Annotated in this window: 53 protein-coding genes, 1 rRNA gene, 1 pseudogene and 1 riboswitch; of the genes and pseudogenes, 31 read left to right on the plus strand and 24 right to left on the minus strand. The window is 69.9% G+C overall.

Translation table 11 applies throughout. The features are described from left to right. The 11 genes from rrf to ACFQVC_RS40740 all read left to right on the plus strand — a co-directional run. A 5S ribosomal RNA gene (rrf, locus tag ACFQVC_RS40690) occupies positions 1 to 81 on the plus strand; the annotation flags it as partial. Positions 82 to 213: 132 nt separating this feature from the next. After that, the gene (locus ACFQVC_RS40695; RefSeq protein WP_381841202.1) at positions 214 to 834 is read left to right on the plus strand and encodes a CDP-alcohol phosphatidyltransferase family protein; all 621 of its coding nucleotides are present in this window, start codon (positions 214 to 216) and stop codon (positions 832 to 834) included. Positions 835 to 939: 105 nt separating this feature from the next. Beyond that, complete coding sequence (locus ACFQVC_RS40700) at positions 940 to 3,435, plus strand: sugar phosphate nucleotidyltransferase (protein WP_381841205.1); 2,496 nt, start codon at positions 940 to 942, stop codon at positions 3,433 to 3,435. Between the two features lie 77 nt (positions 3,436 to 3,512). Next, complete coding sequence (locus tag ACFQVC_RS40705; protein WP_381841208.1) at positions 3,513 to 4,412, plus strand: DUF881 domain-containing protein; 900 nt, start codon at positions 3,513 to 3,515, stop codon at positions 4,410 to 4,412. After that, positions 4,409 to 4,741: a small basic family protein gene (locus tag ACFQVC_RS40710; protein WP_019708255.1), complete on the plus strand. Its 333-nt coding sequence runs from the start codon at positions 4,409 to 4,411 to the stop codon at positions 4,739 to 4,741. Before ACFQVC_RS40705 ends, ACFQVC_RS40710 begins: the two co-directional genes overlap by 4 nt. A gap of 5 nt (positions 4,742 to 4,746) precedes the next feature. Continuing rightward, positions 4,747 to 5,553: a DUF881 domain-containing protein gene (locus ACFQVC_RS40715; protein WP_381841211.1), complete on the plus strand. Its 807-nt coding sequence runs from the start codon at positions 4,747 to 4,749 to the stop codon at positions 5,551 to 5,553. Positions 5,554 to 5,635: 82 nt separating this feature from the next. Then, positions 5,636 to 6,589 (plus strand): FHA domain-containing protein, encoded by a 954-nt coding sequence (locus ACFQVC_RS40720; RefSeq protein ID WP_381841350.1) that lies wholly within the window; start codon positions 5,636 to 5,638, stop codon positions 6,587 to 6,589. A gap of 42 nt (positions 6,590 to 6,631) precedes the next feature. Further along, complete coding sequence (ftsR, locus tag ACFQVC_RS40725; RefSeq protein ID WP_381841214.1) at positions 6,632 to 7,378, plus strand: transcriptional regulator FtsR; 747 nt, start codon at positions 6,632 to 6,634, stop codon at positions 7,376 to 7,378. A 53-nt stretch (positions 7,379 to 7,431) separates the two neighbouring features. After that, positions 7,432 to 7,905 (plus strand): bifunctional nuclease family protein, encoded by a 474-nt coding sequence (locus tag ACFQVC_RS40730; protein WP_005475662.1) that lies wholly within the window; start codon positions 7,432 to 7,434, stop codon positions 7,903 to 7,905. 186 nt (positions 7,906 to 8,091) lie between these two features. Further along, entirely contained in the window at positions 8,092 to 8,721 is a 630-nt protein-coding gene (locus ACFQVC_RS40735; RefSeq protein WP_381841218.1) for a MerR family transcriptional regulator, read from the plus strand. 78 nt (positions 8,722 to 8,799) lie between these two features. Continuing rightward, a complete protein-coding gene (locus tag ACFQVC_RS40740) occupies positions 8,800 to 10,266 on the plus strand; it encodes a DNA polymerase IV (RefSeq protein WP_381841220.1) in 1,467 nt (488 codons plus the stop codon). Here ACFQVC_RS40740 and ACFQVC_RS40745 read toward each other — a convergent pair. After that, positions 10,245 to 10,634: a PRC-barrel domain-containing protein gene (locus ACFQVC_RS40745; RefSeq protein WP_381841223.1), complete on the minus strand. Its 390-nt coding sequence runs from the start codon at positions 10,632 to 10,634 to the stop codon at positions 10,245 to 10,247. The two genes, ACFQVC_RS40740 and ACFQVC_RS40745, sit on opposite strands and share 22 nt — an antisense overlap. Positions 10,635 to 10,793: 159 nt before the next feature. Further along, positions 10,794 to 10,899, plus strand: a riboswitch (glycine riboswitch). A 180-nt stretch (positions 10,900 to 11,079) separates the two neighbouring features. Between ACFQVC_RS40745 and gcvP the strand changes: the two genes are divergently transcribed. Beyond that, positions 11,080 to 13,965 carry an aminomethyl-transferring glycine dehydrogenase gene (gene gcvP / locus ACFQVC_RS40750; RefSeq protein ID WP_381841226.1) on the plus strand — a complete coding sequence of 962 codons (2,886 nt, stop codon included), beginning with the start codon at positions 11,080 to 11,082 and terminating at the stop codon, positions 13,963 to 13,965. Positions 13,966 to 14,078: 113 nt separating this feature from the next. Here gcvP and ACFQVC_RS40755 read toward each other — a convergent pair whose 3' ends face one another. After that, positions 14,079 to 14,285 carry a DUF5999 family protein gene (locus tag ACFQVC_RS40755; RefSeq protein ID WP_381841229.1) on the minus strand — a complete coding sequence of 69 codons (207 nt, stop codon included), beginning with the start codon at positions 14,283 to 14,285 and terminating at the stop codon, positions 14,079 to 14,081. A gap of 322 nt (positions 14,286 to 14,607) precedes the next feature. Further along, positions 14,608 to 15,195, minus strand: a complete 588-nt coding sequence (locus ACFQVC_RS40760; protein WP_381841232.1) for a hypothetical protein — start codon at positions 15,193 to 15,195, stop codon at positions 14,608 to 14,610. 495 nt (positions 15,196 to 15,690) lie between these two features. On the opposite strand from ACFQVC_RS40760, the gene ACFQVC_RS40765 reads away from it, so the two are divergent. After that, positions 15,691 to 17,214 carry a glutamate-cysteine ligase family protein gene (locus ACFQVC_RS40765; RefSeq protein ID WP_381841235.1) on the plus strand — a complete coding sequence of 508 codons (1,524 nt, stop codon included), beginning with the start codon at positions 15,691 to 15,693 and terminating at the stop codon, positions 17,212 to 17,214. Between the two features lie 192 nt (positions 17,215 to 17,406). Here the strand turns inward: ACFQVC_RS40765 and ACFQVC_RS40770 are convergent, their stop codons facing one another. Beyond that, complete coding sequence (locus ACFQVC_RS40770) at positions 17,407 to 19,170, minus strand: substrate-binding and VWA domain-containing protein (RefSeq protein ID WP_381841238.1); 1,764 nt, start codon at positions 19,168 to 19,170, stop codon at positions 17,407 to 17,409. A 164-nt stretch (positions 19,171 to 19,334) separates the two neighbouring features. On the opposite strand from ACFQVC_RS40770, the gene ACFQVC_RS40775 reads away from it, so the two are divergent. Further along, the gene (locus ACFQVC_RS40775; protein WP_381841241.1) at positions 19,335 to 20,135 is read left to right on the plus strand and encodes a CPBP family intramembrane glutamic endopeptidase; all 801 of its coding nucleotides are present in this window, start codon (positions 19,335 to 19,337) and stop codon (positions 20,133 to 20,135) included. A 20-nt stretch (positions 20,136 to 20,155) separates the two neighbouring features. On the opposite strand, the gene ACFQVC_RS40780 is transcribed toward ACFQVC_RS40775, so the two are convergent. Beyond that, on the minus strand, positions 20,156 to 20,965 hold the full coding sequence (locus ACFQVC_RS40780) for a PhzF family phenazine biosynthesis protein (RefSeq protein WP_381841244.1): 810 nt from the start codon (positions 20,963 to 20,965) through the stop codon (positions 20,156 to 20,158). 255 nt (positions 20,966 to 21,220) lie between these two features. On the opposite strand from ACFQVC_RS40780, the gene ACFQVC_RS40785 reads away from it, so the two are divergent. After that, the gene (locus tag ACFQVC_RS40785) at positions 21,221 to 21,865 is read left to right on the plus strand and encodes a PadR family transcriptional regulator (protein WP_381841247.1); all 645 of its coding nucleotides are present in this window, start codon (positions 21,221 to 21,223) and stop codon (positions 21,863 to 21,865) included. Positions 21,866 to 21,986: 121 nt separating this feature from the next. Here ACFQVC_RS40785 and ACFQVC_RS40790 read toward each other — a convergent pair whose 3' ends face one another. Beyond that, positions 21,987 to 22,415: a type II toxin-antitoxin system Rv0910 family toxin gene (locus ACFQVC_RS40790; protein WP_381841250.1), complete on the minus strand. Its 429-nt coding sequence runs from the start codon at positions 22,413 to 22,415 to the stop codon at positions 21,987 to 21,989. A 195-nt stretch (positions 22,416 to 22,610) separates the two neighbouring features. Next, the gene (locus ACFQVC_RS40795) at positions 22,611 to 22,793 is read right to left on the minus strand and encodes a hypothetical protein (protein ID WP_381841353.1); all 183 of its coding nucleotides are present in this window, start codon (positions 22,791 to 22,793) and stop codon (positions 22,611 to 22,613) included. A gap of 279 nt (positions 22,794 to 23,072) precedes the next feature. On the opposite strand from ACFQVC_RS40795, the gene ACFQVC_RS40800 reads away from it, so the two are divergent. The 3 genes from ACFQVC_RS40800 (at position 23,073) to ACFQVC_RS40810 (ending at position 26,142) form a co-directional block, all read left to right on the plus strand. After that, entirely contained in the window at positions 23,073 to 23,624 is a 552-nt protein-coding gene (locus ACFQVC_RS40800; protein WP_381841253.1) for a Clp protease N-terminal domain-containing protein, read from the plus strand. A 243-nt stretch (positions 23,625 to 23,867) separates the two neighbouring features. After that, positions 23,868 to 24,887 (plus strand): EamA family transporter, encoded by a 1,020-nt coding sequence (locus tag ACFQVC_RS40805; RefSeq protein ID WP_381841256.1) that lies wholly within the window; start codon positions 23,868 to 23,870, stop codon positions 24,885 to 24,887. A 349-nt stretch (positions 24,888 to 25,236) separates the two neighbouring features. Continuing rightward, on the plus strand, positions 25,237 to 26,142 hold the full coding sequence (locus tag ACFQVC_RS40810) for a DMT family transporter (RefSeq protein WP_381841356.1): 906 nt from the start codon (positions 25,237 to 25,239) through the stop codon (positions 26,140 to 26,142). Positions 26,143 to 26,283: 141 nt separating this feature from the next. On the opposite strand, the gene ACFQVC_RS40815 is transcribed toward ACFQVC_RS40810, so the two are convergent. Continuing rightward, positions 26,284 to 26,970, minus strand: coding sequence for a pyridoxamine 5'-phosphate oxidase family protein (locus ACFQVC_RS40815; protein WP_381841259.1), 687 nt, complete (start codon positions 26,968 to 26,970; stop codon positions 26,284 to 26,286). 35 nt (positions 26,971 to 27,005) lie between these two features. Here ACFQVC_RS40815 and ACFQVC_RS40820 point away from each other — a divergent pair, with 35 nt between their 5' ends. Beyond that, a complete protein-coding gene (locus ACFQVC_RS40820; RefSeq protein ID WP_381841262.1) occupies positions 27,006 to 28,337 on the plus strand; it encodes an aminotransferase class I/II-fold pyridoxal phosphate-dependent enzyme in 1,332 nt (443 codons plus the stop codon). A gap of 121 nt (positions 28,338 to 28,458) precedes the next feature. Here ACFQVC_RS40820 and ACFQVC_RS40825 read toward each other — a convergent pair whose 3' ends face one another. Then, positions 28,459 to 29,442 carry a DMT family transporter gene (locus ACFQVC_RS40825; protein WP_381841265.1) on the minus strand — a complete coding sequence of 328 codons (984 nt, stop codon included), beginning with the start codon at positions 29,440 to 29,442 and terminating at the stop codon, positions 28,459 to 28,461. Positions 29,443 to 29,516: 74 nt separating this feature from the next. Here ACFQVC_RS40825 and ACFQVC_RS40830 point away from each other — a divergent pair, with 74 nt between their 5' ends. Continuing rightward, the gene (locus ACFQVC_RS40830) at positions 29,517 to 30,419 is read left to right on the plus strand and encodes a LysR family transcriptional regulator (RefSeq protein WP_381841268.1); all 903 of its coding nucleotides are present in this window, start codon (positions 29,517 to 29,519) and stop codon (positions 30,417 to 30,419) included. Between the two features lie 120 nt (positions 30,420 to 30,539). Here the strand turns inward: ACFQVC_RS40830 and ACFQVC_RS40835 are convergent, their stop codons facing one another. Further along, entirely contained in the window at positions 30,540 to 31,010 is a 471-nt protein-coding gene (locus ACFQVC_RS40835; protein ID WP_381841270.1) for a pyridoxamine 5'-phosphate oxidase family protein, read from the minus strand. A gap of 205 nt (positions 31,011 to 31,215) precedes the next feature. Between ACFQVC_RS40835 and ACFQVC_RS40840 the strand changes: the two genes are divergently transcribed. Further along, positions 31,216 to 31,857 (plus strand): cysteine hydrolase family protein, encoded by a 642-nt coding sequence (locus ACFQVC_RS40840; RefSeq protein WP_381841273.1) that lies wholly within the window; start codon positions 31,216 to 31,218, stop codon positions 31,855 to 31,857. 172 nt (positions 31,858 to 32,029) lie between these two features. Here the strand turns inward: ACFQVC_RS40840 and ACFQVC_RS40845 are convergent, their stop codons facing one another. After that, on the minus strand, positions 32,030 to 32,494 hold the full coding sequence (locus tag ACFQVC_RS40845) for a Rieske (2Fe-2S) protein (protein WP_381841276.1): 465 nt from the start codon (positions 32,492 to 32,494) through the stop codon (positions 32,030 to 32,032). Positions 32,495 to 32,591: 97 nt separating this feature from the next. After that, on the minus strand, positions 32,592 to 34,766 hold the full coding sequence (locus ACFQVC_RS40850) for a prolyl oligopeptidase family serine peptidase (RefSeq protein ID WP_381841279.1): 2,175 nt from the start codon (positions 34,764 to 34,766) through the stop codon (positions 32,592 to 32,594). Positions 34,767 to 34,830: 64 nt separating this feature from the next. On the opposite strand from ACFQVC_RS40850, the gene ACFQVC_RS40855 reads away from it, so the two are divergent. The 7 genes from ACFQVC_RS40855 (at position 34,831) to ACFQVC_RS40885 (ending at position 41,152) form a co-directional block, all read left to right on the plus strand. Further along, complete coding sequence (locus ACFQVC_RS40855; RefSeq protein ID WP_381841282.1) at positions 34,831 to 35,682, plus strand: HipA family kinase; 852 nt, start codon at positions 34,831 to 34,833, stop codon at positions 35,680 to 35,682. A 38-nt stretch (positions 35,683 to 35,720) separates the two neighbouring features. Continuing rightward, complete coding sequence (locus ACFQVC_RS40860; protein ID WP_381841358.1) at positions 35,721 to 36,107, plus strand: DUF3037 domain-containing protein; 387 nt, start codon at positions 35,721 to 35,723, stop codon at positions 36,105 to 36,107. Between the two features lie 248 nt (positions 36,108 to 36,355). Then, positions 36,356 to 37,117 (plus strand): 3-oxoacyl-ACP reductase FabG, encoded by a 762-nt coding sequence (fabG, locus tag ACFQVC_RS40865; protein WP_381841284.1) that lies wholly within the window; start codon positions 36,356 to 36,358, stop codon positions 37,115 to 37,117. Positions 37,118 to 37,157: 40 nt separating this feature from the next. After that, positions 37,158 to 37,913, plus strand: coding sequence for an SDR family oxidoreductase (locus ACFQVC_RS40870; protein WP_381841287.1), 756 nt, complete (start codon positions 37,158 to 37,160; stop codon positions 37,911 to 37,913). A gap of 153 nt (positions 37,914 to 38,066) precedes the next feature. Further along, a complete protein-coding gene (locus ACFQVC_RS40875; RefSeq protein WP_381841290.1) occupies positions 38,067 to 39,650 on the plus strand; it encodes an ABC transporter substrate-binding protein in 1,584 nt (527 codons plus the stop codon). Between the two features lie 163 nt (positions 39,651 to 39,813). Next, on the plus strand, positions 39,814 to 40,509 hold the full coding sequence (locus ACFQVC_RS40880) for a uracil-DNA glycosylase (protein WP_381841293.1): 696 nt from the start codon (positions 39,814 to 39,816) through the stop codon (positions 40,507 to 40,509). Positions 40,510 to 40,594: 85 nt separating this feature from the next. Further along, positions 40,595 to 41,152 (plus strand): hypothetical protein, encoded by a 558-nt coding sequence (locus ACFQVC_RS40885; RefSeq protein ID WP_381841296.1) that lies wholly within the window; start codon positions 40,595 to 40,597, stop codon positions 41,150 to 41,152. Between the two features lie 58 nt (positions 41,153 to 41,210). Here the strand turns inward: ACFQVC_RS40885 and ACFQVC_RS40890 are convergent, their stop codons facing one another. Together ACFQVC_RS40890 and ACFQVC_RS40895 are read right to left on the minus strand one after the other, a co-directional pair. Next, a complete protein-coding gene (locus ACFQVC_RS40890) occupies positions 41,211 to 41,762 on the minus strand; it encodes a hypothetical protein (protein ID WP_381841299.1) in 552 nt (183 codons plus the stop codon). 209 nt (positions 41,763 to 41,971) lie between these two features. Beyond that, positions 41,972 to 42,610 (minus strand): TetR/AcrR family transcriptional regulator, encoded by a 639-nt coding sequence (locus tag ACFQVC_RS40895; protein WP_381841301.1) that lies wholly within the window; start codon positions 42,608 to 42,610, stop codon positions 41,972 to 41,974. A 128-nt stretch (positions 42,611 to 42,738) separates the two neighbouring features. Here ACFQVC_RS40895 and ACFQVC_RS40900 point away from each other — a divergent pair, with 128 nt between their 5' ends. Beyond that, on the plus strand, positions 42,739 to 43,944 hold the full coding sequence (locus ACFQVC_RS40900) for an FAD-dependent monooxygenase (protein ID WP_381841304.1): 1,206 nt from the start codon (positions 42,739 to 42,741) through the stop codon (positions 43,942 to 43,944). A 48-nt stretch (positions 43,945 to 43,992) separates the two neighbouring features. After that, a complete protein-coding gene (locus tag ACFQVC_RS40905; RefSeq protein WP_381841307.1) occupies positions 43,993 to 44,907 on the plus strand; it encodes a Gfo/Idh/MocA family protein in 915 nt (304 codons plus the stop codon). Here ACFQVC_RS40905 and lnt read toward each other — a convergent pair. The 4 genes from lnt to ACFQVC_RS40925 form a co-directional block, all read right to left on the minus strand. Beyond that, positions 44,822 to 46,471, minus strand: a complete 1,650-nt coding sequence (gene lnt, locus ACFQVC_RS40910; protein ID WP_381841310.1) for an apolipoprotein N-acyltransferase — start codon at positions 46,469 to 46,471, stop codon at positions 44,822 to 44,824. The two genes, ACFQVC_RS40905 and lnt, sit on opposite strands and share 86 nt — an antisense overlap. 166 nt (positions 46,472 to 46,637) lie before the next feature. After that, a complete protein-coding gene (locus ACFQVC_RS40915) occupies positions 46,638 to 47,192 on the minus strand; it encodes a nuclear transport factor 2 family protein (RefSeq protein ID WP_381841313.1) in 555 nt (184 codons plus the stop codon). A gap of 159 nt (positions 47,193 to 47,351) precedes the next feature. Beyond that, positions 47,352 to 47,930, minus strand: a complete 579-nt coding sequence (locus ACFQVC_RS40920) for a GNAT family N-acetyltransferase (protein WP_381841316.1) — start codon at positions 47,928 to 47,930, stop codon at positions 47,352 to 47,354. Between the two features lie 465 nt (positions 47,931 to 48,395). Then, a complete protein-coding gene (locus ACFQVC_RS40925) occupies positions 48,396 to 48,575 on the minus strand; it encodes a hypothetical protein (protein WP_381841319.1) in 180 nt (59 codons plus the stop codon). A gap of 314 nt (positions 48,576 to 48,889) precedes the next feature. Between ACFQVC_RS40925 and ACFQVC_RS40930 the strand changes: the two genes are divergently transcribed. Then, entirely contained in the window at positions 48,890 to 49,564 is a 675-nt protein-coding gene (locus ACFQVC_RS40930; protein ID WP_381841322.1) for a lysophospholipid acyltransferase family protein, read from the plus strand. A gap of 233 nt (positions 49,565 to 49,797) precedes the next feature. On the opposite strand, the gene ACFQVC_RS40935 is transcribed toward ACFQVC_RS40930, so the two are convergent. From ACFQVC_RS40935 to ACFQVC_RS40960, 6 genes and pseudogenes are all read right to left on the minus strand, one after another. Continuing rightward, positions 49,798 to 50,670 (minus strand): undecaprenyl-diphosphate phosphatase, encoded by an 873-nt coding sequence (locus ACFQVC_RS40935; RefSeq protein ID WP_381841325.1) that lies wholly within the window; start codon positions 50,668 to 50,670, stop codon positions 49,798 to 49,800. Positions 50,671 to 51,307: 637 nt separating this feature from the next. After that, positions 51,308 to 51,772 (minus strand): annotated as a pseudogene (locus tag ACFQVC_RS40940) (transposase family protein); the annotation flags it as partial. After that, positions 51,771 to 52,319 carry a hypothetical protein gene (locus ACFQVC_RS40945; protein WP_381841328.1) on the minus strand — a complete coding sequence of 183 codons (549 nt, stop codon included), beginning with the start codon at positions 52,317 to 52,319 and terminating at the stop codon, positions 51,771 to 51,773. The pseudogene ACFQVC_RS40940 and the gene ACFQVC_RS40945, both read right to left, overlap by 2 nt. A 50-nt stretch (positions 52,320 to 52,369) precedes the next feature. Continuing rightward, positions 52,370 to 53,635 (minus strand): DUF7224 domain-containing protein, encoded by a 1,266-nt coding sequence (locus ACFQVC_RS40950; protein ID WP_381841330.1) that lies wholly within the window; start codon positions 53,633 to 53,635, stop codon positions 52,370 to 52,372. A gap of 2 nt (positions 53,636 to 53,637) precedes the next feature. Then, positions 53,638 to 54,384, minus strand: a complete 747-nt coding sequence (locus tag ACFQVC_RS40955) for an ATP-binding cassette domain-containing protein (RefSeq protein ID WP_381841333.1) — start codon at positions 54,382 to 54,384, stop codon at positions 53,638 to 53,640. A gap of 120 nt (positions 54,385 to 54,504) precedes the next feature. Further along, positions 54,505 to 54,903, minus strand: coding sequence for a hypothetical protein (locus ACFQVC_RS40960; RefSeq protein ID WP_381841336.1), 399 nt, complete (start codon positions 54,901 to 54,903; stop codon positions 54,505 to 54,507). Positions 54,904 to 55,591: the final 688 nt, after the last annotated feature.

A 55,591-nucleotide genomic window follows, 5' to 3' on the forward strand; every position in this document is an offset into this window, starting at 1 on the left:
ATTCCGAACCCGGAAGCTAAGCCTTACAGCGCCGATGGTACTGCAGGGGGGACCCTGTGGGAGAGTAGGACGCCGCCGAACTATTTTTGAGGGAAAGCCCCGCACCATTGGTGCGGGGCTTTCCTGCATTATGGGGCCCCTGTGCACGTGCGAGCGCGTACGGAGGGTAAAGTCATGGGGCATCGTTGGCACGTTCCCACAGGAGGCCCCCGGGTGGAGGTTCAGGAGACCCGTGTTCAGACCGACCGGGTCCTCACCATCCCGAACATCCTCAGCATGGCCCGTCTCGTTGGCGTGCCCCTTTTCCTGTGGTTGATCCTCAGGCCGGTGTTCGGCGGGCCCAACAGCGACGGCTGGGCCCTGCTCGTGCTGATGCTCAGCGGTGTCAGCGACTATCTCGACGGTAAGCTCGCGCGCCGGTGGAATCAGATCAGCAGCCTCGGCCGGCTTCTGGATCCCGCGGCCGACCGCTTGTACATCCTCTCCACGTTGGTCGGGCTGACGTGGCGGGAGATCCTGCCGATCTGGCTGACGGCTCTGCTGTTGGCGCGAGAACTGCTTCTCTTGGTGATGGTGGGCATCCTTCGCCGGCATGGCTATCCGCCGCCGCAAGTGAACTTCCTCGGGAAGGCAGCGACCTTCAACCTGATGTATGCCTTCCCTCTGCTGCTTCTCAGCGATGGAAGTGGCTGGATCGCGTCACTCGCTGCTATTTTCGGATGGGCGTTCGCAGGATGGGGTACGACGCTGTACTGGTGGGCAGGGATCCTCTACGTGGTTCAGGTCCGCCGACTTGTCAGGGCGGACGCCATGGCCGATTCAGCCCGCCGATAGGGCGGCCCGTGACCGGCTCATGACCCGCACCTGACCTTTAGCGGGCCCTGTCTGGACAGGCTAAGTCGGCAAGACAGTCGTCTCTTCAAGGAGGACGCTTCCGACATGAAGGCCGTCGTGATGGCCGGAGGCGAAGGCACACGCCTTCGCCCCATGACCTCGAGCATGCCCAAGCCGCTCCTACCCGTGGCCAATCGGCCGATCATGGAGCATGTGCTGAGGCTGCTCAAGCGGCATGGGCTTACCGAAACCGTTGTCACCGTGCAGTTCCTGGCCTCACTGGTCAGGAACTATTTCGGGGACGGCGAAGAGCTCGGAATGGAGCTCACCTATGCCAATGAGGAGAAGCCACTCGGTACTGCCGGGAGCGTGAAGAACGCCGAGGAGGCACTCAAGGACGATGCGTTTCTCGTCATCTCCGGTGACGCTCTGACCGACTTTGACCTCACCGAGCTCGTCAATTTCCACAAGGAGAAGGGCGCGCTCGTCACGGTCTGTCTGACCAGGGTTCCCAATCCGCTGGAATTCGGCATCACCATCGTCGACGAGGACGGCAAAGTCGAGCGGTTCCTGGAGAAGCCGACCTGGGGCCAGGTCTTCTCGGACACCGTGAACACCGGTATCTACGTGATGGAGCCGGAAGTCTTCGACTACGTCGAAGCGGATGTTCCGGTGGACTGGTCCGGTGATGTGTTCCCTCAGCTCATGAAGGAGGGCAAGCCCGTCTACGGCTATGTCGCGGAGGGGTACTGGGAGGACGTCGGGACGCATGAGAGCTATGTGAAGGCCCAGGCCGACGTGCTCGAAGGCAAGGTCGAGGTCGAGCTTGACGGCTTCGAGATCTCTCCCGGTGTCTGGGTGGCCGAAGGCGCCGAAGTCCATCCGGACGCAGTGCTGCGGGGCCCTCTCTATATCGGCGACTACGCCAAGGTCGAGGCGGATGCCGAGATCAGGGAGCACACCGTCGTGGGCTCCAATGTCGTCGTCAAGAGCGGCGCCTTCCTGCATAAGGCCGTCGTGCACGACAACGTGTACATCGGGCAGCACTGCAATCTGCGCGGCTGCGTCGTCGGCAAGAACACCGACATCATGCGGGCCGCACGGATCGAGGACGGCGCCGTCATCGGCGACGAGTGTCTCGTCGGTGAGGAATCGATTGTCCAGGGGAACGTGCGGGTCTATCCGTTCAAGACGGTCGAGGCCGGCGCCTTCGTCAACACCTCGGTCATCTGGGAGTCCCGTGGTCAGGCCCATCTCTTCGGCGCCCGGGGAGTGTCCGGGATCCTCAATGTGGAGATCACACCCGAGCTGGCTGTGCGGCTCGCGGGTGCCTACGCCACGACCTTGAAGAAAGGCTCCACGGTCACCACCGCGCGTGACCACTCCCGAGGTGCGCGGGCGCTGAAGCGTGCGGTGATCTCGGCGCTGCAGGCCAGCGCCATCGACGTACGCGACCTGGAGAACGTGCCGCTTCCGGTGGCGCGGCAGCAGACCGCGCGAGGGAGCGCCGGCGGGATCATGATCCGTACGACGCCGGGGGTGCCGGACTCCGTCGACATCATGTTCTTCGACGGGCGGGGCGCCGACCTCTCGCAGGGCAGCCAGCGGAAGCTGGACCGGGTCTATGCACGGCAGGAGTACCGACGGGCGTTCCCCGGCGAGATCGGCGATCTGCATTTCCCGGCGAGTGTGTACGACTCGTACACGGGATCCCTGTTGCGGAATGTGGACACCACCGGGGTCGCCGACTCCGAGCTGAAGGTCGTGGTCGACGCCTCGAACGGCAGCGCCGGACTCGTACTGCCGAGTCTTCTGGGGCGTCTCGGTGTCGATGCGCTGACGATCAACCCGGGCCTCGACGAGGCGCGGCCTACGGAGACGGGCGATGCGCGGCGTTCGGGTCTGATGCGGCTCGGGGAGATCGTGGCTTCGGCCAGGGCGGCGTTCGGTGTGCGGTTCGACCCTGTGGGTGAGCGGTTGTCGCTTGTCGACGAGAAGGGGCGGATCGTCGAGGACGATCGCGCCCTCCTGGTGATGCTCGACCTCGTGGCGGCCGAGCGACGCAGCGGTCGGGTGGCACTTCCGGTGACGACCACGCGTATCGCCGAGCAGGTGGCGGCGTATCACGGGACGCAGGTGGAATGGACGACGACGTCGCCCGACGATCTGACCCGGGTGGGCCGTGACGACGCGACGATCTTCGGGGGTGATGGCCGGGGTGGCTTCATCATTCCCGAGTTCAGCAGTGTCTTCGACGGTACGGCCGCGTTCGTACGCCTCATCGGGCTCGTCGCGCGTACGCAGCTCACGCTCAGCCAGATCGATGCCCGGATTCCACGCGCCCACGTGCTGAAGAGGGACCTGGCCACGCCGTGGGCCGTCAAGGGACTCGTGATGCGACGCGTGGTGGAGGCTGCCGGTGACCGTTCGGTGGACACCACCGACGGTGTGCGGGTCGTCGAGGCGGATGGGCGGTGGGTGATGGTGCTTCCCGATCCGGCCGAAGCCGTCACTCATTTGTGGGCGGAAGGACCCGACGACGCCTCCGCGCAGGCACTGCTCGACGAGTGGTCGGCTGTGGTGGACAGCGCCGGGCGCTGAGCTCGCCGCGTGCCGGGCGGTGGCCCGCCCGGCACGCCGGTGGGGCCATTCGGAGGTAGGGGTCGCGACGTGCGACGATGTGCGGCATGCCGCAGCAGCCCCCCGTTCGGAGCACCCCTGAGCCGCCCGCGCGCCCGGATGCTTCGATGTCGCTGCTCACCAACGTCATGGACCACAGCCTTGACGACGGCTACGCGGAGGCGGCGGCCCGGAAGCAGGCGCAGGGCGGCGGAGGACTGCCCCGTACGCTGCGGGCCAAGCTCGGACTCGCCGTCGGCCTGGTGCTCGCCGCGCTGGTGGTGACCGTGGGCGCCGCGCAGGCGCGGATAGCGGCTCCCGTCGTCGCCAAGGAGCGCGAGGAGCTCATCGACCGCATCGAGCGGGAGACCAAGGCGGCCGACAAGTTGGAGTCCGATGTCGACGGGCTCCGCGACGATGTGGGCAAGCGGCAGCGCGAGGCACTGGAGAAGCACGGCGGCGACCAGGGCGAGTTGGTCGCTCTGCTCTCCGGGGCCACCGAGGTGCACGGCCCTGGCGTGAAGTTGGTGGTCGACGATGCCAAGGACACCGAGCAGGGCGGCGGGGGACCGCGCGAGAGCGCCGGATTCTCCGACACCGGCCGGGTACGGGACCGGGACATGCAGCAAGTCATCAACGGCCTGTGGCAGTCCGGCGCGGAAGCCGTCGCGATCAACGGGCAGCGGCTGACGTCGCTGTCGGCGATCCGGGCGGCCGGCGACGCCATACTGGTCGACAACAAGCCATTGGCGCCCCCCTACACAGTGCTCGCGGTGGGGGACGGGCAGCAGTTGAGCACCAGGTTTCAGGACAGCGCCGACGGTCAGTACCTGCACGCGCTGCAGGAGAACTTCGGTATCAGGACGAACATTTCCGTCGAGGAAGATGTACGGCTGCCCGCCGCGCCGAGCCTGATCGTACGTAACGCAGAGCCGCAAGCCGGAAAGGGCACATCGTGATCGCCGTACTGGGCCTCGTCGTGGGAGTCGTGGTGGGACTGTTGGTCCGGCCCGAGGTGCCCGCGGTGGTCGAGCCGTATCTTCCGATCGCCGTCGTGGCGGCACTTGACGCGGTGTTCGGAGGCCTGCGCGCGATGCTGGACGGCATCTTCGACGACAAGGTCTTCGTGGTGTCCTTCCTGTCCAACGTGGTGGTGGCCGCGCTGATCGTGTTCCTGGGCGACAAGTTGGGCGTCGGCGCCCAGCTCTCGACGGGTGTGGTCGTGGTGCTCGGTATCCGGATCTTCTCCAACGCTGCCGCGATCCGGCGGCACGTGTTCCGGGCGTGAGGCCGATGAGGAACGAATTGCCCCCGGAGGAGCCGAAAAAGGCCCCTGAGGACGCGGCCGGCACGGACAGCGCCGATGCCCCCGCCGAGCAGCTGAGCGGGCGGCAGAGGCTGGCACAGAGCCTGTGGCCGCCCAGGGTGAGCCGGGCCCAACTCATCGTCGCCCTGCTGCTGTTCGTACTCGGACTCGGTCTGGCCATCCAGGTGCGGTCCAACAGCGAGAGCAGCGCGCTGCGTGGTGCGCGACAGGAAGATCTTGTTCGCATTCTCGATGAACTGGATGACCGCACACAGCGTCTAGAAGACGAGAAGCAGCGTCTCGACGACCAGCGCACCGAGTTGGAGAACAGCTCGGACCAGGCCGAAGAGGCGCGTAAGCAGACGGTCGAGAAGGAGCGGCAACTGGGCGTGCTCGCGGGCACGGTGGCGGCACAGGGCCCGGGCATCACACTGACCGTCACCGACACCAAGGGTGCCGTCGAGGCGGACATGCTGCTCGACGCGATCCAGGAGCTGCGCGCCGCCGGCGCGGAGGCGATTCAGGTCAACGACGTACGAGTGGTGGCCAACACCTATCTCGAGGACACGGAAGGGGGTGTGCGCGTGGACGGACGGAAGGTCGCTTCGCCGTTCGAGTTCAAGGTGATCGGCAAGCCGCAGGACCTCGAACCCGCGCTGAACATCCCCGGCGGTGTCGTGCAGACGCTGGAGAAGGAGCAGGCCACGGTGGCGGTGACACGCGGGGACAAGATCGTCGTAGATGCCTTGCGACGGGCGAATCGTCCTGACTACGCTCGGTCGTCTTCCCAGTGAGGCGGGGGCGCATGGGGGCTGTCGTGCAAGGGCCAGAGGTTGCGGGGGGTCGCCGCACGGGAAGTGCGGTACGTGGTGGAAACTGTCCGGTGGATGCGGACGTTGTGAGGATGTCTGTGTCTCCGATGTACGACGGTGTGAGTTTTCAGGGTTCGTCCTGCCCCACGGGCGGGTCTGTTTCGGTCAAGGGGAATCGCCCGTGAAGTTGTTTGCGAAGTTGTTCGGCAAGAGCGGACGCGAGGACGGTGGCAACGCCACCGCCCGGCACCGCGCTCCGCGGCATGGAGAGACCGAGGAGCAGGGGGCCGAGCGTCCGCTGTTCCGCGATGAGGTCGCCGGTCACGGCGGCGACGTTTCGGGCGGTCAGGGCGCGTCTTCTGTTGACCCTGCCGCTTCCGGCCGCATAGGTTTCGGAGAACCGTCAACCTCAAGTACGGGTGGAGACTTTTCCTCCGACTCGTACGCGTCCGATGCCGCGCGGCAGGAGGGTCCGTCCATGTCGGCCTTGCCGGTTTGTACCAGGTGCGGGCATCGCAATGCGGAGGCCAGCCGGTTCTGTTCCCACTGCGGGGCGCCGCTGCGCGCCGGGGCGACGCCTGAGCGTCCGTCCGAGACGACGTCGACCATCTCGATCTCCGGTCTCGAGGCCTATGACTCGGAGACCACCGGGCAGACCCCGTCGCCCGCGCTCTCCCCGGAGGCACAGGCTGCGGTGGACGCGCTGCCGCTCGGCTCTGCGCTCCTGGTGGTGCGCCGCGGCCCGAACTCGGGCAGCCGCTTCCTCCTCGACGGGGAGCTGACCACGGCCGGGCGCCATCCGCAGAGCGACATCTTCCTCGACGACGTGACGGTGTCGCGCCGCCATGTGGAGTTCCGCCGCGGCGCCGACGGCATCTTCACCGTCGCCGACGTGGGCAGCCTCAACGGCACATACGTCAACCGGGAGCGGATCGACTCGGTCACGCTGTCGAACGGTGACGAGGTGCAGATCGGTAAGTACCGCCTGGTCTTCTACGCGAGCCAGCGGAGCATCTGACCCGCCCCCGGAAGCGTCCGGGGGGACCCCCAGGGAAGGTCCATGCGCCACACACCGAGGGGCGGTGCCGATTCCGGCACCGCCACCGCGGACAGTCGCCTGGTGAGCATCGGCACGGTGCTCAATCTGCTGCGCGACGAGTTCCCCGAGGTCACCATCTCCAAGATCCGGTTCCTGGAGTCCGAGGGGCTCATCGAGCCGCAGCGCACACCTTCCGGATACCGGAAGTTCAGCCCTGAGGACGTGGAGCGGCTCGCTCAGGTGCTGCGGATGCAGCGGGATCACTATCTGCCACTCAAGGTCATTCGGGAGCACCTGGACGCGCTGGCGCGCGGTGAGCAGGCGCAGCTGCCGTCCGTGGGGCCCCAGAGGGGGCCTGAGGACGGCCCTGACGCACTTTCCGACGTCGCGGCGCACACCGCCGCCCTGGTCGGCCGCGCGGAGCTCCTTGCCGCCGCGGAGGTCGGTGAGGAGGATCTCGAGGAGTGGGAGTCGTACGGCCTGATCACGCCGGCGGCCGAGGGTGCGTACGACATCGAGGCCGTCCAAGTTGCCAAAATCGTCGCCCAGCTCGGAAGTTTCGGGATCGAGCCGAGGCATCTGCGGGCCATGCGGGCCTCGGCCGAACGTGAGGCGGGGCTTGTCGACCAGGTCGTAGCACCGCTGCGGCGGCACCGCAATCCGCAGACCAGGGCCCATGCGGAGGCGCGTACGAAGGAGCTCGCGACCCTCACGGTGCGGCTGCATTCGGCGCTGGTGCAGACAGCGCTGCGAGTCCGGCTGCACTGACCGGAAGGGTGCCCGACTACCCAAACCGGCCGGGCACGTCCTAGGGTTGCTGTGTGAATGAGCTCGACGTCGTCGGTGTCCGGGTCGAAATGCCCTCCAACCAACCGATCGTGCTCCTGCGTGAAGTGGGAGGCGATCGGTACCTCCCCATCTGGATCGGTCCCGGGGAGGCAACCGCTATCGCCTTCGCCCAGCAGGGGATGGCGCCTGCCAGACCGCTGACGCACGACCTGTTCAAGGACGTGCTGGAGGCCGTGGGGCAGGAGCTCACGGAAGTGCGGATCACGGATCTGCGGGAAGGTGTCTTCTACGCGGAGCTGGTGTTCGCCAGCGGGGTCGAGGTCAGCGCGCGCCCCTCCGACGCCATAGCGCTTGCGCTGCGCACCGGGACGCCGATCTTCGGCAGTGACGGGGTACTCGACGATGCGGGCATCGCCATCCCGGACGAGCAGGAGGACGAGGTCGAGAAGTTCCGTGAGTTCCTCGACCAGATCTCGCCCGAAGACTTCGGCACCAACAGCCAGTGAGCTGTCGGTCCGGTGACCTGTCGGCCGGGCTGTCCGGCCGGACCATTCGGCCAGCCTTTCCCGGCAGTGGCGGGGTGGAAACCACTCTCAGGGTGATTATCACTCGGCGTGCCTAGTGTGGCGTTCGTTGACGCGCTCATGGGTACTGCCTACCGTCGAGATGGCAGGTCAAGGACGGAGGTCGGCGTGAGAAGCAGCGGCGACGGTACGGCTGGGGGAGCTCCCGGACAGAGTCTGGGGGAGAGCGGGCCGTATCCGCTCCATGGCACTACTGCAGGTCATTCTGTGCAGCGCGGTCCGGCGGACGGCGGGGAAGCGCAGGCCGACAGGGTCGGCTATCGCGGCCCGACCGCGTGCGCGGCCGCCGGCATCACCTATCGGCAGCTCGACTACTGGGCTCGCACCGGTCTTGTGGAACCGAGTGTGCGGGCGGCGTACGGCTCGGGGAGCCAGCGGCTCTACAGCTTCCGCGACGTTGTCGTCCTGAAGATCGTGAAGCGTTTCCTCGACACCGGGGTTTCGCTGCAGAACATTCGCACGACGGTGCAGCATCTGCGCGATCGCGGGTTCGCGGATCTCGAGCGGATGACGCTGATGAGCGATGGCGCGACGGTGTACGAGTGCACGTCGCCCGCCGAGGTCGTCGAACTGCTGCAGGGCGGTCAGGGCATCTTCGGGATCGCCGTGGGCGTGGTGTGGCGGGATGTGGAGGCCGCGCTGTCCCAGCTGCACGGGGAGCGGATCGACACCGGTGAGACGCTGGTCGGCAACCACCCGGGCGATGAGCTCGCGCGGCGCCGCAACCGCGCCGGGTGAGCTGCGGGCGCGCGGAGCGCGGCATGGGCGAGTGCTGATCGCGCCCGATTGTCAGTGCCGTAGGGCAGCATCGGTCTCGTGAGATCGGCGCCCACGATTCTGCATCTGGACATGGATGCCTTCTTCGCCTCGGCGGAGCAGGCAGCCAAGCCCAGTCTGCGCGGGAAAGCGGTGGTCGTGGGCGGCCTCGGGCCGCGTGGGGTGGTGGCCACCGCTTCGTATGAGGCACGGCGCTTCGGAGTGCACTCGGCGATGCCGATGGGCCAGGCCCGCAGGCTGGCGCCGAACGCCGCCTATCTGGTGCCGCGCTTCGGCCTGTACCGCGAGATCAGCGAGCAGGTCATGACGTTGCTGCGGGAGCTGTCGCCGCTGGTGGAGCCGCTGAGCCTGGATGAGGCCTTCGTGGACCTGGAGGCGGGCGGCGCGGCCTCGGACGAGCGGTCGGCGCGCGCGGTGGGGGAGCGGCTGCGGGCGGACATACGCGCGGTGACCGGGCTTACGGGCTCGGTGGGGCTCGCCGCGTCGAAGATGCTGGCGAAGATCGCGTCGGAGGATGCCAAGCCCGATGGTCTTGTGCTGATCGAGCCGGGCACGGAGCGCGAGCTGCTCGGGCCGATGTCGGTGCGGACGCTGCCCGGGGTCGGGCCGGTGACGGGCGACCATCTGAGGCGCGCCGGGATCACCACGGTCGCGGAGATCGCGGAAGCGGGGCAGGACGAGCTCGTACGGCTGCTGGGGAAGGCGCACGGGGTGCATCTGTACGCGATGGCCCTCGCGCACGACGAGCGGCCCGTGGTGGCCGAGCGGGACACGAAATCGGTGTCGGTGGAGGACACCTTCGACATCGACATCCACGACCGCGTGCGGGTCCGTCTGGAGGTGGACCGGCTCGCCGAGCGGTGCGTGCAGCGGCTGCGGGTCGGCGGGCACTCGGGCCGGACGGTGGTCCTGAAGGTCAGGCGGTACGACTTCTCGACGCTGACCAGGTCGGAGACGCTGCGGGGGCCCACCGACGACCCGGGAGTGGTGCGGGAGGCCGCGGCCCGGCTGCTGGAGTCCGTGGACACCACGGGCGGTGTGCGGCTGCTCGGGGTGGGGGTCTCGGGGCTCGCGGACTTCACACAGGAGGATCTGTTCGCGCAGGCGGCGGCGCAGGCGGCCCAGGTCGCCGAGGCCGCTGAGGCGACGGCGGTGGCGCAGCGTGCCGAGGCGGCCGCTGCCGTGGCCGAGAGCGACGCGGCGCAGGAGCAGGGCGGGGCGGAGCCGTCGGGCGGGGACGGGGCCGAGCAGGGCGCCGAGGCCGCCTCGGAGCGTCGCTGGCTGGCGGGGCACGATGTGCGGCATGCCGAGTACGGCCCGGGGTGGGTGCAGGGCAGTGGCCTGGGGCGGGTCACCGTGCGGTTTGAGACGCCCGGATCGGCGCCGGGGCGGGTGCGTACGTTCAGAACCGACGATCCCCGGCTCGAGCGGTCCGAGCCCTTGCCGCTGGTTTCCGCGGCGCCGCTGCTCTGCGAGGACGCGGGTCAGGGGGCGTCGTCGGGGTAGTCCCTGCCTGCGATCCGGCCGAAATCGCGGTCGGGTGGCGGCGCGTCTGTGGGGGCTGCGATATCGATTCCGTAGTGGTGGTAGAGCTGCAGTTCCTGCTCGGGGGAGAGATGGCGGCCCACTCCGAAGTCGGGGGCGTCCTTGATCAGGGAGCGCTCGAAGGGGACTCGGAGGGTGCCGTCGACCAGTTCGCTGGGCTCCAGGGGCACGAAGGCGTCCCGGCTGAACAGGCCGGTGCGTATCGCCGCCCACTCCGGGGCTCCTGTGGCGTCGTCGAGATAGACCTCGTCCACCGTGCCGAGCTTGTTGCCCTTGCTGTCGAACGCCTTGCGGCCGATCAGGCTTCGCGGGTCCACATCGGTCTGCACGGTCCCTCCAGAAGCTCGCAACACATCCGCAGTCACTGCGGCAACACATCTGTAATCACTACGAAAGAGCACAATCCGGATGGTGGCCACTCGAGGCCTACTCGGGCAGCTCTCCAGGCTTCCTCAGGGGTATGCGCTGGTAGGCTGGCAGGCGGCTGCTGACCCCGTGCGGGAGAGCTCTCCGGTCGACAAAGCTGACGTCCGGAGGCGCCGAAGGAGCAAATCCTCCCCGGAATCTCTCAGGCACCTGTACCGCACGGACGAGGTCACTCTGGAAAGCAGGGCGGGCGTCGACGGCTCCCGCTCTCACCGACGGTGAAAGCCGGGACGCCAGTGAGCGGGCGTGCCGGTGAAACTCTCAGGTTGAGATGACAGAGGGGGAGGCCGTCCGGGTACCCGCGCCGTGGTACCCCTCGCAGGTCGTATCGACCAGGAGGCCTCCGCAATGACTGCCCCTCGCATTCCGCTCTCTCAGCTGGAGCGTGGCATCCCCTTCGAGCAGCGTCACATCGGGCCCGACGCCGAAGCCCGGGCCAAGATGCTGGCCCAGGTCGGATACGGCTCGCTCGATGAGCTCACCGCGGCCGCGGTGCCCGATGTGATCAAGAGCGCCGAGGCACTGGATCTGCCCGCGGAGCGCACCGAGGCCGAAGTCCTCGCCGAACTGCGCTCGTTGGCGGACCGCAACGAGGTGCTCGCGCCGATGATCGGCCTCGGCTACTACGGCACCTTCACGCCGCCGGTGATCCTGCGCAACGTCATGGAGAACCCGGCCTGGTACACCGCGTACACCCCGTACCAGCCGGAGATCTCGCAGGGGCGTCTGGAGGCGCTGCTCAACTTCCAGACCGTTGTGGCCGATCTGACCGGACTGCCCACTTCCGGCGCCTCGCTGCTCGACGAGGGCACCGCGGCCGCCGAGGCCATGGCGCTGTCCCGGCGGGTCGGCAAGGTCAAGGACGGTGTGTTCCTGATCGACGCGGACGCGCTGCCGCAGACCATCGCCGTGATCGAGACGCGGGCCGAGCCGACCGGCGTCGAGGTCGTCGTCGCCGATCTGTCGCAGGGCATTCCGGCCGACGTCGCCGAGCGCGGTGTCTTCGGTGTGCTGCTTCAGTACCCGGGCGCCTCCGGTGCCGTACGTGATCTGAAGCCGGTGATCGAGCAGGCGCACGAACTCGGTGCGATCGTCACGGTTTCTGCCGATCTGCTCGCGCTCACGCTGCTGACCTCGCCCGGCGACCTTGGCGCGGACATCGCGGTGGGTACGACGCAGCGCTTCGGTGTGCCGATGGGCTTCGGCGGGCCGCACGCCGGATACATGGCGGTGCGCGAGAAGTTCGCACGCAGCCTGCCGGGAAGGCTCGTCGGCGTCTCGGTCGACGCGGACGGGAACCAGGCGTACCGCCTCGCGCTGCAGACCCGTGAGCAGCACATCCGCCGTGAGAAGGCGACGAGCAACATCTGTACCGCGCAGGTACTCCTTGCCGTCATGGCCGGGATGTACGCCGTGTACCACGGGCCGCAGGGGCTGAAGGACATCGCCCGGCGCACCCACCGCTACGCCACGATCCTGGCGGCGGGCCTGGAGGCCGGCGGTGTCGAGGTCGTGCACGGCGCCTACTTCGACACGCTGACGGTGCGGGTGCCCGGCAAGGCCGCCGATGTGGTGGCCGCCGCCCGTGAGGGTGGCGTGAATCTGCGCCTCGTGGACACCGACCGGGTGGCGATCGCCTGTGACGAGACCACCGCGCGGGCCCAGCTGGCCGCGGTCTGGGCGGCCTTCGGTGTCGAGGCCGACATCGAGGCGCTGGACGTGACCGCCGCCGAGACGCTGCCCGGCGGGCTGCTGCGCGGCGACGCGTATCTGACGCATCCGGTCTTTCACCAGTACCGCTCCGAGACGGCGATGCTGCGTTATCTGCGCAAGCTGTCGGACCGGGACTACGCGCTCGACCGCGGCATGATCCCGCTGGGCTCCTGCACGATGAAGCTCAATGCCACCACCGAGATGGAGGCCGTCACCTGGCCCGAGTTCGGTGCCCTCCACCCCTTCGCGCCCGCCGAGCAGGCGCAGGGCTATCTGACGCTGATCCGTGAGCTGGAGGAGCGGCTCGCCGAGGTCACCGGGTACGACAAGGTGTCGCTGCAGCCCAACGCCGGTTCACAGGGCGAGCTCGCCGGTCTCCTCGCGGTGCGCGGCTACCACCGGGCCAACGGCGACGAGCAGCGAACCATCTGCCTCATCCCGTCCTCCGCGCACGGCACCAACGCCGCGAGCGCCGTGATGGCCGGGATGAAGGTCGTGGTCGTCAAGACCGCGGACGACGGCGAGATCGACGTCGAGGACCTGCGCGCCAAGATCGAGAAGCACCGCGACGAGCTGGCCGTGCTCATGATCACGTACCCGTCGACGCACGGTGTCTTCGAGGAGCACGTCGCCGACATCTGCGCTCAGGTGCACGACGCGGGCGGCCAGGTGTACGTCGACGGCGCGAACCTCAACGCGCTTGTGGGGCTTGCCAAGCCGGGCCGGTTCGGCGGCGACGTATCGCATCTGAATCTGCACAAGACCTTCTGCATCCCGCACGGCGGCGGCGGTCCCGGTGTCGGTCCCGTCGGTGTGCGTGCGCACCTGGCGCCGTATCTGCCCAACCACCCGATGCAGCCCGCCGCGGGCCCGGAGACCGGGGTCGGCCCGATCTCGGCGGCCCCCTGGGGCTCGGCCGGGATCCTGCCGATCTCGTGGTCGTACGTCCGGCTCATGGGCGGCGAGGGCCTCAAGCGCGCCACGCAGGTCGCGGTGCTCGGCGCCAACTACATCGCCAAGCGGCTCGAACCGCACTACGAAGTGCTGTACACGGGACCCGGCGGGCTCGTGGCGCACGAGTGCATCATCGACCTCAGGCCGCTGACGAAGGCGACGGGTGTCACGGTGGACGACATCGCCAAGCGCCTCATCGACTACGGCTTCCACGCGCCGACCATGTCCTTCCCGGTGGCCGGCACGCTGATGATCGAGCCGACCGAGAGCGAGGATCTGGCGGAACTCGACCGTTTCTGCGCCGCGATGATCGCCATCCGGGCGGAAATCGAGAAGGTCGGTTCGGGCGAGTGGCCCGCGGACGACAATCCGCTGCGCAACGCCCCGCACACCGCGGGCGTGCTCGCCGGTGACTGGGAGCATCCCTACGACCGCCAGGAGGCCGTCTTCCCGGACGGTGTGGTCGCGGCCGACAAGTACTGGCCGCCGGTGCGCCGGATCGACCAGGCCTACGGCGACCGCAATCTGGTGTGCTCCTGCCCGCCGATCGACGCGTACGAAGGCTGAGCGTGTGATGTGTCCGGGCGGCTGAGCGGCTGAGCTGCTAGCTTCAGGGCACAAATGAGGGCCGGTTCGGAGATCTCACTCCGGGCCGGCCCTTTGTGTTCGAAGCGCCGCTGCTAGGCGGCGCGCACCACCTCGTCGGTACCCAGTGGCCGGTGCGGGGCGATGATCTGCCCGTCCGGCAGCAGCTCACCGGTGTCCTCGAAGACAAGGACGCCGTTGCACAGCAGGCTCCAGCCCTGCTCCGGGTGGTGCGCCACGAGAAGGGCTGCCTCCCGGTCGGCTGAGTCGGCTGTCGGGCAAGGTGGCTGGTGCTGGCACATGGAAGAGTTCTTTCGCTGCGTCGTGGTTGAGATCTGTGTCCTGCGGCTCGATGCGGTGTTCATGCCGCCCCCCGTTTGTGTGTCGGTCCGGTCTAAGTGTTGCCCTACGGACGTGATTCCGCAGGGATTTAGCGGCAGCGCTCCTCACCGGAGTATGACGCGTCACCCGTGCGGACGGTTCAGTCCAACTGCTCTGCCCCTTCGGGTGGTTAGGGGTGGCCGGATGGGGCTAGTCCGGATGGGCATTCACCGTCGGCGGTGCGGGTGGGACAGCACTGTGCCCCGCGGCCGGTGCGGGCTGCGGGGCACGGGAGGTGCGGGCTCAGGCGGGTGAGCCGAGCAGGGGCACGGGTGCCAGACGGTGCGTCAGGACCGGCAGAAGTTCGGCGACCTGGTGCGGCAGATGGGCGGCGATCCCCGGTGGGGCGGGGGCGAGCGGCACGAGGATGTCGGTGGCCTTGGGGCTGCCCGAGGCGCCGTCGGCGTCCACGTCGTCATGCAGCCACAGGGTGAGCATGTACAGCTCGGGTACGGAGAGCAGACGCGGCTGATAGGACGAGGGCATCTTCTCCGCCTGGCGCAGGGCGCGCTCGGTGGCGGTGATGTACGGGCCCTCGAAGAAGTGCGAGAACGCCCAGCCGTCCGGAGTGAGCCTGGTGTCGCCCGCGGCCACCGCGCGGTCGCCGCACCGGATCAGGAAGCGCCAGCCGGCGAGGCGGGTGCGCGGCGGGCCGCCGCGTGCGGTGACACGGTCGAGGACGTGTACCGGAAGCGGGAGTTCGGGACTTGCCGGTCCCTGGGCGTTGCGCAGGGACGGGGTGCGGGCCTCACGTACGGCAGTGGGGGAACCGAGTGCCGCGAGGACGCTGCGCAGGGCCGGCGCGGGAGCCGGGGGGACATGCAGCGGCATGGTGGGTCGCCTCTCATTCGACAGGCTGGGGTGACACGGGGGTGGCACGGGGGCAGATGCGGACGACGCTGTCAGCTCTCGGGGCCAGAGGGGCGGGGGGCCCGAGTACGGGTCGCCAACTCTCTGCCTCGTTCGCGGAGTTTATACGACGTGTGTTCAGGCAGTGTTTCGTCTAGCCGCCCCGCATATCGCTGACAAGGCGCTATTCGGACGGCTCATTGCGGGGTTTATCCCGATTCTCCGTCGCGTCGGCTGCGTGACCTCGACCGCTGTGCGTCAAGCGGTCGGCCGGTTCTCGTCGGCGTTTTTCACCAGATGTGGTCACGGCGCATCTGCGATTAGCCGCTTGCCCCGTGAATGTGCCCGGAGCCACCAGGGTTGAGCGTAGTGGGCGCCGGGCATGTGCGGGGCGTTATCGATCACATTGCCTGGGCATCATCCTCCGTGACGCAGCGGCAGGAACGGTGGGCTGCCCAATCGAGGAGGGACACTTCGATGGGGGAGAAGGTCGCAGCCGGAGCGTTCGACCTGTCCGACCGGCAACGCTACCGGCGGAAGTTGCAGCAGTGTCTTGCGGGACTTCGGAGGCTTCTCGAGGAGAAGCGGTTCGACCGTCCGCAGAATCTGATGGGCATGGAGATAGAGCTGAATCTCGTGGGGCCCGACGGGCTGCCGAGGATGTTGAATGCGGAGGTTCTACAGCGTATCTCGAGCCGTGATTTCCAGACCGAACTCGCAATGTTCAATCTGGAAGTGAATATTGCCCCGCACCGGCTTCGCGGGCGGGTTTTCGATCAGCTCGACGAGGAACTGCGCACCGGTCTCGCATATGCCCATCGCAAGGCCAATGAAGTCGCCGCCGGGATCGTGATGATCGGCATTCTGCCCACGCTCGGGCAGGACGACCTGGTCTCCGCGAATCTCTCCGACGTCGACCGCTATATGCTCCTGAACGACCAGATCATGGCGGCCCGCGGCGAGGACTTCTGCCTCGATATCCAGGGTGTGGAGCGCCTCGTGTGCAGCTCGGCCTCGATAGCGCCCGAGGCGGCCTGCACCTCTGTGCAGCTGCATCTCCAGGTCACCCCGGGCCGGTTCGCCGACGTGTGGAACGCGGCGCAGGCGGTGGCGGCGGCGCAGATAGCCGTGGGCGCCAACGCGCCCTTCCTGTTCGGGCACGAGCTGTGGCGCGAGTCCAGGCCGCCGCTGTTCCTGCAGTCCACCGACACCCGCCCGCCGGAGCTGCAGGCCCAGGGGGTCAGGCCCCGCACCTGGTTCGGGGAGCGGTGGATCTCATCGGCGTACGACCTCTTCGAGGAGAACCTGCGCTACTTCCCGCCGCTGCTGCCGATCTGTGACGACGAGGACGCGCTGCGGGTGCTCGACGAGGGCGGGGTGCCGCAGCTGGCGGAGCTGGTCCTGCACAACGGCACCGTCTACCGCTGGAACCGGCCGGTGTACGGCATCGCCAACGGCGTACCGCATCTGCGGGTGGAGAACCGGGTACTGCCCGCGGGGCCCACGGTCACCGATGTCATCGCGAACGCGGCGTTCTACTACGGCGTGGTGCGGGCCCTGGCCGAGGAGAGCCGGCCGGTGTGGGCCCGGCTGCCCTTCACGGCTGCGGCGGCGAACTTCGACGCGGCCTGCCGGTACGGCATCGAGGCCGAGCTGGAATGGCCGCGTCCTGGCCGGTTCGGCGGCACCTCGGTGCGGCCTGCCGTCGATCTCGTACGCGAGGAACTGCTGCCCCTGGCCGCCGCGGGCCTTGACGCGTGGGGCGTGGAGTCCGCCGACCGTGACTTCTACCTCGGGGTGATCGAGGAGCGGTGCAGACGGCGGGTCAACGGGGCGTCCTGGCAGGCGGCGACGTACCACCGGGCACTGGGGGACGGCCTCGGCCGGGAGGAGGCCCTTGCCGCCACCACGAGCCGCTACAGCGAGCTGATGCACGCCGGGGAGCCGGTGCACACCTGGCCGGTGGGCATCGTGCCGCGGCCCGTGGTGCCGTCGGCGTGAGTCCGCGGTCGGTGTGAGCCCGCGGTCGGAGCGGGGTCGCCGTCGGCGTGAGGTGACCGGTGCGGGGTGCGGAGGCGGTCCGCGCCCCGTACCGCGGTGTCGGTCGGCGTTCGGCGGCGTCGACCGGCGCGGGTGCGGTCCGGGGCGTGGCGGGCGTGGCCCGTGGCGGGCCGACGGCGCGGGGGAGCGGGCTCAGTTGCCGCCCGCGGCGATGATCGCCTTGAGGATGACCTCCTGCATCTGGGCCGGGTCGTCGATCTGGTGGCCCGAGCCGCCGGTCGCCGCGGCGATCTCCTTGACCTCGTCCTTGTTGGCGTCCGGGCCGACCGCGATGGCGATGAGGGGAACGGGCCGCTTGGGGTCGGTGAGGCGCTTGAGTTCGCCCACCAGAGCGCTGCGGGTGATGGAGCCCGGGTCCTGGTTGGCGCCGTCGGTGAGGATCACCAGGGCGTTGAACTTGCCCTTCACATAGGTCTTCTGGGCGTCTTTGTAAGCGGCGAGCGCGGTGTCGTACAGGCCTGTGTAGCCGGGCTTGGGCTGCAGGCCGCTGTAGGCGTCGGTGAGGCGTTCGCGCTGGGTGGAGCCCTTGCCCGCCCGGTCACCCAGGCGCTGGGTGGGCACCAGCTTCTTGTAGTCGTTCTCGCCGTCCAGGAGCGTGGAGAACTCCCAGACACCGATCTCGTCCTCCGGCGTGAACTGGTCGAGTGCCTGGATGAGGGAGGCCTTGGTGACCTCGAGGCGCGATTCGCCGCGGCTCGGCACCAACTCGCCCATGGAGTTGGAGACATCGACCACGGTGGTCAGGCGCGCGCTCTGCACCGTGATCGTCCACAGGCCGAGCGTCGACTGTACTTCCTTCGGCGCCGGCGGCTCCGCCGTGGCATCGGCGAACGGCTGCGGGGCGCGCCCGCCCGCGGCGGCGACCAGCTGGTCGGACGGGTCGCCCGCGCCCGAGCGGAAGCCGTGCTTCTCCAGGATGCCGCGGCCCTTGTCCTCGCTGAGCAGGGTCATGAACCGCAGCGCGGCCCGGCTCTCGTCGGTGCTGAGCTGCGGCTCGTCGACGAGCGTGAACGGGTAGTCCAGCTGGGGGGCGCCGTCCTCGGGGTAGAAGAGTTCGAGCTGGCCCTCCTCGCTCGCCGACGCGTTGTGCGTGAACGCGGCCTGCTCGGACACGATCAGCGCCTGGTTGCGCCGCGGGTTGCCCTGCTCGGTGCCGGAGTCGTCGCGGGCCACGGTCTCCAGGGCCTGGGCGTCGCTGTCCGAGGTCCGCTGGGCGAGCACCTTCGCGGTGGCGGCGACCTGGGTGTCGCTGCCGGGCTTGTCGGCCTGCGCCGCCGACGCGCCGATCTTCGTGAGGGCGAGCAGGCCGGTGGCGCTGCGGGCCGGATCGGCGGAGCCGAGCCTGAGCTTGTCGTCCTCGGTGGCGATGGCGGTCAACTCGGCCCAGGAGTACTGCTTCTGGGGCCAGCCGACCGACTCGGCGGCCGAGGGCACCATGCCCATGGTCACGGGCGAGGAGGCGATATTGCCCGCGGCGGTCAGCGGTACGTCATTGCCGCCGAGGCTCGCCCGGTCCACCCACAGGTCGGAGTCGGGCACCCACACCTCGAAGTCGGGGTGGCCGCCGTCGCGCAGGGTGTCGGCGACTTTGTACGCCTCCTGTGCCTGGACGCGTACGTCGAGACAGCGGCCGTCGGAGGTGACGTCCTGGTCGCGGGCGTGCTCCGCCTCCTCGCGCAGCACCGGGGCCATGTCGGGCGAGGCGACCACGTCGAGGCGTATCGCGTCCTCCTCGCAGGAGCCGCCGAAGGAGAGCAGGCCGTTGCGGGCGGCGACACCGGTGCCCGTCGCGACACCGAGCACCAGTACCGTCGCGATGGCGATGGTGCGGCGGCGTGCGCGGGGACGCGACTGTGCGTCCGGCGCATAAGGGTCGGGCGAGTTGTGACGTCCCATGGCGGTGGTGCCCCTCCTCGGATGACGAAGCAAGGAAAAGGGGGAGTACGCCTCCTGTGGCGTACCGTCCCCCTCGGCCTGTCGCGCACGATCTTCGTACCTGCATTCGAGACCCTAGTGGGGCGAGGATGGGGATGAGGCGGGATTGAACAGATGGAGGAAGTGTGCAGGCGGAGGTCGGGCCAGTGGCCGGTTCTTTTCTTCAGGAGCGGCCGTCGAGGCGGATCCTCCGGAACGAGACGCTCCTCGTATTGGCGCTTTCGCTCGGTGCGAGCGGAGTGTCCGCGCTGATCAGCTTTGTCGGATCGGTGACCAAACCGGGCGGTCTCAAGGATCAGGCGGCCACTCTCAACGCCTCGGCGGCGCCCGGACGTCCCTGGCTTGATCTCACCTGGCAGTTGTTCGGTATCGCCACAGCGCTGGTGCCGGTCGCACTGGTCGCGCATCTGCTCGTACGTGAACGGGCCGGCCTGCGCGTCATCGGCTTCGACCGCACCAGGCCCTGGCCGGACCTGGGGCGCGGTGCGGTGATCGCGGCGGGCATCGGCTCCACCGGGATCGCCTTCTATCTGGCGGCCAGGGCCCTCGGGTTCAACCTCACGGTGGTGCCGGAGGCGTTGCCCGACGTGTGGTGGAAGTTCCCGGTCCTGATCCTGTCCGCGGCACAGAACTCGGTGCTCGAAGAGGTCATCGTCGTCGGCTATCTGCTGCGCCGCCTCGACCAGTTGGGCTGGTCGCCGACGGCCTCACTCGCGGCGAGTTCGGTGCTGCGCGGCTCGTACCACCTCTATCAGGGCATCGGCGGCTTCATCGGGAACATGGTGATGGGCGTCGTCTTCGTGCTGCTCTACCGGCGCTGGGGCCGGGTCGGCCCGCTGGTCGTCGCGCACACACTGCTCGACGTGGGGGCGTTCGTGGGATACGCGCTGCTCGCGGGCAAGGTGGGGTGGCTGCCCACGGCGTGAGGCGGGCCCAAGTGGCGGCTTCAGGCGCGCAGTTCACCCTCGATGACGGTGACCGCCAGGCCGGTGAGCAGGGTGCGCTCGCCTCGTAGCGCGGTGCGCACCAGGCCGGAGCGCGGCGATGCCTGCAGACCGGTCAGCTCCTCGCGGCCCAGGCGCGGCGACCAGAACGGGGCCAGAGCGGTGTGGGCGCTGCCGGTGACCGAGTCCTCGTCGATGCCCACGCGCGGGAAGAAGCAGCGCGAGAGGTAGTCGTAGCCGCGGGCGGGGTCATCGGCGCGTGCGGTCGCGATGATGCCGCGCTTGGAGTGGGCGACGAGCGCCTTGTGGTCGGGGGTGAGGGCGCGTACGACCTGCTCGTCGGCGAGTTCGAGCAGCAGGTCGCCGACGAGGGGGCCGGTGTCGTACGCCGCCAGCGGTTCGGTGCCGAGAGCTTCGGAGACCCCGGCGGGCAGGGGCACTTCGGTGAGCTGCGCGGTGGGGAAGTCGAGGGTGAGGGTGCCGTCGTCGTGGGCGGTGGCGGTGAGGACACCTGAGCGGGTGGCGAAGCGGACGGGGCCCTTGGCGGCGCCGGTGGAGCGCAGCACGTGTGCGGTGGCCAGAGTGGCGTGGCCGCACATGTCGACCTCGGTCGCGGGAGTGAACCAGCGCAGCGCCCACTCGGCCTCACCGCCCGGCGGCAGCGGGTGCGCGAAGGCGGTCTCCGGATGGTTCACCTCCCGGGCCACGTCCTGGAGCCAGTCGTCCGAGGGGAACGAGTCCAGGAGGAGCACGCCGGCCGGGTTGCCGGTGAAGGGGCGGTCGGTGAAGGCGTCGACGATCCGAATCTTCATGACATCGACGCTACGGCCTCGGTGTTTGTGCAGGCCAAGGCCAATTCCGGGAATCTGGCCCTCTTTGGGGCGCGTGGCGTGACGGTGGGGAGCTCGGGGCTCAGGGCTCGCGTAGCTGCGGGCGGGGTTGTCATCCGAACAGTTCCGATATATCGTTGAGGCATCGCGAGCGATACGTGATGGATCATGAGAGCTCGCGAGCAATGCCGATCACTGTGATCGGCGACGATCAGCAACGAAAAGGAAGTGATTGTCATGCGTTCCCACGGACACGGACATGAGCATGAGCACGGACGGGGTCACGGCCCCTTCGGACCCGGCGAGCGCGGTCGAGGCCGCGGCGGCTGGGGCGAGTTCGAGGGCCGGCGTGCGGCCTTCGGCCCCTTCGGGCCCGGCTTCGGCGGCCCCGGTGGACCCGGTGGCCCCTGGGGTGGCCGCGGTCGCGGCGGCGGTCGGGGCAGGGCGCGGCGCGGTGATGTGCGCGCGTCGATCCTGGCGCTCCTGAAGGACCGTCCGATGCACGGCTACGAAATGATCCAGGAGATCGCCGAGCGCAGCGGCGGGGCGTGGAAGCCCAGCCCGGGGTCGGTCTACCCGACGCTGCAGCTGCTCGAGGACGAGGGCCTGATCACCAGCGAGAGCGAGGGCGGCAAGAAGCTCTTCTCGCTCACCGAGGCCGGCCGCAGCGCGGCCGACGAAGGTCCCGACGCTCCTTGGGAGGATGCGGGCCGCGGCGTCGACTGGGAGACGGTCAACGAGATCCGGCAGGCCGGCTTCGGTCTGATGGAGGCCTTCGGGCAGGTCTGGAAGACCGGCTCGACCGAGCAGCGGCAGAAGGCGCTCACGGTCGTCAACGACGCCCGCAAGAAGCTGTATCTCATCCTGGCCGATGAGGACTGAGCGGCGGCGCGATCAGGTGAACAGGGCGGCGTTCCCCGCATGGTGCGGGGAGCGCCGCCTTTGGCTTGCCGAAGCGGGGGAGGTGCCGTTGTCGGCGCGCCAGGGGCCGAGTGCGGAGCGGTCAGACCGCGAGGGCGTTCAGCTTGCGCAGCGACTCGTTGAGCGCGGCGGTCGCGGAGTCCTTGAGCTTGCCCGCCATCAGGGAGACGGCTGCGCCCGTGAACTCGCCGTCGATACGGACCGTCGTGGCCGCGCCGTCGGGTACGAGTGAGTAGCGCGTGCCGACGTTCACACCCATCGGGCCCTTGCCCCTGATGGCGAGCGTGCTGCCGGTCTCCAACTCCTCTACGGTCCAGGTGACTTCCGCCGGGAAGCCCATGAGCTTCATGTTCTCCTCGAAGGTGCCGCCCTTTTCGAGCGAGGTCGGGGCTCCCTTAGGGAACCCGGTGTGGGTCGTGCTCCACTCGCCATAGAGGGAGAAGTCCGTGAGCGTGGCCCAGACCTTCTCTGCGGGCGCCTCGATCCGCGCTTCGGCGGTGACTTCGGCCATGTGCGACCACCTCTCTCGTCGGGCGCTGCGGCGGACGCAGCTGGGGTGTCGCGGAACGTAGCGGCGGGGCCCGGAACTTACAAGACTGACGGGCCGTCAGGAATGGTGAAGCCCGTGACGGACGTGCGGCGGCGGGGGCCGGCGGCAGTGGAGCGGGCTGGTGCGGGCGTGCGCGAGGGTTCGCGAGAGTGCCGTTCACGCCTGCGCGAGACTGCCGATGTGGCGTATGACCGCGGCGTCGAACAGATCCGATGCGCGCGGGAAGGGGCCTTCGTCGTGGCAGTGCCACGCCTCCCAGAACAGATCCGCGAGCAGCGCGTCCGGTGGTGCGTACACGCGGTAGACGTACTGCTTGCCGTCGACCGCGGGTAACGACACCAGCCAGCAGCCGCACTCCTCCGCCTGCCGGGCGCGCGCCGCCGCGGTGCGGGTGGTGCCGTGCGGGCCGGAGGGCATCGAAGGGTCCTTCGTTGGGAAGAGGGCAGTTGCCCGGGTGCCGGAAGGGACGAGCGCCGGGCGGTCGGCGGTTGCGTAAGGGGAGCGAAGCAAGGCGGCGCGCGCCCCTCGGGGAAGAACGGTTGGATCTCATCCGTAAGGAGGAGAACCCGTACATGCATCCCCAACCTGTGTCGGACGCACAAATGCTCCCCGCCGGGGATGCTTCGGCCGTACGTGGCTGATGAGGTGGGGGTTGTGCATAGCCCCACCCCGGCCGCTCAGCCCGGCCCCACCAGCGCAGACACGGACGACCGGCTCAGCGACGAGCTGACGTCGGTGGTCGCCGGTGCGCGCAGGCGGGCCGTGCGGGACGGTGACGGGCAGATCGACACCGCGCATCTGCTGCATTCCCTCCTGGAGTCCGATCCGGCGGTACGCGAAGTCTTCCGTGGCGGCGACCAAGTCGCCCGGCTCCTCGGCTATCTCGTCCAGCGAACGATCGGATATGGCCTGCAATGGCAGGGCACGGTGGAGGATTCCGGTGCCGTGCCCGTGGTGCGGGAGGCCGCGGGGTGGTCGCCGGCCGCGGCCACCGCGATGGAGGCGGCCCTGGAGCGGGCCGTGCGGCGCGGTGAACAACGGGCCGCGGGTATCGACCTGTTGGCGGCCCTCGCCCGCGACTCCGAGTGCAGGGCGGTCGACGTGCTGTGCCGCGCGGGAGTCGATCCGGAGGCGCTCGCCCTGCGGATCGAGCAGGGTCCACAGGGCTGAGGCGCGGGGCGCCCGAGGCCGACTTCTCGGACCGGAACCCACGAACGCCCGAGGCCGACTCCTTGGACCGGAACCCGCGGATGCCCGAGGCCGACTCCTTGGACCGGACCCGCGAATACTCGCTGGGGACAGCGCTGCGGACCCATGTATCTCGCGGCTGCGGACCCATGTATCTCGCGCCGTCTCGCGCACTGAGATGTCAGGGGTATGGGTGGTGACGCTCATTACTGAGGCTGTCATGATGTGCCGGTGTCTACGTCTCAGGGGATCAAGGAGAGCGGGGGGAGCACGGGCCGCGGAGTCGGCCTCGGGCTCGCTCTCGTCTCGGCGTTCGCGTTCGGCGGTTCGGGAGTCGCGGCCAAACCGCTGATCGAGGCGGGTCTCGACCCGCTGCATGTCGTTTGGCTGAGGATCGCCGGCGCCGCCCTGATCATGCTGCCGTTCGCCTGGCGTCACCGGGCGCTCGTGGTGAACCGGCCCGCACTGCTCGCCGGGTTCGGTCTCCTGGCCGTCGCGGGCGTGCAGACCTGCTACTTCGTGGCGATCTCCCGTATCCCCGTCGGGGTCGCCCTGCTCATCGAGTACCTCGGACCCGCCCTCGTACTCGGCTGGATCCGCTTCGTACAGCGCCGCCCTGTGACCCGCGCCGCCGCGATCGGTGTGGTCCTCGCCGTCGGCGGGCTCGCCTGTGTCGTCGAGGTGTGGGCCGGGATGCGCTTCGACGTGATCGGGGTGCTGCTCGGCCTGGGGGCGGCGGTCTGCCAGGCCGGTTACTTCATCCTCGGCGACCACGGAAGCGACGCCGGCGAGAAGGCTCCGAACCCCCTCGGCGTCATCGCCTACGGACTGCTCATCGGCGCCGCCGTCCTCACCGTCGTGGCCAGGCCCTGGACCATGGACTGGTCGGTCCTCACCGGCCGGGCCGACATGGACGGAACGTCCGTGCCCGGACTGCTGCTGCTCGGCTGGATCGTGCTGATCGCGACGGTCCTCGCGTACGGCACCGGAGTCCTCGCCGTGCGCAGGCTCTCGCCGCAGGTGGCCGGGGTCGTCTCCTGCCTGGAGGCGGTCGTGGCCACGGTGTTCGCCTGGATCATGCTGGGCGAGCATCTCTCGGCACCGCAGATCGTCGGCGGCGCGATGGTGCTCGTGGGCGCGTTCATCGCGCAGAGCTCCACGCCCTCCAAGCCCGGAGCGGGGACCGTGGCGGGCGGGATGCCGGACCGGGAAAGCCAGTTGTCGGCCTCGCGGACCTCGGCATAAGGTCCCGATCATGCACTCGAACGCACTCGTGCTTCCGCCGCCTGCCGCGTAACGCGGGCGGCTCTCACGCAGAGGATTCCACCCGGCCGTGCGCCGGGGCGACGACGGCTGCCCGCAGACGACAGTCCTGCTGTTCTGTCTTCCGCGGAGAAGTCACGTGTCGAATGCCGTTTCCTCCTGTTCTTCCAGTTCTGATTCTCCTTCCGGGGCCGCCGCCTCTTCTGAGTCCCGTTCTGTTGCCTCTGCGCCTGCCTCTGCGCCTGCGGCTGAGTCTGAGTCTGCGTTTGGGTCTACGCCGACGTCCGCCGGCCGGGATGTAGCTGGCGCCGGGGCAACTGCCGCTCGCGCGCTGTCCGTCGGCCGCGGGCTGCTCTATCTGATCGTCGCGGGCGCCGCCTGGGGCACCGCGGGGGCCGCCGCCTCGCTGGTCTTCCGGGTCAGCGACCTCGGGCCGCTCTCGCTCTCGTTCTGGCGGTGCGCGGGCGGGCTCGCGCTGCTGCTCGCGGGCGCGGTGCTGCGCCGTGGCCGGCGCGGCCGCGGGCGGATGCGGCCCGTGCGGATCGCCGTGCTCGGGGCGGCACTGGCCCTCTTCCAGACCGCGTACTTCGCGGCAGTCGAGGCGACCGGGCTCGCCGTCGGTACCGTCGTGACGCTCGGCGCGGGGCCCGTACTCATCGCTCTCGGGGCGCGGTTGACCCTGGGCGAGCGCCTGGGGCGCGGCGGTGTGGCGGCGGTCGTGGGCGCCCTGGCCGGGCTCGCGGTGCTCGTACTCGGTGACGGCGGGGCGACGGTACGTCCGGCCGGTGTGCTCCTGTCGGTGGTCTCCGCCGCCGGGTACGCCGTCATGACGCTGCTCACCCGCTGGTGGGGGCGGGACGGCGGAGGCGGTGACTCCTACGCCACCACCACCTGGACCTTCGCCGTCGCGTCGCTGTGCCTGCTGCCGTTCGGCGCCGTGGAGGGGCTGTTGCCGCAGACCGCCCAACCCGGCGTCGTCGTCGGGCTGTTGGTGTACGTCGCCGCCGTGCCGACCGCGCTCGCCTACGCCCTGTACTTCGCCGGGGCCGCCGCCGTGCGGTCCGCCACGGTGTCCGTGGTCATGCTCCTGGAGCCGGTGAGCGCGGCCGTGCTCGCGGTGCTGCTGCTCGGTGAGGAACTGACGGTGGCCATGGTGGCGGGCACGCTCCTGATGCTGGCCGCGGTGGCGGGACTCGCGGTGGCCGAGACGCGCGGGGCCGGGGACACGCGCGCGTAGTGCCTGCGGGCACGCGCGCGTGGTGACGGATTTGGCGCCACGCGCGCGTGCCCGGTGAGGCGGCCGGTGTTACACGGTCCGGCGGGTCCGGCGGGCTGGCGGTCCGGAGGCCCGGCAGTCCGGCAGTCCGGCAGCCCGTCGTCACAAAGCCCGCAGGTAGTCCGGCAGTTCGATGCCCGGGGCCAGGTCGTCGGCCGGGACCGGGGCGCCGTACGCGGAGGTGAGCGGGATGACGCCGGTCCAGTGGGGCAGGCCCTGGTCCTCGGGGTCGTCGTTGGGGCCGCCGGTCCGCACCTTCGCGGAGACTTCGTTCAGGTCGAGGCTGAGGACTGCGGTGGCGGCCAGCTCCTTGGTGTTGGCCGGGCGTGAGTCGTACGAGCGGCCCGGCACCACGTGGTCGACCAGGGCGTCCAGGGCCTCGCGCTTCTCCTGGGGGTCGGTGACCTGCTGGGCGGTGCCGTGGACCACCACCGAGCGGTAGTTGAGCGAGTGGTGGAACGCGGACCTGGCCAGGACCAGGCCGTCGACATGCGTGACCGTCAGGCACACCTGCAGGCCCGGGTCCGGCTTGCCCGCGGCGCGCAGCGGCCGGGAGCCGGTGGAACCGTGCACATAGAGGCGGTCGCCGACCCGGCCGTACAGCGTGGGCAGGACGACGGGCGCCCCGTCACGGACGAAGCCGAGATGGCAGACATAGGCCTCGTCGAGTATCGAGTGGACCAGCTCGCGGTCGTACGAAGCGCGCTCCTTGGCCCGGGTGGGGACGGTCCGGTCGGTGGGCGTGTAACCGGTGGCGGCGGCCGACGTCACGGTCATGGCGTACTCCATTGCGTAATTGATTGCACTAGTGCATACTTGGCTTTGTGCTAGGAGAGTATCGGATCACGGGTCGGCGCGCAGCCGAGATTGCCGCCTGCGTCGAGCGCGGAGTGGCGGGCGGAGAGCTCGCACCGGGCCAACTGCTGCCTCCCATGCGGGAGTTGGCGGCAGATCTCGGCGTCAATCCCAATACCGTCGCGGCCGCCTACCGCACCCTGCGTGAGCGCGGGGTCATCGAGACGGCGGGCCGCCGGGGCAGCCGGGTGCGGGCCAGACCCGCGATCACCGCGCGGGACGCGATCCGGGTCGAGGTGCCCGAAGGGGTACGGGATGTGTCGACGGGCAATCCGGACCCGGCGCTGCTGCCCTCGCTCGCCGGAGTGCTCGGCGCGGCCGGTGAACGCTGCGACCGGGACCCCGTGCTCTACGGGGACGCCGCGGTGGAGCCGGAGTTGGCGCGCATGGCGCGAGCGGACTTCGACGCGGACGGAGTGCCGGCCGGGCCCGTCGCCGTGGCCTCCGGATCCCTGGACGCCATCGAGCGCGTGCTCGCCGCGCATCTCAAGCCGGGCGACGCCGTCGCCCTGGAGGACCCGGGCTGGGGCAGTCTCCTTGATCTGATCCCGGCGCTCGGCCTGCGCGGCGTCCCGGTGGGCGTCGACGACGAGGGGCCGCTGCCCGACGACGTGGAGCGCGCGCTGCGGGAGGGGGCCAGGGCCATCGTCGTCACCGATCGCGCCCAGAACCCCACCGGCGCCGCGGTGAGTGCGGCACGCGCGCGTGCCCTGCGTTCGGTGCTGGCCGCGCACCCCGAGGTGCTGCTCATCGAGGACGACCACGGACACCGCATCGTCGATCTGCCGCTGCACCCGCTCGCCGGCGCCACCGACCGCTGGGCCGTGGTGCGTTCGATCGCGAAGGCGTACGGCCCCGACCTGCGCCTGGCCGTGCTCACCGGGGACGCCGTGACCGTCGACCGGGTGAGCGGACGGCAGCGGCTCGGCCCCGGCTGGGTCAGCAGGCTGCTGCAGTACGCGGTGGTCGGGCTGTGGTCGGAAAAGGCAGTGGACGCGCGCGTGGTGGCCGGTTCGTACGGAGAGCGGCGGGACGCACTCATCGGGGCGCTCGCCCGGCGCGGGGTGACCGCGCACGGCCGCAGCGGTATGAACGTCTGGGTTCCGGTCGCGGACGAGACGGGCGCCGTCGCCCGGCTCCTGCACGCGGGCTGGGCGGTCGCGCCCGGGGCGCGCTTCCGGATGAGTGCGGCACCCGGGCTGCGCATCACCGTTTCGCCCCTCGCGGCCGCCGAGATCGAGACGGTGGCCGACGCGGTGGCGGCCGCGGCGGGGGGCGAAACGGTCCGCCGCTTCGGGTGAGACGGGCTGGGGGGAGAGGCGGGGCGGTGCTTCGGCGGAGACGGGTAGGGGCGGTGCTTCGGCGGAGACGAGGAGAGGGGCGATGGCTCGACTCCGGCCCGGGGCCCTGGCGGACACGGACTCAGCGCCGTGTTCTGGCCTGGGTCAGTGCCGCCCCCGCGATCACGATCAAGGCGCCCACAGGAGTCGACCAGGCGAGCCGTTCACCGAGCAGGGCGACGCCCGCGGCGGTGGCGATCACCGGGATGAAGTACGTGACCATCTGAGCCGTCGTCGGGCCCACCTCCGCCACCAGGCCGTACTGCAGCAGCACGGCGAGCCCGGTGCCGAGCGCGCCGAGGGCCACGACGGCGAGCAGCGGCAGGACCGCGAGCCGGGTTGGCAGTGAGGTGAACAGCGGTGTCATGACGGCCAGTTGGACCGTGGCGAGAAGCAGCTGGGCGCCGGTCAGGGAGAGGTGCGAGTGCGAACTTCCGGCCAGGGTGCGGCGCACGTAGATCCAGCCGACCGGGTAGCTGAGGGAGGCGAGCAGTGCCATCGCCGTACCCCCGAAGTCCAGGCCGTGGAAGCCCTGCCAGGCGCCGAGCACCGTGAGCACCCCGAGGAAGCCGAGGCCAAGGCCCGCGACGCGCCGCCGGGTCGGCCGGTCCTCGGACAGCGCCACGAGTGAGAGCGCCATGCCCCACAGGGGTGAGGTGGCGTTGCAGATGCCCGCGAGCGTGGACGGAATCGTGAGCTCGGCGTAGGCGAACAGGGAGAACGGCAGGGCGTTGAGCAGGAAGGCCGCCACCGCGAGATGGCCCCACGTGCGCAGGCCCCGCGGCAGCCGCTCGCGCTTCCAGGCGAGCGCGATGCCGAGTACCGCGGTGCCGAACAGGAGCCGTCCGAAGGTGACTTGGAACGGCGCGTACCCCTGCGTACCGACCTTGATGAGCAGGAAGCTGAAGCCCCAGATCAGCGAGAGGGCGGCGAAGCGGATCCGCCAGTCGACGGTGGGCCGGGGCGCGGGAGCGGCCGCGGCCTCCGGTGCGGAGGGGGAGGGAGAGGTGGTGACGCAGGTGGTACGCGGTGTACGCGACGTGCGGGACGGGGTGACGGAGGCCATGGGTCTCACCCTGGAGCAAGGAATCTCGTAGCACAATCGAGATTCTGTCCGGCCAATCGCGTAGCATTGCTTACATGTTGAACCTGGAGCGCCTGCGGACCCTGGATGCCCTGGCCCGGCACGGCTCGGTGAGCAAGGCCGCCGCCGGTCTGCACGTGACGACGTCCGCGGTGTCCCAGCAGATGACCAAGCTGGAGCGCGAAGTGGGCCAGCAGCTCCTGGCCAAGAACGGCAGGGGAGTGCGCCTGACGGACGCCGGGCACCTGCTCGCCGAGCACGCGGGGCGGATCCTCTCGCAGGTGGAGCTGGCCCAGTCCGATCTGGAGGCGCAGCGCGGCCGGGCCGTCGGCGAGCTGCGGATCGCCGGGTTCCCGACGGCCGCGCGGGGACTGTTTCCGGCGGCGCTCGCGGCGCTGCGCGCCGACCACCCGGGCCTTCGGGTGCGCTCGCAGGAGATGGAGCCCGAGGTGGGAGCGGCCGCGGTGGTCCGCGGCGACCTCGACCTCGCGGTCGTCCTCGACTGGTACAACAAGCCGTTGCCGGTGCCCGAGGGCCTCGCCAAGGCCTCTCTCCTCGACGACCCGGCCGATGTGGTGGTGCCCGCGGACCATCCGCTCGCCGCGCGCGCGGAGATCGACCTCGAGGAGCTCGCCGAGGACGACTGGATCTGCTGGCCCACCGGTGCCTACTGCTCGGACTGGCTGCTCTACACACTGCGGGCCAAGGACATCGAGCCGCGCGTGTGTCACTACGCCGAGGAGCACCACACCCAACTCGCCTTCGTGGCCGCGGGACTCGGCGTGTGCATCACGCCGCGCCTGGGCCGCGGCAGCCTGCCCGAGGGTGTGCGTGTGCTCCCCGTGCGCCAGGGAGTGCGGCGTCATGTGTACGCGGTGTGGCGCGCGGACGCCGATCGCAGGCCGTCGATCAGGGCGGCGGTCGCGGCGCTGCAGGCGGCGGGCGAGGCGGTCGCCTGAGGGGTGAGGGCGCGTGTTCCTTCCGGTGGCCCGCCCCGGTCGGCGGGGCCGGATCCTTGCTCGGCGGGGACCTGCTCGCTCCGCCCCCCGGCGGGACCTGCCCGTTCCGCCTCGTGCCGCCTACCCCAGCGTCGCCAGTTTCCGGAAGTCCCAGGAGGCGATCGCCTCCGGGGTGAGCCGCATCCAGGCGTGCCGGCCGTCGTGCGGCATGGAGTCGATCCCGAAGTTCTTGCGCGCGAACAGCCGCTCGATCGCGTCGAGTTCGGGGTGCGGCTCACCGGTGCGCGGTGCCTCGCCGACGAACTCCACGGAGCCGGAGAGCTCGGCCCCGCGCAGCTCGCCGTAGTCCTCGCCGTCGTCCACGACCACGGCGATCCGCGGGTCACGGCGCAGATCGGCCCAGCGCTTGCTGCGCGTGATGGAGTACAGCCACAGAGAGGTGCCGTCCCAGGCGAACCAGAGGGTGCTGACATGCGGGGCACCGTCCGCCGATACGGTTGCGACCCGGCAGGTGCGCTGCTCGCCGAGGAACGCGTCGAGCTCGTCCGGCGGCATCATGATCTTGCGGCCCCTGCGCTGTGTGACGGCCATGCGTCCTCCGAATCCGTGTCCCGGAACCGGCCTCGGATGACTCGATGGGCCCGCCCCGTCAACGTAACTGACTATGTGTCAGAAAAAGTATGGCGCCAGCATGGAGTGTCTTCCGCCGGTACGCAATGGGGGCTACCCTCCGGCGAACCCACGGCCGGTGAAAGCAGCCGCGGCCGGCGAAAGCAACAGCGACAGGGGGAGCCTCATGCCGTCCAGCGAACAGCTCGCCGAACTTCTCGATCCCGCCACCACCGCCCTGCTCACGGTCGAGTGCCAGCAGGGCGTCATCGGCACGGAGAGCGCCCTGCCCGAACTCGCCCAGGAGATGCGGGAGTCGGGGGCGCTCGGCAATGTGGCCCGGCTTGTCTCCGCCGCGCACGCCGCTTCCGTGCAGGTGATCCACGCGGTGGCGGAGCGGCGGCCCGACGGCCGGGGAGCGGGTCGTAACGCCCGGCTCTTCCGCGCTGCCGAACGCCTTCCCGTGCAGCAGCTGTCCGGCACCCGGGCCGTCCGGGTCGCGCCGCCCATCGAGGTGGCCGAGGAGGACCTTGTCGTGCGCAGGCTGCACGGCCTCTCGCCGATCGCGGGCACGGATGTCGACCCGCTCCTGCGGAACCTGGGCTGCCGCACCCTCGTCGTCACCGGCGTCTCGGCCAATGTCGCCATACCCAACACCGTGTTCGACGCGGTGAATCTGGGCTATACGGCCGTCGTGGCGTCGGACGCCATCGCGGGAGTGCCGTCCGACTACACCCCCGCGATGATCCGCAACACCCTCGCCCTGGTGGCCACGGTCAGCGCGACCGACGAGATCCTCGCGGCCTGGAAGCACCCCCGCAGGGCCTGAGGCGGGGGTGGGCCAAGGGGGCGGGGGTGGGTTCAGGCCGCGGGCGCGTTCGCGTCTCGGACCGGCCCTTGGATGCGTTCGTGCCTCAAGCCGGCCCTTGGATGCGCTCACGTCTCAGGCCGGCCCTTGGATGCGCTCACGTCTCAGGCCGGCCCTTGGACGCTTGCGTGCCTCAGGCCAGTTTGATCTCGTCGCCCGACACCGTGATCTTCGTGGCGGGCAGCGGCTTGGTTGCCGGGCCCTTCTTCACGCTGCCGTCCGACGGGTCGAACTTGCTGCCGTGACAGGTGCAGTTGATGGTGCCGCCCGACACCTCCTTCAAGGGGCAGCCGCGGTGTGTGCAGGTCGACGAGAACGCCTTGAACTGCCCCTCCGACGGCTGGGTGACCACCACGCCCTGGTCCTTGAACACCTTGCCGCCGCCCTTGGGGATGTCCGCCGTGCTGCCGAGCGAGCCACCGTCCGCATCGCCGGTGTCACCACCGCCCGTGGCGCCGCCCGAAGTGCCGCCTTCCGAACCGGAGTCGTCTGATCCGCCGCACGCCGTCAGGGCCGCGGCGAGCCCCGCCGCGCCCGCGGCGGCGACGAAGACGCGCCGGGACGGTTCGTTCGGAACGGACTCCTGTGCAACGGCCATGCCGTCCTCCCGCATCGTGAGGGTGTGTGCAGCGTGTACGGCTCTCGCGCCGTGTACGGATCTCCACTCGTACGTACGCGGTACCGCGCGGTGTCGTTCAACGTTCCAATGACTTCTTAAGGAAGTCGAGCTCATGGCGCAACAGCGTGTCGGCAAGCCCTTCGCCGCCGGCGCGATGTGAAGCGTCGGCCAGCGGCAGGACACTGTGTGGCCGCCCTGCGCTCAGCAGTGCGGCGGAGAAGCGCAGCATGTGCGCGACCACCACGTTGTCGTCCGCGAGGCCGTGCATCAGGAGCAGCGGGCGGGTGAGGCGGTGGGCGTGGGTGATGGGGGAGCCGTCGTCGTAGATGTCGGGGCGTACCTCGGGGTGGCCCAGGAAGCGTTCCTTGCCGTACGTGTCGTAAAGGCGCAGATCGGCCACCGCCGCTCCCGCGGACGCCGCGTGGAAGACCTCGGGCCTGAGCAGGACCGCGCCCGCCGCGAGATAGCCGCCGAACGACCAGCCGCGGATCGCGACCCGGTCCAGATCGAGGTCTCCGTACTGCTCGGCGGCGGCGTGCAGCGCGGTCACCTGGTCGTCGAGCACGGGGGTCAACTGGTCGCCGTGGATGGCCCGTTCCCAAGCACGGCCGCGCCCCGGAGTGCCGCGCCCGTCGGTCACCAGGACCGCGAAGCCCTGGTCGGCGAACCACTGCGAAACCGTCGCATGCCAAGTCCTGGCCCGGAGCGCGAGCTGCAGGGCGGGTCCCGCGTACGGGTTGACCAGGACCGGCAGCGGCCCGGCGCCCGGCTTGTGCCCGGTCGGCAGATACAGCAGGCTGCGCAACTCGCGCTTGCCCAGGCGCAGATGGGCGGGCGCGGGACGCACCAGAGGCCGGTGGGTCAGGACGTCGATGCGCCCCAGCTCCTTGCCACCGCCGAGACCGCCGAAACCGTCGAGACCGCCACCACCGCAGTCGCAGTCGCAGTCGGCGTCACCGTCGCCGCGCAGCACCCGCACCACCTCGCCGTCATGCGTGCTGCTCTGCAGGACCAGCGTGGGGCCGCCCAGGGCGGCGGTGTGTGTGCCCGGCTCCTCGCTGATCCGTGTGAAGCCGTGGCCGGGTGCGTACGACCACACATGGATCTCCGTCGGCTCCTCGCTCGCCGTGAAGAGGACCTGTTCGCCCGAGGTGCCCAGAACCGCGCGCACTTCGAGGCCGGGCGGCGTGCACATGTCGCCGATCTTGAGGCCGTTGGTGTCGTCCACGGCCCAGGGGTGCACATGGGTGCCGGATCCGGTGCGCGCGGGCGTACCGGGCAGGGTGCCCACCCACGCCGGGTCCCGGCGCCGGCGCAGGAGTTCGGTGGCGCCCGTCTCGGGGTCGACGGCGCAGGTGTACTCCGTGCGCTGGTCGCGGCTCTGCACGCAGACGAGCGGTCCGTGCGCGTCCCAGGAGACGCTGGTGACGTACTCGAAGGCGGTGTCCGTCCACTCGCCCGCCGGATGGTGCTCCGGATCCGCCGCCTTGGGGAGGCGTATGTCCACCCGCTCGCCGTCCAGGCCCAGGATGTGCAGGCTCGTGCGGGCGTTGGCGGTGCCTGTGGCGGGATACCGGATGGGCCGTGGCGGCCGCCCGGGGTGGGCGGGGTCGGCCAGATACCAGCGGGTGACGGGGGAGAGGTCGACGCGGGCGGCGAGTACGGCCGAGCCGTCCGGGGCCCACCAGTAGCCGCGGTGCCGGCCGATCGACTCGGCGGCCGTATGGTCGGCGAGGCCATAGGTCACCGCCGCGTCCTCGGGAGCCGCGAGCAGCCGGTCGTCCGTTCCGTCGGCGCCCACGACGCGCAGGGAGCCGTGGGCGACGTACGCGATCACGGAGCCGTCCGGTGAGGGGCGCGGGTCGAAGGCGGGGCCCGCCGTCGGAATCCGCTGCGGAATGCCGCCGTCCGTCGTGACCACCCACAAGGCGCCGCCGAGCGAAAACGCCACCACGCGCGCGTGCCGGTCGGTCGCGTACGCCACCACACCCTCGGCCGACTCCCGCGCCCGCTCCCGCCGGACCCGCTCGGCCTCGGGAACCGTGCCGCCCCGGTTCAGGACCGCGGCATCGGCGACGATCCGCTCGGCGCCGCCCTCGTACACCCAGAGTCTGTTCACCGGGTCCTCGCCGCCGGTGGAGCGCAGGAACAGCACCCGCTCGCCGTCCTGGGAGACGGTGCAGGAGCGGGGCGCCCCGAGCGTGAAACGGTGGGTGCGGGTGAACTGGAGAGGGAAGTCCGGTGTGTCCATGGCGGGCACTCTGACAGGGAAGAATCCGGTCGGACACCCCGAGTCCCGACAGTAATGTGGGCCCATGCTCACCGAAGTCACAGCGACTCGCTACGTCACGCCCTTGCGTGAGGGCGGCTCGCTCCCCGGGATCGTCGAGGCCGACGATCTCGGTACGTACGTCATGAAGTTCACCGGCGCCGGACAGGGCCGCAAGACCCTGGTGGCGGAGGTCGTCTGCGGGCAGCTCGCGCGCCGGCTCGGCCTGAGGGTGCCCGACCTGGTGCAGATCCAGCTCGACCCGGTGATCGGTCTGTCCGAGCCCGACCAGGAGGTGCAGGAGCTCCTCAAGGCCAGCGGCGGCCTCAACCTCGGCATGGACTATCTGCCGGGCTCCCTCGGCTTCGACCCGCTGGCGTACGAGGTGAGTGCGGAAGAGGCGGGCCGTGTGGTCTGGCTCGACGCGCTGATCAACAACGTCGACCGGTCCTGGCGCAACCCCAACATGCTGGTCTGGCACGGCGACCTGTGGCTCATCGACCACGGCGCCAGCATGATCTGGCACCACAACTGGCCCACCGCGCAGAAGTCGGCGGCCAAGCCCTACGACGCCTCCGACCACGCTCTCGCGCCGTTCGGGCCCGATGTCGCCGCAGCCGCAGCCGAGCTCGCCCCGCGCGTCACCGAGGAACTGCTGACCGAGGTGGCCGCCGACGTACCCGACGAGTGGCTGGTCGACGAGCCCGGCTTCGACAGCCCCGACGCACTGCGCCGCGCGTATGTCGAGGTGCTCCACGCGCGCGTGCAGGGGCTTGCCGAGCGCGTCACCCTCGGCCCGCGCGCCGAGCGCAAGGCGTCCAACGCACCGGGCTGGCTCACCGAGCACGCCACTCCCTGGCCCCACCCCACCAAGAGCAAGAAGGGCGCGGGCGAGTGAGCGAGCGCGACGGTCGTGATGTGCGTGAAGCGCGCGATGTGTGCGCCGGGCGCGATGTCTTCGAGTACGCGCTGCTGCGCGTCGTGCCGCGGATGGAGCGCGGCGAGCAGTTCAACGCGGGCGTGGTGGTGTACTGCCGCGCCAAGTCGTTCGTGGCGGCCCGCACCCACCTCGACGAGGGCAAGCTGAGGGCGCTGGACCCGGGCGCGGACGTCACGGGCGTATGCGCGGCGCTGCGGGCCGTCGAGGGCATCTGCCGCGGCGGTGACGACGCGGGCCAGGCCGCCCGCGACGACGCCGGGCGCCGGTTCAGGTGGCTGATCGCCCCGCGCTCCACCGTCGTACAGCCCGGCCCCGTGCACACCGGTCTGACCGCCGACCCTGAGGCGGAAGTGGAGCGCCTGCTCGACCTCCTCGTGCGCTGACCACCGCGCTGCCGCACCTGTCGCCACGGACACAAGGAAGCCCCTGCTCGTACGCACGGCAGGGCAATCGGCGCCAAGATGAAGCCCTGCCGCCCAGTGGGCCGTTGACACCGGGTGCCAGGGCTTCTAGCGTCTCGTCTGCTGAAGGTACTAAGCGGTCGCTCACCTCCGGGTCGAGTCACCGGCCGGGTGCCGGACCGCGAGAGCCGCATTCCTAGGGTGCATTTCAAGGGCGAGGGAGAACCAGCATGTCCACCACCGAGCAGCGCGTAGCCGTCGTGACCGGAGCCGCGCGTGGCATTGGCGCGGCCACCGCGATCCGACTGGCCGCCGAGGGCCGCGCGGTCGCCGTCATCGATCTCGACGAGGCCGCCTGCAAGGACACCGTGGAGCAGATCACGGCGAACGGCGGCAAGGCCATCGCCGTCGGCTGCGACGTCTCCGACGAGGCGCAGGTCGAGGCGGCCGTCGCGCGGATCGCGACCGAGCTCGGCGCGCCCACGATCCTCGTCAACAACGCGGGCGTACTCCGCGACAACCTGCTCTTCAAGATGAGCGCCACCGACTGGGACACGGTCATGAACGTGCACCTGCGGGGCGCCTTCCTGATGTCGAAGGCCTGCCAGAAGCACATGGTGGACGCGGGCTTCGGCCGTATCGTGAACCTGTCGAGCTCCTCAGCGCTCGGCAACCGCGGCCAGGTCAACTACTCCGCCGCCAAGGCCGGTCTGCAGGGCTTCACCAAGACCCTCGCCAAGGAGCTCGGCAAGTTCGGCGTCACCGCCAACTCCGTCGCCCCCGGCTTCATCGTCACCGAGATGACCAAGGCCACCGCGGACCGCGTCGGCATGGGCTTCGAGGACTTCCAGGCCGCGGCCGCCACCCAGATCCCGGTGCAGCGCGTCGGCCGGCCCGACGACATCGCCAACGCCATCGCCTTCTTCACCGGTGACGCGGCGGGCTTCGTCTCCGGCCAGGTCATGTACGTCGCCGGCGGCCCCCTCAACTAGCGCTGCCGCGCCCCCTCAACCGACGCGAAGGACTGGGAACATGACGGTGCAGGACAGCGGGAAGGCCGCGCTCGTCACGGGTGCGAGCCGCGGTATCGGATACGGCATCGCCGAGGCGCTCGTCGCCCGCGGTGACCGGGTGTGCATCACCGGGCGCAATGAGGACGCCCTCAAGGAAGCGGTCGAGAAGCTCGGGGCCGACCGGGTCATCGGTGTCGCGGGCAAGGCCCACGACGAGGCCCACCAGGGCGAGGCCGTGGCGCGGGCCATGGAGGCCTTCGGACGGGTCGACTTCCTGATCAACAACGCCGGCACGAACCCCGTGTTCGGGCCGATCGCCGAGCTCGACCTGAACGTGGCGCGCAAGGTGTACGAGACCAATGTGATCTCCGCGCTCGGCTTCGCCCAGCAGACCTGGAAGGCCTGGCAGTCCGAGAACGGCGGGGCGATCGTCAATATCGCCTCCGTCGCGGGCGTCTCGGCCTCACCGTTCATCGGTGCGTACGGCATGAGCAAGGCCGCCATGGTCAATCTGTCGCTGCAGCTGGCGCACGAGTTCGCCCCCAAGGTGCGGGTCAACTCCATCGCGCCCGCCGTGGTCAAGACCAAGTTCGCCCAGGCCCTGTACGAGGGCCGGGAGGAGGAGGCGGCCGCGGCCTACCCGCTCGGCCGGCTCGGTGTGCCCGAGGACATCGGCGGCGCCGCGGCGTTCCTCACCTCCGACCAGTCGGACTGGATCACGGGGCAGACGCTCGTCGTGGACGGCGGCATCTTCCTCAATGCGGGCGTCGGCTGACGAACCGCGCAAGGCGTTGCGTAGGTCCATCTAGCGGGCCGAATGAGACGTCTCCGTACATCAAGTGCCCTGCCAGGCCTGAAGGTTGGCCCGGCAGGGCGCTGCGGTAAGGTGCGCCAACCCCCCTGGCGTGGTTGATCGAGGAGCGTGCGCGTGTTCAACCGGACCCGAAGTCTGCAGGCCGCTGCAGCTCTTGCGTCCATATCCCTGCTCTCTGGATGCGGTCTCGTGACGTCCGACAGTTCGGACGAAGAGCAGAACATCGTCGTAGGCACCACGAGTGCGCCCAGCACCCTCGATCCCGCTGCCGCCTGGGACGGCTCCTGGGAGCTGTACAGGAACGTCTACCAGACCCTGGTGAGCTTCCCCACCGGCTCGGCGACCCCCGAGCCCGACGCGGCCGAGGCCTGCGAGTTCACCGACGAGTCGAACACCGCGTACCACTGCAAGCTGCGCGAGGGCCTGAAGTTCTCCGACGGCGACACGCTCGATGCCAAGGCCGTGAAGCACTCCATCGACCGCATCAGGAAGATCGGCGTCAAGGGCGGCCCCGAGGGCCTGCTCAGCAGCCTCGATCGGGTCGAGACGCAGGGCGACCTGGATGTCACCTTCCATCTGGGGAAGTCGGACGCGACCTTCCCGTTCGTGCTCGCCACGCCGGCCATGTCCATCGTGGACCCCAAGGAGTACCCGGCGGACGCCCTGCGCAAGGGCAACAGCATCACCGGGTCCGGTCCCTACGTGATGGACTCCTACAAGGACGACCAGAGCGCGGAGCTGACCAAGAACCCGAACTACAAGGGCGCGGCCGAGCGCAAGAACAACGGCGTCACCATCCGCTACTTCCAGGACTCCGCCGCCATGGTGAGCGCCCTGCAGAAGAAGGAGATCGACGTCACCTTCCGCGGTCTGACCGCCCAGGACGTCGTCGACCTGCAGGGCAAGCAGGCCAACCAGCAGGGCCTCCAGCTGGTCGAGGGCGCCGGCACGGAGATCCGCTACCTGGTGTTCAACCCGAAGGACCGCTGGGCGAAGAACCCCGCGGTGCGCAAGGCCGTCGCGCAGGTCATCGACCGCGGCGCCATCGCGCACAACGTCTACAAGGACACCGTCGAGCCGCTGTACTCGATGGTCCCCTCCGGCGTCGCGGGCCACACCACCGGGTTCTTCGACAAGTACGGCAAGCCCAGCGCCGACAAGGCGAAGTCCATCCTCTCCGACGCCGGCATCGACAAGCCGGTCCCGCTGACCCTCTGGTACACGACCGACCGCTACGGCTCCGTCACCAAGCCCGAGTTCGAGGAGATCAAGCGCCAGCTGGAGTCCTCCGGGCTCTTCGACGTGACCATCGAGGGCCGGCCCTGGAAGCAGTTCGAGAAGGGCTTCCGCGGCGGCGAGTACCCGGTCTTCGGCCGTGGCTGGTTCCCCGACTTCCCGGACCCGGAGAACTTCATCGCGCCCTTCGTCGGCGAGCGCAACAACCTCGGCACGCCCTACGCGAGCCCGCGCATCACCGACCAGCTGCTGCCCCAGTCACGCCGTGAGACCGACCGCGGCGCCGTGGTCGAGGAGTTCGAGCAGGCGCAGGACATCCTGGTGGACGACGCCCGGCTGCTGCCGCTGTGGCAGGGCAAGCAGTTCGTCGCGGCGAGTGAGGAGATCGCGGGCGGCGAGCGTGCCCTCGACCCCTCGACGATCATGATGATGTGGGAGCTGAGCCGGAAGACCAGCTGGTAGGCGCCTGTTGATGTGGTGACCGCCGCGGGCGGCCGGGTCTTCCGGCCGCCCGCAGCGTTGTCACGGGCGGTGAGTGGCCGCGGGCGGGCGCCGCGGTGAGCGTTGTCAGTGGCCGGAGGTAGGTTCTCCGGTGAGAAGTGACCGCACAACGGAGGTTGTTGACGTGACCGACACCGCCATGCTCCCCGAGTCCTGGCGCGGCGTCCTCGGCGAGGAGCTGCAGAAGCCCTACTTCAAGGAGCTCACCGAGTTCGTCGAGGCGGAGCGTGCCGAGGGTCCCGTCTACCCGCCGCGCGAGGAGGTCTTCGCCGCCCTGGACGCCACTCCGTACGACAAGGTGAAGGTCCTCGTCCTCGGCCAGGACCCGTACCACGGCGAGGGCCAGGGCCACGGTCTCTGCTTCTCGGTCCGCCCCGGCGTGAAGACCCCGCCGTCCCTGCGGAACATCTACAAGGAAATGCAGTCCGAGCTCGGCACCCCGATCCCGGACAACGGCTATCTGATGCCCTGGGCCGAGCAGGGCGTGCTCCTGCTGAACGCGGTCCTGACCGTCCGTGCCGGCGAGGCCAACTCCCACAAGGGCAAGGGCTGGGAGAAGTTCACCGACGCGGTGATCCGCGCCGTCGCCGGCCGCCCCGACCCGGCGGTCTTCGTCCTGTGGGGCAACTACGCCCAGAAGAAGCTGCCCCTGATCGACACCGAGCGGCACGCGGTCGTCAAGGGCGCCCACCCCTCGCCCCTGTCGGCAAGGAAGTTCTTCGGCTCCCAGCCCTTCACCCAGATCAACGACGCCATCGCGGCCCACGGCCACACCCCGATCGACTGGCGCATCCCCGACCTGGCCGAGTCCCGCGCCTGAGCGCCCCGCGCCTGCCCCGGTTTGTCCATGGCGGCGGCTAGCGTCGTCCGTGTTCGTCGATGGTCGTACGAGTACGGAGGACGCAGTGGCGGAGCAGCAGGAACAGACGGCTGACGACGACGTCATGGCCCGGGCGGGGCAGGCGGTCATGCTGCACCGCGCGGGCGACCGGGAAGAGGCCCGCAACCGGCTCCTGGAGCTCTGGACGGAGATCGGCCAGGACGGCGACCCGCTGCACCGCATCACCATCGCGCACTACATCGCGGACACCCAGGACGACCCGGCCGACGAGCTGGCCTGGGACCTGCGAGCCCTGACGGCCGCGGATGCGCTCACCGGTAAGCGCCTTGAGCGCCATCACCGGTCGCTCGCGGTGCGCGCCCTCTACCCGTCGCTGCACCTCAACCTGGCGGCGGACTATCTGAAGCTGCACCGCGAGGAAGAGGCCAGAACCCATCTGCGCCGTGCCCGCAGCGCGATCGGCGCGCTCGGCGACGACTCGTACGGCGACGGCGTCCGCGCCGCGATCGAGCGCCTCGAACTGCGGCTCAGGAAGGGCGATGAGGGCCCTCCGCCGCCCGCGACCGGCCCGGACGGCCCGCCGCCCGGTGGCCCGGTCGGACCGCCGCGACGACGGTCGTAGGCGGCGCCCTCTCCGCGCTCGGAGGGCGTGGGTGAGCCCCAGTGGGCTCCGGTGGGCCTCAACCCCCGTAATTCTCCCGGCAGATGCGGGCCTGCGGGCTGTCCGGTTCCCAGCCGCCGTACTGCTTGCCCAGGGCGCATACCCCGGCGCCGGGTGGGGCCTTGGCGGGCGGCGCCTTGGGGGCCCGGGCGGCCGGGGCTGCCGGAGTGGCGCGAGGCGTACGCGGGGCCCGCCCGGCCGGACGGCGATCCGGCGCCGCTTCCGCGGCGGGTGCGGTACGGCGCTGCGCGGGTGTGGCGCCGGGCTGAGCGGGAGTGGTGGCGCTCTGCGCGGGAGTGATGGCGGCCCCGGCCGAAGAAGCGGCGGGGGAGCCGCTCTTGGCGGGGCTCATCAGTCGCAGCGCCTCATGTGCGGGCGCGGGCACGGCCCGAGGTTCGGTCCTGCTCTTGTCGCGCGGTATGGGAGCCGCGGCCTGGCCTGGATCCGGAGCCGCCGGAGCGGTGCCGGACCAGGGGCGCGGCACGGGCGGTCGCTCCACGGAGACGCAGCCGGTGACGGTGGAGACCGCCACCGCGGCGAGGAGGGCCGCAGTCGCTGTCGTTCTATGCACCCGCGCAACTCTGCAGCGTCCCGCACCCTTTGGGGCGACCGACCCGGCAGATTCGAAGCGTTCCGGTGCCGTCCGGTCGCGCCCCGAAGGGACACGAGGAACAGCACGACCAGCCACGACGCACCCGCAGGTGACCCACCAGGCCTACTGCGCGGCGCACAGCGAGGATTGCCCCGCACGGGTGACGGGGGTCTGGCGGCGAGGCGCCCTCAGCCCGGCATCCCCAGCATCCCCCGCAGCAACTCCCGGAACCCGCTGCGCAGTTCCTCACGCGACGGCACGCGCGCGTGGTACGAGCCGGCCGCGCAGGAGAACATCATCCCCTCGGACCACGCCACCAGGGACAGCGCGTGGCGCAGCGGTTCCTTGGATCCTGCCGCCTTCATCAGCGCCTCCAGGGGCTCCCTGAACTGTGCTCCGGCTCGGTCGTAGTAGTCGCGCAGCTCCGGTCTGCGGGTCGCCTCCAGGGCCAACTCGTAGCGGGAGACGGTCAGTTGACGCTGGTCGGCCAAGGAGCGGTGCAGGGCGAGGGCCAGGCTGTCGGCCAGTGTGTCGAGCCCGCCCGCGGGGTCGGGCAGCTCCGCCGGCGTGAGCATCTGCGCCTCGAGCTCCGCCTGCCGGCGTACCGCGGCCTCCAGGAGAGCGAGCCGGGTGCGCGCGTAGTTGGAGGTGGAGCCCTGTGGGAGTCCGGCCGCCTCGTCCACCGCGCGGTGCGTCAGGCCACGCATGCCGCGCTCGGCGAGGAGCGCGAGCGCGGAGTCGGCGATGAGTTCGGCCCGCGAGGCGCCGGGTGTCTCAGGTGCGGAGGGGTGGGGGGTGCTGGGGGAGCTGGGGGAGCGGTCTGCCATGCGGAGCACTCTACCGCCCCGTACTACACCTGTAGTACGGTCACTCCAGGCGCTTACTACAGATGTAGTGAGCGGCGAACGGGGTGCACCGTGTCCGGCGCCCTGCCGCCATGTGACGAGGAGGAGCAATGGCCCGAGCCATCGTGATCGGAGGCGGCATCGGCGGTCTCACCGCGGCCGCGGCACTGCACCAGCAGGGCTGGACGGTGACGGTCCTGGAGCGTGCCGCCGCGCTGGAGCCCGTGGGCGCCGGCATCTCCCTCGCCCCCAACTCCCAGCGCGCCCTGGACGTCATCGGCCTCGGCGACGAGATCCGCGACCTCGCCGCCTGGCAGGGCGACGGCGGCCTGCGCACCCCCGGTGGCCACTGGCTCTCGCGCACCGACAGCAAGGTCCTCGCCCGGCGCTTCGGCGGCGCGCTCGTGCTGTTGCACCGGGCCACCCTCGTCGATGTGCTGAGCTCCCGGCTGCCGTCGACCGCCGTACGCACCGCGCAGGCCGCGCACCTCGTCGACGCCGGCGGACCCGGCCGCCCCGCAGTGGTCCGTACCCCTGACGGTGAGCTGGAGGCCGACCTCGTCATCGGCGCCGACGGCATCAACTCCGGGGTGCGCGGGGCTCTTTTCCCCGCCCACCCGGGTCCTGCCTACTCCGGCTTCACCACCTGGCGGATGGTCGTGCCGGCCCCCGAGCGGCCCTTCGGCTCGCACGAGACCTGGGGCCGCGGTGAGATCTGGGGCTCGCACCTGATGAAGGACGGCCGGGCGTACGCGTACGCGGCCGCCGGTGTCCCCGCGGGCGGCCGCGCACCCGACGGCGAGAAGGCGGAACTCCTCCGCAGGTTCGGGGACTGGCACCACCCGGTGCCCGAGATCCTCGCCGCCGCCCACCCCGGGCAAGTCCTGCGCAACGACGTGTACTACATGCGCGAGGCCCTGCCCGCCTACCACAAGGGCCGCGTCGTGCTCCTCGGCGACGCCGCCCACGCCATGACCCCCAGCCTCGGCCAGGGCGGCAACCAGGCCATCGAGGATGCCGTCGTCCTCGCCCACCACGTGCGCCCCGACGGCGACTTGGACGCGGCTCTCGCGGCGTACACGAAGGACCGCCTGCCGCGGACCATGGACATCGTCCGCAAGGCGTACCGCATGGGCCGCGTCAACACGACCCCGGTGAGCGCACCGGCCGCCCTGCTGCGCAACGCTTTGATCGCGGGCGTCAACAAGCTCGGTCCCAACCTGGTCCTGAGCACCTTCGACAGCGTCATGGACTGGTGGCCGCCCCAGTCGCCGCAGCGGTCGTCCACGTATGCTTCCGGGGCATCTCGCACTTGAGGCCGTGGCGCGCGCCGCCGCGGTCCACCGAACAGCAGGGAGACGGACGTGAAGGTCGGCTGCATCGGGCTCGGTGACATCGCGCAGAAGGCCTATCTGCCGGTGCTCGCCACCCTGCCGGGGGCCGAGCTGCATCTGCAGACCCGTACCCCCGCGACCCTGGAACGCGTCGCGGCCACCCACCACGTCCCCGCCGAGCGCCGCCACACCGACCTGGACGCACTGCTCGCGCAAGGCCTCGACGCGGCCTTCGTGCACGCGCCCACCGCCGTACACCCCGAGATCGTCACGCGTCTCCTTGAGGCGGGCGTGGCGACATACGTCGACAAGCCACTGGCCTACGAACTCGCCGACTCCGAGCGTCTGGTGAAGCTGGCGGAGGAGCGCGGCACCAGCCTCGCCGTCGGCTTCAACCGTCGCTTCGCGCCCGGCTACGCGCAGTGTGCCGAGCACCCGCGCGAGCTGATCGTGATGCAGAAGAACCGCATCGGACTTCCCGAGGACCCGCGCACGCTCGTGCTCGACGACTTCATCCATGTCGTCGACACCCTGCGCTTCCTGGCGCCGGGGCCCGTCGACGACATCTCCGTGCGGGCACGCGTGGAGGACGGCCTGATGCATCACGTGGTGCTGCAGCTGGCGGGCGAGGGATTCACCGCGCTCGGCATCATGAACCGGCTCAGCGGCTCGACCGAGGAGATCCTGGAGGTGTCGGGCCAGGACACCAAGCGCGCGGTCCACAACCTCGCCGAGGTGATCGACCACAAGGGCCAGCCGTCCGTGCGGCGGCGCGGCGACTGGGTGCCCGTGGCCCGGCAGCGCGGCATCGAGCAGGCCGTGCTCGCCTTCCTCGACGCGGTACGCGCGGGCAAGGTGCTCAGCGCCCGGGACGCCCTGGCAACTCATGAGCTCTGCGAGCGGGTGGTACTGCAGGCCCGGGAATCCGCCGGGCGGGGCGCCTGAGGGACCGTAGCCCCTCGGCCGCGCACAGGGCGGCGAGCACCGCGAGCGCGGCGTACACCGGCCAGTCGCCCAGGCGTACATAGAGCGTGCTGCCATCGGCCAGGGGCGCGTCGAAGACCGCGGCGGAACTCGCGTCCGTGCCGAGCGGGGCGCCGACGCGATCGCCGGCCGGGCCGTACACCGCGGAGACCCCGGTGAGCGTGGCGTGCGCCATGGGACGGCCGTTCTCGGCGGCGCGCACCGCCGCCAGCGAGGCGTGCTGCTCGGGCGCCCAGCTGTCCTGGAAGGTCGATGTCGCCGACTGGGCGAGCAGCAGATCCGCGCCCTCGCGCGTCAGATGGCGGCTCATGTCGGGAAACGCCGACTCGAAGCAGACCAGCGGCCCCACGCGCAGGCCGTCCGCCACCGTCAGGACCTCGGGCGACGTGCCGCGTCTGCGGTCCTCGCCGGCCGCCTTGCCCACCGAGGTGGCCCAGCCGAGCAGACCACGCGCCGGGATGTACTCGCCGAACGGCACGAGCCGCATCTTGTCGTAGCGGTCACCGGTCGGTCCTTCGGGGCCCACGAGGATCGCGGACTTGAAGATGCCGGGCTTGTCGGAGCGGCGCGCGTCCACGTTCACCAGGATCTGGGCGCCCACGTCACGGGACAGGCGCGCGATCCGGTCGGCGAGATCGGGGCGGTCCACCAGGTCGTGGCCGACGCTGCTCTCGCCCCACACCACGAGATCCACACCCCGCCCGGCGAGCGTCCTGGTCAGCGCCTCCTCCCGGTCGAAGCGCTTCCCGGCGCCGCCCACGCCGTCGATGACCCCCGGCTGTACGACGGCGATCCGTGCGGCTCCCGACCGTTCGGGCTGTGGTGCCCACGCCCAGACCGAGCCGACGGCGAGCGCGGTGACGACGATCCCGGCGGCCGCGGGGATACGCGCCCGGTCGACCGCGACCAGGGCGGCGACGGCCGTGTTCACGCCCACGACCAGCAGGCTGACCAGCCACACCCCGCCCACCGACGCGACCCGCAGGGCCGGCTCCACCTGCCACTGACTGGACCCGAGCAGCCCCCACGGACCGCCCAACCCCTCCCAGGACCTGACCAGTTCGGCCAGCAGCCACGCGGACGGCAGGACGACCAGCGCGGCGACGACCCGCCCCGCCGACGGCCGGCCGCCGAGCAAGTGGCGTACCAGAAGCCCCCATGGCACCCACAGAAGGCCGAGGAGTACGCCGATGACGAGGGTGAACACATGCAGGCTCGGCAGCAGCCAGTGGTGCACCGCGAGCATGAAGCCCACCCCGCCGAGCCAGCCGTCGCAGGCGGCCCTGCGCGCGGTCGGCGCGGAGCGGGCGAGGAGTGTCCACGGTACGAGGGCGACGTAGGCGAACCACCACCAGGAGGGCGCCGGGAACGCGAGCGCGGGAAGGGCCCCCGACAGGAGCGCGGCGCCGCCCCGCCACCAGCGCGAGGCGAGCCCGCGCTGCCAGAAGGCGCCGTTCCGGGTGTCCCTCAGCCGTGCGTCGCCGCCCCGGGAGCCACCCGCCGGCGAACCGCCGGTGAAGTCCATACCGCGCCTCCCTTGCCCCCGGACGGCGGTGCGTACGCGTCCAGTGTGCGCCCCCGGAGCGATCTCCGACAGAGGGCGGGACGATCTTCGGACGACAAGGGGAAGTTCCCCCTCAGCCGTGTGACGGGGCCGGCCGTGGCGGGCGCGTGGTGCCCGGAATTCCGCCTCAGCTCGCCTCGGGGGCCTGCCGGGGCGCCGGGGCCGGGGTGGAGGGCGCCGGTGCGGGCGTGCGCTCCTCCTGGGCGTCGGCCACGGGTGCGGCCTGCGACGGGATGCCCACGCGCCGCCACTTCTCCTGTACGACGACTTGCAGGACGCGCCAGCCGGCCGCCGTACGCAGGACGGAGAAGCTGTAGCGGCCGCCGCACTCGAAGTCGGGGGCGCCGCCGTCGGCGTGGGTACGCATCGGGTTGACGTAGTCGGCCCGCACCTGCGCCGAATCGCCCACGTCACCGTCGACGTATTCGAGCCGGATCGTGCGGTTCACGATCAGGTGCTGGCGCATCGGGAAGAGCCGCAGGGTGTCGGCCAGCCAGTCGGCCACCTCGCCCGCAGGGCCCTCGATCCCTCCGGATGAGCGGTAGTCGGCCCGTCCGCCGGGGCTGAACAAGGCACGGTAGGCGGGCCAGTCGCCGTCGTCCACGGCGGCGGCGTACCCGGAGATCAGAGCGTCGATGGCCATCCGGTCCATCACGGTCGCAAGGTCCACACGCTGCGTCATCGGGTCAGTGTTGTCGGCCGGAGCCCAGAGGCCAAGGGGCATGCGGGGATCAGCCCCGAACGGAGCCACAACCATGTGATGGTCGGGCCGGTTCGCGGGACCGGCTCCCCGGGCTGCGAGCGGCGGAGCCGGGGGCCGGGAGCCGCCGGAGAGCCGTCTTCACATGGGCAGGGACAGCAGGCGCACCGGTCCTGCGGGCCAGCGGGCGTCCGCGCGCAGCGGGGTGACCATGGTGGGCAGGGGCATGGTCACCACCCGTTCACCGGGCTGTTCGACCCGCACCTCCGCCTCCACGGGCTGCCAGCCGAGGCGCCGGTACAACGCCACCAGAGGCGGCCGGCAGAAGAGCAACGCGTGCTGCGGCCCCATCGTGCGGGCCTGCGCCAAGGCCGCCCCGACCACCTGCCGGGCCAGGCCGCGGCCCCGGACATCGGGTGCGACGGCCACACCGCCGACGCCCACCACCTGTGTCTCCGCCGCCTCGGCGCCGCCGATCACCAGGGGGAGCGTCCGCAGTCCGGCGTGGGCCACGAGGCGGCCTCGCAGTCTGATCCCGAAGTGCTCTTCCTTGGGCAGCCATGTCAGGCCTGCGGAGTCGACGCCGAAGGGATCGTCGCCTTCGCCGAGGATCTCGACGAGGTCTGCCTTGGTGTAGCGCGCGAGGCGTACCGCGCCGGTTCCGGCGTCTGTCACGTCTGTCGCGTCGGTCGTATCGATGGTGTCGGCCGCATCGGTCATGTCTGCATCATGATCTGCGGCCGGAGTGCGGGTAAAGGCCGTTCCGGTGGCGCCTGCTCCGGCATGGATTGTCTGGCCGACTGCCGCCTGTTCGGGCTGCGGAGGGCGGTCTAAGGTGGCGGTTGCTCCGGACCCCGGCACGGCACAGGGTCTTCGCTTTCGCCGCACATGTCTCCGACACGGGCGGGACGGAGAGGCAGCGGCGCGGGGCGGTGTCTCGTGCCCTTCCAACGCCCCGTCCTTGTACGGCGGTTGGGGCCGCGCGCGGGCGGGGGAACCGGCGGCCTTTCCCGGAACGGGGGCCTCAACGCGTCCCGGAATCTCCCTGCGTGAAACCGGGGAGGGCCGTCCCCGCCGCTCAAGCGGTACGAATTCAGGACCCGGGTCGGCCGAGGCGGCCGTGACCGACGGCAGACCCGGACACGCGACCCTGCTCAGGCGGCCTGCACGGCTCCGGCACGCTGCTCAGGCGGCCTGCACGGCTCCGGCGCGGATGGCGGCGGCCCACTCCGTCACGAGCGATTCATACTCCTGGCGTTGCTCGGGGGAGAGCCTGCCGTCCGTGCGCTCCCACAGGGCACGGATCTCTGCGTTGATCTCCGCGGCTGCGCGCAGGGGGCGGTGAGGTCCGGAGGTCTGGGACATGCGTCAAGCCTAGGGGGTTGGTGTGACAATCCGCTACGCCTCGGTCGCTCCCGGTGGGCTCGGCACATGGCCGGGGTCCGCTCCTCGTGCGCGATGGTTTCGCGCCATCATCACGTCCGTCGCGCCGCGCAATTCAACGCGGGCGGCACGAAACGGGCCCTTACCGGCTCAGTCAGAAATACCCGCCCTCGATATCCGGCCGATAGCGCGGCCCATTCCTCGTATGGCCGAAGAGGCATTCTCCCGGGACCGCCGAACCCTCACTAACATCCCCGGGCACGGGGGCACGCCAGGAGAGGGAGGGGCTCACAGCCGTGTTTTATTTCTTCTTCAAGAATGTGGTGCTCGTACCGTGGCTGCGGTGGTGGTCCAGGCCGCGCGTCGAAGGGCTCTCGCATGTGCCCGCCGAGGGGGCGGCGATCGTCGCGGGAAACCACCAGTCCTTCTTGGACCAGTTCCTGCAAGGAGTGATGATCAAGCGGCGGATCAACTTCCTTGCGAAGAGCGAGTACTTCACCGGGAAGGGACTCAAAGGCCGCCTGATGGCCGCCTTCTTCCGCGGGCTGCGGGGGATCCCCGTCGACCGCTCGGGCAACGGCGCAGGTCACGCGGCGCTCGATGCGGGCCTGCAGGTCCTGCGCGAGGGAGAGTTGCTCGGCATCTTCCCCGAGGGCACGCGCTCGCACGACGGCCGGCTCTACAAGGGCAGGGTGGGAGTGGCCGCCCTGGCCCTGCGTGCCGGGGCACCGGTGATCCCGTGCGCCGTCACCGGAACGTTCGAAGCACTGCCGGCGGGCAGGCGCCGGCCACGGACCGTACCGATGACCGTCCGTTTCGGAGAACCTCTGGATTTCTCGCGCTACGCAAACATGACCGACCGCCGCGCCGCACTGCGCGCCGCGACGGACGAGATCATGAACGCGATCCAGAAACTCTCGGGGCAGGAATACGTGGACTGCTACGCGGCGGACGTCAAGCCGGTGAAATAGAATTCCCCGTCCGTTCTGGCTTTGCCCGCCGGGCCCGGCTGCCTCGCCGATTCGCCTGCATGCGGGCTCAGTTCGCCCTTGCTCGCCAGGATGCGCATCCCAACTGCCGTTCACTCAAGATCGAATGGGAGGAAAATGGGAGATGATCTCTGTGAACGCGGGGTAATTTCGGGCCGGACAGGGCTGGCAGAGCCCGGTTCTCGTCGAACGTATGGGCGGCCCGCCGGCCCCCGCTACCCCGCCGATTCGCCCGCGTGCGGGCTCAGTACGCCCATGCTCACCAGGACGAACAGGGCGATGCCGAGGGCGATGCGGTAGTAGACGAAGGGCATGAAGGACTTGGTCGTAATGAACTTCATGAACCAGGCGATGACGGCGTAGCCCACGATGAAGGCGATGATCGTGGCGAAGATGGTCGGGCCCCAGGAGACATGGCCTTCGCCTGCGTCCTTGAGTTCGTAGGCGCCGGAGGCGAGGACCGCGGGGATCGCGAGGAGGAACGAATAGCGGGCCGCGGCCTCGCGGGTGTAGCCCATGAGGAGGCCGCCGCTGATCGTGGCGCCGGAGCGGGAGACGCCGGGGATCAGGGCCATCGCCTGGCAGACGCCGTAGATCAGGCCGTCCTTGACGCCGAGGTCGCGCAGGGTCTTGCGCTCCTTGACCGCGCGATGGCGGCCGCCGGCCTCGTCGCGGGCGGCGAGGCGGTCGGCGACGCCGAGCACGATGCCCATCACGATGAGCGTCGTGGCGATCAGCCGCAGGTCACGGAACGGGCCCTCGATCTGGTCCTTGAGGGTGACACCGAGTACCCCGATCGGGATCGAGCCGATGATCACCAGCCAGCCCATCTGGGCGTCATGGTCGCTGCGCATCGCCTTGTCGGTGAGGGAGCGGAACCAGGCCGACAGGATCCGTGCGATGTCCTTGCGGAAGTAGATGAGGACGGCCGTCTCGGTGCCGATCTGCGTGATGGCGGTGAAGGCCGCGCCGGGATCGTGCCAGCCCGCGAACGCCGCGGTCAGGCGCAGATGGGCGCTGGAGGAGATGGGGAGGAACTCGGTGAGCCCCTGGACGAGTCCGAGGATGAATGATTCGAACCAAGACATGAATACTAAGCCATTCGAATGCTGATCATGGACTGACCAGCAAACTGGCAGGTCAGGACCCCTGTGCGGATGGGCGGTCGATGTGCAGGTGTCGTCATGTGGAGGGGGGTCTGGTCGTGCTCATGCTGACTCTTTGCTGACTTAGCTGACATGCTGTCAGTTCTTGTATCGGTATCCACTAGCCCCAGCCACTGCTGCGATCTTGACCTTGTCTGTGGGGAAGCGTAGCGGCAGTCGAGTTGCTGAGGGCGGGGTGCCAGGGGGAGAGAGTGTTGGCCGGTCTCGAGGGTTGTGCTCTTCAGCTGCCGTAATAGATCGAGTACGGCAAGCCAGGGGGAGCCGCTGTCCTCGCCGACTGGCGGTCCGGCAACCCTCGACCGCACTGACTTCGCTGACGAAGGCAAGCGCGGAATTACGCCGCATACGCTCCCGGGTATGAAGCTGGATAGGGCATATGAGTTGTCCCGATCGCTGTTGGCCACGTCCCTGCCCCCGCAGGTGGGCCCACAGCCAAGCTGTAGCGGAAGCGGCAAAGCGACTGGCTTCCACGACGAAGGCGGATTCCGAGACGCTGTTTAAAGGCTGTTGCAGAAGGCTTTGTTAGGGCAGGTCAGGGGCGGTTCTTGGGCTGTGGTGGTCATGTCGCCAGGGCGAGGTTGTGCATGTGGGCGACGGCTCGGACCGCGTGGTGGAGGCCGTCGCCGCGTTGCCGGCAGTCGCGCAGGATTTTGTAGGTCTTCATGCGGGCGAAGGTGTGCTCGACGCGGGCCCGCACCCGTCGGTGCTCGGCGTTGTCGGCCTCTTCGCCGGGCAACAGGGGGCGGCGCCGGCGTTTGCGGTGCGGGACGACGAGGCCGGTATTGAAGTAGGCGCCGTCACCCAGCACTGTGACGCCTTCGCAGTGCTGTGCCAGGCCGGAGTTCCGCCACACGTGGGCGTCGGCCTTGTTTCCCGGCGCCGGCCGCGCGGTGGCGACCACCAGGCGGGTGTCGGCGTCGATGATGACCTGCACATTCGCTGAGAACCGGTAGTTGCGTGAGGAGGCGCCAACGGTCCGGTCGCGGACCGGGATCAGGGGGCCGTCCACGATCCACAGCCGGTCAGCGCCCCTGTCCTGACGCACGCGATAGTGAGGTTCCTGCGGCGGTGGCAGCGACACCGAGGGCGAGTAGGAGGAGAGCAGCTGCTGCTCCGATGGTGGAGTGGGGAGGCTGCAAGATCCATGCCCAGGGTTCGGGCTGACCTCCTTGCCGCCAGCCGGTGGCCGCGCACAGCAGTGGGAGTACGGCCGTGAGCGGGGCGGCGAATCGCGGTCCTACGAGGACTGATGCGAGCAGGGCGCAGCCGATGTAGCCGATGGTGTTTCGGCCCAGGACGAGGGAGATGGGGCTGTTCGTCGCGAGGTACAGGAGCGCGGCGACGGTCCCGCCGGCTGCCGCCGCGGCGAGCCCCAGCATCGCGTTCCAGGGCCCCATGGGTCGGCAGGCCACGGCTTCCAGTCGGGCGTCGCCGCGGCTCAGACCGTACATCAACGTCGCGGCGGGCAGGACGGTGATCAGGTGGCCGACCAGGAAGGTCCCTGACTGGCCTGTCAGCAGGGGGATGGGGAGTTCCGCGTTCCCGGCCAGCATGCCCAACAGTGCTGTCACAGCCAGAGTCATGAGGAAGGCCGTGGTGGCGCGTGCTTTCAACCACCAAGTCACGTGGTCTCCTTGCCGATGACGAGCGTCGGCTTGGCGGTGCACGACTGCATGGCGCGGGTGTTGGTCGCGTACCAGCCGCGTTGAACCTTCTGCGGCTGGTCCTTCACCTTGAGGGCAAGTGCGGCCGCCTCTGGGGCAACCTGGGCGGAGACCGTCTCCCTGGGGGCCCCGGCGGTCAGCATGAGCCATGCGGCCACCGGTTCGAGAGCGGCTGCCGCCGGATACGGGCCGTCGGAGGCACAGGCCGGATACTCGGGCAAGAGGCCGGAGGCCACCCCTGCTGGAACGTGGTCGGGCGTGTCATCTGTGAGTACGCCGAGTTTCGCTTCGCCTCCCGCTGGGCGCGCTGCCATGGTGAGGGTGCTGGGTACGGTTACCCCGGCGGCCCGTAGGCGTGTCACGGCTGTTTGGACTTCCTTGCGTAGCGCGGCGGGGTCCTGGACCTCTGGCCACAGACAGGTGCGCACGCTGGCGCCGTTCTCGCATACCAGAGCGGTACGCGGGCGATCGCGTACGGGATCGGGTCCCAAGTCCTGGGCGAAGTATGAACCCGCAGCGATGCCAACCAGAGCGACGAGCGGCGCAATGGCCCAGCTCTTGGGGTTGCGGGGGAACTGAATGGTGATCACGGCAGCGGTGATCAGAGCCAGGGCGAAGGTTGCGGCGCTCCACAGTGCTCGAGGGTCCAGGACCTGGTCAACCGCGCAGCAGTTGCGCAGCCCGCCGCCGACCAGGTGCCGGATCCACAGGATTTCCCAGGACACGGGATAGGCGTTGGCGATGAACGCGCCGACAAGAGCCACGGGCACGGACACTACGGCGGGCCAGCGGCGCCCCACCAGGTATCCGATGAGGGCATTCGCGCTGAAGAGCAGGAACGCGACCAGAAGGACGCTTGTCCCTGTGAGGGAGGGGGAAGCGCCTGACGCCGCGGCGGTGAGGATCCCGGCGGTCAGGAGTCCGATCATCCCCGTGGCCACCACCGGAACCAGCAGGGGCAGTGTGATGCCCAGGGGGGTTCGGACCGCGGTCTGCTTCAGCACTTGCCCTCGGTCGAGCCGCGCGCCTTCCCAGGCACCCAAGGCCGCGCAGGCCGTGGCAAGGAAAGGGAGGGCGAAAGTCGCGGTGTCGATGGCCGAGGGCCAGTAGTTGGCCGTCACGAACTTCGTCAGGTCGTCTTGAAGCGCGAGCAGAACGAAGACCACTACGAGGGGCAAGCCCACGAGCGCCGAGGAGGAGCGCAAGAGAGCGCGCAGCAGCATGCTCACACCTCCCGTTGCACGAGGCTCGCGTACGCGGCCTCCGCCTGCTCGCGAAGGCCCAAGTGCCCCGTGCCCGTCAGCCCGTGGAAGTCCCTGGTACTTCCCTGGAAGAGCACCGCGCTACGGTCCAGAACGACAACGTGTGAGTAGGTGTCCGCGAGATCCTCGGTCTGGTGGGTGGACACCAGCACATGCACCTCGGGAACCAGCTGCGCCAGGAGGTTGCGGAAGACCTTACGCTGCGTGGGGTCAAGGCCCGCTGTCGGCTCATCCATCAAGATCAGCTCGCTCTCATGGGTAAGAGCCCCCGCCAGACCCATGCGCCGTGCTTGACCGCCGGAGAGCTGATGGCTGCGCCGGTCGGCCAGTTCGCTGAGATTCACGCGTTTCAGCGCTTCCCTAGAGGCGTCCCACGCATCTGTCCGGGACATCCCCTTCAACCATCCGGCATAAGCCACTTGCTCACGAACCGTCAGGCCTGGCATGGCGGTGACACTCTGAGGCAGCCAGGCGACAGCGCGCCGGTACGGGGTCCGGTCGCGCCCGCGCGACGGACTGAGCCGCTTCCACGACACACGGCCGGCCTTTGGTGCCAACTGGGAAGCAGCCAGGGCGAGCAGCGTGGACTTGCCGGCACCGTTGGGACCGAGGAGGACCGTGGCCGGATCACTGACAGACAGGTTGAAGTCCGAGAGCACAGCGGTCTTGCGGTTGTACCAGAAGGCGACGCCGTCGAAGTGCAGAGTCATTCGCACCAACATCAATCCGCCGCAGTGGTCTCCGCGGCACGCACGTACGACGAGAAAGGGCCCCGCTGCTCCCGAGGTGAAGTCTTGGCGGGAGCAGCGGGGTTGGATCAGATCGTGCCTCTACCAGGTGATCCTGACGCTCTTGACGGTCAGGACTCCACCTGAGTTGACCCCGGTGAGCGTGAAGTAGTAATCACCCTTCGACTGGTCCCCCCAGGTCGAGGTGTTGCACTTGTTGGTTCTGCTGCCGTAGTGATCATCCGGCCCAAAAACATCCTTGGACAGCTTCAGCGTCGCCGAGTTGAAGCCGCTGGCGCCATCGGTATAGCAGCTAGAGAAACGAATCGACGTCTTGACGGAGTCCCTGTTGTTATCGGCCCAGCGGGACGACTCCTTGCCAGGACCCCAGTTCGACAGGTAGGTGTCGTGGTAGTTCTCGGCGTGCGCCGGAAGAGCCCCCAGCCCAAGCACCATGACAGTCCCAGCCGCAACCGCGACAGCCTTACGCATGTGAATCATGCGTACCCCCTCATTCGTTTCTGGCGGCCATCGACCCCCAGGGCGATCCGTACATTCGTGCGAGATCACCGCCGGAGATCGTATGCGCAGAGAAACCGGAGAATCCGTAAGTGGATGATTCTTCTGGCCAAATCTCAGTGTCATGACTCTGATGTGTCTTGCTTCACTTCCACCCTGAATGTTCCGATTTGCACGGTGGATCGCGTAGCAGAGATGGGCACGGTTGGCCCCCGAACGGTTGGGGGCCGTACTCCTGGGAAGTGCGAGCGGGCGCACCTGTCAGGTTGACCGCAGTGTGGATGATCTTGACTCGTGAGCGTCCCCGGAGTGGCACGTCCAGCCTGGTCGGGGCCAGAAAGGGCAGATCTATACCCAAGAATGGGCAGGCGCTCGGCAGTTGAGGCTCCCGGCACGCAGTGAGCGTCGGCCTGGCAAGGGGCGAAGTGCAACCTTGGCCAAGTTTCATTGGGTACGAAGCCAAGTTTTATTGGGCAAGGACCCTTTGCTATGCCTCCGGGGCCTGCTCCTCACCGTCGCCCGCCGCGCTGTCGTCGATGCCATCCAGGATGCCGCAGCGAACGCGCGGGCAGCGGCGCGGGCTGGTTGGACGGTTCGGGCAGCGAACCCCATGGCGCCCTCGTCATGCTTCCAGCGACGGAGGAGCGCCCAGTAGGAGTGGAGGAGGTCA

This window comes from Streptomyces monticola (genome assembly GCF_042665355.1).
In the GTDB taxonomy this organism is placed as follows: Bacteria; Actinomycetota; Actinomycetes; order Streptomycetales; family Streptomycetaceae; genus Streptomyces; species Streptomyces monticola.

What these genes read in the sequence shown, in the direction of transcription:
- ACFQVC_RS40700 (WP_381841205.1), top strand. Translation starts at nt 940, where the DNA reads ATGAAGGCCGTCGTGATGGCCGGAGGCGAAGGCACACGCCTTCGCCCC.
- ACFQVC_RS40705 (WP_381841208.1), top strand. Translation starts at nt 3,513, where the DNA reads ATGTGCGGCATGCCGCAGCAGCCCCCCGTTCGGAGCACCCCTGAGCCG.
- ACFQVC_RS40715 (WP_381841211.1), top strand. Translation starts at nt 4,747, where the DNA reads ATGAGGAACGAATTGCCCCCGGAGGAGCCGAAAAAGGCCCCTGAGGAC.
- ftsR (WP_381841214.1), top strand. Translation starts at nt 6,632, where the DNA reads ATGCGCCACACACCGAGGGGCGGTGCCGATTCCGGCACCGCCACCGCG.
- gcvP (WP_381841226.1), top strand. Translation starts at nt 11,080, where the DNA reads ATGACTGCCCCTCGCATTCCGCTCTCTCAGCTGGAGCGTGGCATCCCC.
- ACFQVC_RS40755 (WP_381841229.1), bottom strand. Translation starts at nt 14,285, where the DNA reads ATGTGCCAGCACCAGCCACCTTGCCCGACAGCCGACTCAGCCGACCGG.
- ACFQVC_RS40760 (WP_381841232.1), bottom strand. Translation starts at nt 15,195, where the DNA reads ATGCCGCTGCATGTCCCCCCGGCTCCCGCGCCGGCCCTGCGCAGCGTC.
- ACFQVC_RS40765 (WP_381841235.1), top strand. Translation starts at nt 15,691, where the DNA reads ATGGGGGAGAAGGTCGCAGCCGGAGCGTTCGACCTGTCCGACCGGCAA.
- ACFQVC_RS40770 (WP_381841238.1), bottom strand. Translation starts at nt 19,170, where the DNA reads ATGGGACGTCACAACTCGCCCGACCCTTATGCGCCGGACGCACAGTCG.
- ACFQVC_RS40780 (WP_381841244.1), bottom strand. Translation starts at nt 20,965, where the DNA reads ATGAAGATTCGGATCGTCGACGCCTTCACCGACCGCCCCTTCACCGGC.
- ACFQVC_RS40785 (WP_381841247.1), top strand. Translation starts at nt 21,221, where the DNA reads ATGCGTTCCCACGGACACGGACATGAGCATGAGCACGGACGGGGTCAC.
- ACFQVC_RS40790 (WP_381841250.1), bottom strand. Translation starts at nt 22,415, where the DNA reads ATGGCCGAAGTCACCGCCGAAGCGCGGATCGAGGCGCCCGCAGAGAAG.
- ACFQVC_RS40800 (WP_381841253.1), top strand. Translation starts at nt 23,073, where the DNA reads ATGCTTCGGCCGTACGTGGCTGATGAGGTGGGGGTTGTGCATAGCCCC.
- ACFQVC_RS40815 (WP_381841259.1), bottom strand. Translation starts at nt 26,970, where the DNA reads ATGGAGTACGCCATGACCGTGACGTCGGCCGCCGCCACCGGTTACACG.
- ACFQVC_RS40825 (WP_381841265.1), bottom strand. Translation starts at nt 29,442, where the DNA reads ATGGCCTCCGTCACCCCGTCCCGCACGTCGCGTACACCGCGTACCACC.
- ACFQVC_RS40830 (WP_381841268.1), top strand. Translation starts at nt 29,517, where the DNA reads ATGTTGAACCTGGAGCGCCTGCGGACCCTGGATGCCCTGGCCCGGCAC.
- ACFQVC_RS40835 (WP_381841270.1), bottom strand. Translation starts at nt 31,010, where the DNA reads ATGGCCGTCACACAGCGCAGGGGCCGCAAGATCATGATGCCGCCGGAC.
- ACFQVC_RS40840 (WP_381841273.1), top strand. Translation starts at nt 31,216, where the DNA reads ATGCCGTCCAGCGAACAGCTCGCCGAACTTCTCGATCCCGCCACCACC.
- ACFQVC_RS40845 (WP_381841276.1), bottom strand. Translation starts at nt 32,494, where the DNA reads ATGGCCGTTGCACAGGAGTCCGTTCCGAACGAACCGTCCCGGCGCGTC.
- ACFQVC_RS40850 (WP_381841279.1), bottom strand. Translation starts at nt 34,766, where the DNA reads ATGGACACACCGGACTTCCCTCTCCAGTTCACCCGCACCCACCGTTTC.
- ACFQVC_RS40855 (WP_381841282.1), top strand. Translation starts at nt 34,831, where the DNA reads ATGCTCACCGAAGTCACAGCGACTCGCTACGTCACGCCCTTGCGTGAG.
- fabG (WP_381841284.1), top strand. Translation starts at nt 36,356, where the DNA reads ATGTCCACCACCGAGCAGCGCGTAGCCGTCGTGACCGGAGCCGCGCGT.
- ACFQVC_RS40870 (WP_381841287.1), top strand. Translation starts at nt 37,158, where the DNA reads ATGACGGTGCAGGACAGCGGGAAGGCCGCGCTCGTCACGGGTGCGAGC.
- ACFQVC_RS40895 (WP_381841301.1), bottom strand. Translation starts at nt 42,610, where the DNA reads ATGGCAGACCGCTCCCCCAGCTCCCCCAGCACCCCCCACCCCTCCGCA.
- ACFQVC_RS40900 (WP_381841304.1), top strand. Translation starts at nt 42,739, where the DNA reads ATGGCCCGAGCCATCGTGATCGGAGGCGGCATCGGCGGTCTCACCGCG.
- lnt (WP_381841310.1), bottom strand. Translation starts at nt 46,471, where the DNA reads ATGGACTTCACCGGCGGTTCGCCGGCGGGTGGCTCCCGGGGCGGCGAC.
- ACFQVC_RS40915 (WP_381841313.1), bottom strand. Translation starts at nt 47,192, where the DNA reads ATGACGCAGCGTGTGGACCTTGCGACCGTGATGGACCGGATGGCCATC.
- ACFQVC_RS40920 (WP_381841316.1), bottom strand. Translation starts at nt 47,930, where the DNA reads ATGACCGATGCGGCCGACACCATCGATACGACCGACGCGACAGACGTG.
- ACFQVC_RS40925 (WP_381841319.1), bottom strand. Translation starts at nt 48,575, where the DNA reads ATGTCCCAGACCTCCGGACCTCACCGCCCCCTGCGCGCAGCCGCGGAG.
- ACFQVC_RS40935 (WP_381841325.1), bottom strand. Translation starts at nt 50,670, where the DNA reads ATGTCTTGGTTCGAATCATTCATCCTCGGACTCGTCCAGGGGCTCACC.
- ACFQVC_RS40950 (WP_381841330.1), bottom strand. Translation starts at nt 53,635, where the DNA reads ATGCTGCTGCGCGCTCTCTTGCGCTCCTCCTCGGCGCTCGTGGGCTTG.
- ACFQVC_RS40955 (WP_381841333.1), bottom strand. Translation starts at nt 54,384, where the DNA reads ATGACTCTGCACTTCGACGGCGTCGCCTTCTGGTACAACCGCAAGACC.
- ACFQVC_RS40960 (WP_381841336.1), bottom strand. Translation starts at nt 54,903, where the DNA reads ATGATTCACATGCGTAAGGCTGTCGCGGTTGCGGCTGGGACTGTCATG.